The organism is Nonomuraea sp. NPDC050022 (genome assembly GCF_044460705.1).
Lineage (GTDB): Bacteria > Actinomycetota > Actinomycetes > Streptosporangiales > Streptosporangiaceae > Nonomuraea.
In genome coordinates, this window is the sequence record NZ_JBITKE010000024.1 from 1 (window position 1) to 57,671 (window position 57,671).

General features: G+C 68.9%; 48 protein-coding genes and 1 pseudogene. 17 read left to right on the forward strand and 32 right to left on the reverse strand.

Annotated elements, in window-relative coordinates; genetic code table 11:
• Window positions 1-19: 19 nt before the first annotated feature.
• On the reverse strand, window positions 20-481 hold the full coding sequence (locus tag ACIBO2_RS57120; RefSeq protein ID WP_397305211.1) for an ATP-binding protein: 462 nt from the start codon (window positions 479-481) through the stop codon (window positions 20-22).
• A 330-nt stretch (window positions 482-811) separates the two neighbouring features.
• Here ACIBO2_RS57120 and ACIBO2_RS57125 point away from each other — a divergent pair, with 330 nt between their 5' ends.
• Window positions 812-2,047, forward strand: coding sequence for a hypothetical protein (locus ACIBO2_RS57125; RefSeq protein WP_397305212.1), 1,236 nt, complete (start codon window positions 812-814; stop codon window positions 2,045-2,047).
• 312 nt (window positions 2,048-2,359) lie between these two features.
• On the opposite strand, the gene ACIBO2_RS57130 is transcribed toward ACIBO2_RS57125, so the two are convergent.
• The 15 genes and pseudogenes from ACIBO2_RS57130 to ACIBO2_RS57200 form a co-directional block, all read right to left on the reverse strand.
• Window positions 2,360-2,626, reverse strand: a complete 267-nt coding sequence (locus ACIBO2_RS57130) for a group II intron maturase-specific domain-containing protein (protein ID WP_358549157.1) — start codon at window positions 2,624-2,626, stop codon at window positions 2,360-2,362.
• Window positions 2,627-2,673: 47 nt separating this feature from the next.
• Entirely contained in the window at window positions 2,674-3,030 is a 357-nt protein-coding gene (locus tag ACIBO2_RS57135) for a hypothetical protein (protein ID WP_397305213.1), read from the reverse strand.
• Between the two features lie 107 nt (window positions 3,031-3,137).
• Window positions 3,138-8,522 carry a LamG-like jellyroll fold domain-containing protein gene (locus ACIBO2_RS57140; protein ID WP_397305214.1) on the reverse strand — a complete coding sequence of 1,795 codons (5,385 nt, stop codon included), beginning with the start codon at window positions 8,520-8,522 and terminating at the stop codon, window positions 3,138-3,140.
• 60 nt (window positions 8,523-8,582) lie between these two features.
• Window positions 8,583-8,858: a hypothetical protein gene (locus ACIBO2_RS57145; RefSeq protein WP_397305216.1), complete on the reverse strand. Its 276-nt coding sequence runs from the start codon at window positions 8,856-8,858 to the stop codon at window positions 8,583-8,585.
• Between the two features lie 390 nt (window positions 8,859-9,248).
• Window positions 9,249-9,677 (reverse strand): hypothetical protein, encoded by a 429-nt coding sequence (locus ACIBO2_RS57150; protein WP_358549167.1) that lies wholly within the window; start codon window positions 9,675-9,677, stop codon window positions 9,249-9,251.
• A 185-nt stretch (window positions 9,678-9,862) separates the two neighbouring features.
• Window positions 9,863-10,705, reverse strand: coding sequence for a S1 family peptidase (locus ACIBO2_RS57155; protein ID WP_397305217.1), 843 nt, complete (start codon window positions 10,703-10,705; stop codon window positions 9,863-9,865).
• A 312-nt stretch (window positions 10,706-11,017) separates the two neighbouring features.
• Window positions 11,018-11,875, reverse strand: coding sequence for an SAM-dependent methyltransferase (locus tag ACIBO2_RS57160; protein ID WP_358549173.1), 858 nt, complete (start codon window positions 11,873-11,875; stop codon window positions 11,018-11,020).
• A 102-nt stretch (window positions 11,876-11,977) separates the two neighbouring features.
• Entirely contained in the window at window positions 11,978-12,418 is a 441-nt protein-coding gene (locus tag ACIBO2_RS57165; RefSeq protein WP_358549175.1) for an acyl-CoA thioesterase, read from the reverse strand.
• Window positions 12,415-18,306, reverse strand: a complete 5,892-nt coding sequence (locus ACIBO2_RS57170; RefSeq protein WP_397305218.1) for an SDR family NAD(P)-dependent oxidoreductase — start codon at window positions 18,304-18,306, stop codon at window positions 12,415-12,417. Before ACIBO2_RS57170 ends, ACIBO2_RS57165 begins: the two co-directional genes overlap by 4 nt.
• 53 nt (window positions 18,307-18,359) lie before the next feature.
• Window positions 18,360-19,232 (reverse strand): annotated as a pseudogene (locus ACIBO2_RS57175) (FAD-dependent oxidoreductase); the annotation flags it as partial.
• Window positions 19,233-19,358: 126 nt separating this feature from the next.
• On the reverse strand, window positions 19,359-19,874 hold the full coding sequence (gene mug, locus ACIBO2_RS57180) for a G/U mismatch-specific DNA glycosylase (protein ID WP_358549183.1): 516 nt from the start codon (window positions 19,872-19,874) through the stop codon (window positions 19,359-19,361).
• 10 nt (window positions 19,875-19,884) lie between these two features.
• Window positions 19,885-21,273 (reverse strand): sugar porter family MFS transporter, encoded by a 1,389-nt coding sequence (locus tag ACIBO2_RS57185; RefSeq protein WP_358549185.1) that lies wholly within the window; start codon window positions 21,271-21,273, stop codon window positions 19,885-19,887.
• 86 nt (window positions 21,274-21,359) lie between these two features.
• Complete coding sequence (locus ACIBO2_RS57190) at window positions 21,360-23,855, reverse strand: polynucleotide kinase-phosphatase (protein ID WP_397305219.1); 2,496 nt, start codon at window positions 23,853-23,855, stop codon at window positions 21,360-21,362.
• On the reverse strand, window positions 23,852-25,303 hold the full coding sequence (locus tag ACIBO2_RS57195) for a 3' terminal RNA ribose 2'-O-methyltransferase Hen1 (protein WP_358549190.1): 1,452 nt from the start codon (window positions 25,301-25,303) through the stop codon (window positions 23,852-23,854). Before ACIBO2_RS57195 ends, ACIBO2_RS57190 begins: the two co-directional genes overlap by 4 nt.
• A gap of 45 nt (window positions 25,304-25,348) precedes the next feature.
• Window positions 25,349-26,263: an LLM class F420-dependent oxidoreductase gene (locus tag ACIBO2_RS57200; RefSeq protein ID WP_358549193.1), complete on the reverse strand. Its 915-nt coding sequence runs from the start codon at window positions 26,261-26,263 to the stop codon at window positions 25,349-25,351.
• A gap of 135 nt (window positions 26,264-26,398) precedes the next feature.
• On the opposite strand from ACIBO2_RS57200, the gene ACIBO2_RS57205 reads away from it, so the two are divergent.
• From ACIBO2_RS57205 to ACIBO2_RS57225, 5 genes are all read left to right on the forward strand, one after another.
• Complete coding sequence (locus ACIBO2_RS57205; protein WP_358549195.1) at window positions 26,399-27,526, forward strand: histidine kinase; 1,128 nt, start codon at window positions 26,399-26,401, stop codon at window positions 27,524-27,526.
• A complete protein-coding gene (locus ACIBO2_RS57210; protein WP_358549197.1) occupies window positions 27,523-28,668 on the forward strand; it encodes a histidine kinase in 1,146 nt (381 codons plus the stop codon). Before ACIBO2_RS57205 ends, ACIBO2_RS57210 begins: the two co-directional genes overlap by 4 nt.
• Window positions 28,665-29,264: a response regulator transcription factor gene (locus ACIBO2_RS57215; RefSeq protein ID WP_358549200.1), complete on the forward strand. Its 600-nt coding sequence runs from the start codon at window positions 28,665-28,667 to the stop codon at window positions 29,262-29,264. Before ACIBO2_RS57210 ends, ACIBO2_RS57215 begins: the two co-directional genes overlap by 4 nt.
• Before the next feature lie 40 nt (window positions 29,265-29,304).
• Complete coding sequence (locus tag ACIBO2_RS57220) at window positions 29,305-29,820, forward strand: ricin-type beta-trefoil lectin domain protein (protein WP_358549203.1); 516 nt, start codon at window positions 29,305-29,307, stop codon at window positions 29,818-29,820.
• 62 nt (window positions 29,821-29,882) lie between these two features.
• Window positions 29,883-30,596, forward strand: a complete 714-nt coding sequence (locus tag ACIBO2_RS57225) for a hypothetical protein (protein ID WP_397305220.1) — start codon at window positions 29,883-29,885, stop codon at window positions 30,594-30,596.
• 85 nt (window positions 30,597-30,681) lie between these two features.
• On the opposite strand, the gene ACIBO2_RS57230 is transcribed toward ACIBO2_RS57225, so the two are convergent.
• Entirely contained in the window at window positions 30,682-31,602 is a 921-nt protein-coding gene (locus tag ACIBO2_RS57230; protein ID WP_358549208.1) for a LysR family transcriptional regulator, read from the reverse strand.
• Window positions 31,603-31,676: 74 nt separating this feature from the next.
• Here ACIBO2_RS57230 and ACIBO2_RS57235 point away from each other — a divergent pair, with 74 nt between their 5' ends.
• Both ACIBO2_RS57235 and ACIBO2_RS57240 read left to right on the forward strand, forming a co-directional pair.
• Window positions 31,677-33,254, forward strand: a complete 1,578-nt coding sequence (locus tag ACIBO2_RS57235; RefSeq protein WP_397305221.1) for an APC family permease — start codon at window positions 31,677-31,679, stop codon at window positions 33,252-33,254.
• 5 nt (window positions 33,255-33,259) lie between these two features.
• Complete coding sequence (locus tag ACIBO2_RS57240; RefSeq protein WP_397305230.1) at window positions 33,260-34,396, forward strand: MalY/PatB family protein; 1,137 nt, start codon at window positions 33,260-33,262, stop codon at window positions 34,394-34,396.
• Here ACIBO2_RS57240 and ACIBO2_RS57245 read toward each other — a convergent pair.
• Window positions 34,393-34,524, reverse strand: a complete 132-nt coding sequence (locus tag ACIBO2_RS57245; protein ID WP_358549213.1) for a hypothetical protein — start codon at window positions 34,522-34,524, stop codon at window positions 34,393-34,395. The two genes, ACIBO2_RS57240 and ACIBO2_RS57245, sit on opposite strands and share 4 nt — an antisense overlap.
• Before the next feature lie 39 nt (window positions 34,525-34,563).
• Here ACIBO2_RS57245 and ACIBO2_RS57250 point away from each other — a divergent pair, with 39 nt between their 5' ends.
• Window positions 34,564-35,322: a GntR family transcriptional regulator gene (locus tag ACIBO2_RS57250; RefSeq protein ID WP_358549215.1), complete on the forward strand. Its 759-nt coding sequence runs from the start codon at window positions 34,564-34,566 to the stop codon at window positions 35,320-35,322.
• A gap of 101 nt (window positions 35,323-35,423) precedes the next feature.
• Window positions 35,424-35,945, forward strand: coding sequence for a hypothetical protein (locus ACIBO2_RS57255; RefSeq protein WP_358549217.1), 522 nt, complete (start codon window positions 35,424-35,426; stop codon window positions 35,943-35,945).
• Between the two features lie 124 nt (window positions 35,946-36,069).
• Here ACIBO2_RS57255 and ACIBO2_RS57260 read toward each other — a convergent pair whose 3' ends face one another.
• The 3 genes from ACIBO2_RS57260 to ACIBO2_RS57270 form a co-directional block, all read right to left on the reverse strand.
• Entirely contained in the window at window positions 36,070-37,038 is a 969-nt protein-coding gene (locus tag ACIBO2_RS57260) for an aminoglycoside phosphotransferase family protein (RefSeq protein ID WP_358549220.1), read from the reverse strand.
• An 80-nt stretch (window positions 37,039-37,118) separates the two neighbouring features.
• Complete coding sequence (locus tag ACIBO2_RS57265; protein WP_393463297.1) at window positions 37,119-38,369, reverse strand: class I SAM-dependent RNA methyltransferase; 1,251 nt, start codon at window positions 38,367-38,369, stop codon at window positions 37,119-37,121.
• A 50-nt stretch (window positions 38,370-38,419) separates the two neighbouring features.
• On the reverse strand, window positions 38,420-40,471 hold the full coding sequence (locus ACIBO2_RS57270; protein ID WP_358549225.1) for an APC family permease: 2,052 nt from the start codon (window positions 40,469-40,471) through the stop codon (window positions 38,420-38,422).
• A 103-nt stretch (window positions 40,472-40,574) separates the two neighbouring features.
• Here ACIBO2_RS57270 and ACIBO2_RS57275 point away from each other — a divergent pair, with 103 nt between their 5' ends.
• Both ACIBO2_RS57275 and ACIBO2_RS57280 read left to right on the forward strand, forming a co-directional pair.
• Window positions 40,575-41,240 (forward strand): TrkA family potassium uptake protein, encoded by a 666-nt coding sequence (locus ACIBO2_RS57275; RefSeq protein WP_357642478.1) that lies wholly within the window; start codon window positions 40,575-40,577, stop codon window positions 41,238-41,240.
• Window positions 41,240-41,899, forward strand: coding sequence for a TrkA family potassium uptake protein (locus ACIBO2_RS57280; protein ID WP_357642476.1), 660 nt, complete (start codon window positions 41,240-41,242; stop codon window positions 41,897-41,899). The genes ACIBO2_RS57275 and ACIBO2_RS57280 overlap by 1 nt, the downstream gene beginning before the upstream one ends.
• Window positions 41,900-41,905: 6 nt before the next feature.
• On the opposite strand, the gene ACIBO2_RS57285 is transcribed toward ACIBO2_RS57280, so the two are convergent.
• From ACIBO2_RS57285 to ACIBO2_RS57305, 5 genes are all read right to left on the reverse strand, one after another.
• The gene (locus ACIBO2_RS57285; RefSeq protein ID WP_358549228.1) at window positions 41,906-42,577 is read right to left on the reverse strand and encodes a DUF3159 domain-containing protein; all 672 of its coding nucleotides are present in this window, start codon (window positions 42,575-42,577) and stop codon (window positions 41,906-41,908) included.
• 4 nt (window positions 42,578-42,581) lie between these two features.
• Entirely contained in the window at window positions 42,582-42,968 is a 387-nt protein-coding gene (locus tag ACIBO2_RS57290) for an OB-fold nucleic acid binding domain-containing protein (RefSeq protein ID WP_214635894.1), read from the reverse strand.
• Window positions 42,969-42,996: 28 nt separating this feature from the next.
• Window positions 42,997-43,647 carry a DUF3710 domain-containing protein gene (locus tag ACIBO2_RS57295; protein WP_358549231.1) on the reverse strand — a complete coding sequence of 217 codons (651 nt, stop codon included), beginning with the start codon at window positions 43,645-43,647 and terminating at the stop codon, window positions 42,997-42,999.
• Window positions 43,648-43,656: 9 nt separating this feature from the next.
• Entirely contained in the window at window positions 43,657-44,097 is a 441-nt protein-coding gene (gene dut / locus ACIBO2_RS57300; protein ID WP_357940828.1) for a dUTP diphosphatase, read from the reverse strand.
• Window positions 44,098-44,286: 189 nt separating this feature from the next.
• A complete protein-coding gene (locus tag ACIBO2_RS57305) occupies window positions 44,287-45,438 on the reverse strand; it encodes an AI-2E family transporter (protein WP_358549234.1) in 1,152 nt (383 codons plus the stop codon).
• A gap of 91 nt (window positions 45,439-45,529) precedes the next feature.
• On the opposite strand from ACIBO2_RS57305, the gene ACIBO2_RS57310 reads away from it, so the two are divergent.
• On the forward strand, window positions 45,530-47,707 hold the full coding sequence (locus ACIBO2_RS57310; RefSeq protein WP_397305222.1) for a DUF6351 family protein: 2,178 nt from the start codon (window positions 45,530-45,532) through the stop codon (window positions 47,705-47,707).
• Window positions 47,708-47,710: 3 nt separating this feature from the next.
• Here ACIBO2_RS57310 and valS read toward each other — a convergent pair whose 3' ends face one another.
• Window positions 47,711-50,245: a valine--tRNA ligase gene (valS, locus tag ACIBO2_RS57315; RefSeq protein ID WP_397305223.1), complete on the reverse strand. Its 2,535-nt coding sequence runs from the start codon at window positions 50,243-50,245 to the stop codon at window positions 47,711-47,713.
• Window positions 50,246-50,324: 79 nt separating this feature from the next.
• Here valS and ACIBO2_RS57320 point away from each other — a divergent pair, with 79 nt between their 5' ends.
• Entirely contained in the window at window positions 50,325-50,609 is a 285-nt protein-coding gene (locus ACIBO2_RS57320; protein ID WP_357940820.1) for a DUF4235 domain-containing protein, read from the forward strand.
• Here the strand turns inward: ACIBO2_RS57320 and ACIBO2_RS57325 are convergent.
• Complete coding sequence (locus ACIBO2_RS57325) at window positions 50,542-51,975, reverse strand: trehalose-6-phosphate synthase (RefSeq protein WP_358549243.1); 1,434 nt, start codon at window positions 51,973-51,975, stop codon at window positions 50,542-50,544. The genes ACIBO2_RS57320 and ACIBO2_RS57325 overlap by 68 nt on opposite strands.
• Window positions 51,976-52,521: 546 nt before the next feature.
• Between ACIBO2_RS57325 and paaI the strand changes: the two genes are divergently transcribed.
• A complete protein-coding gene (gene paaI, locus ACIBO2_RS57330) occupies window positions 52,522-52,890 on the forward strand; it encodes a hydroxyphenylacetyl-CoA thioesterase PaaI (protein WP_225289841.1) in 369 nt (122 codons plus the stop codon).
• Window positions 52,887-54,194 (forward strand): phenylacetate--CoA ligase PaaK, encoded by a 1,308-nt coding sequence (gene paaK, locus ACIBO2_RS57335; protein WP_397305224.1) that lies wholly within the window; start codon window positions 52,887-52,889, stop codon window positions 54,192-54,194. Before paaI ends, paaK begins: the two co-directional genes overlap by 4 nt.
• A gap of 72 nt (window positions 54,195-54,266) precedes the next feature.
• On the opposite strand, the gene ACIBO2_RS57340 is transcribed toward paaK, so the two are convergent.
• The 3 genes from ACIBO2_RS57340 to ACIBO2_RS57350 all read right to left on the reverse strand — a co-directional run bounded on the left by ACIBO2_RS57340 (window position 54,267) and on the right by ACIBO2_RS57350 (window position 56,763).
• The gene (locus ACIBO2_RS57340) at window positions 54,267-55,064 is read right to left on the reverse strand and encodes a hypothetical protein (protein ID WP_358549247.1); all 798 of its coding nucleotides are present in this window, start codon (window positions 55,062-55,064) and stop codon (window positions 54,267-54,269) included.
• A gap of 18 nt (window positions 55,065-55,082) precedes the next feature.
• Window positions 55,083-55,382, reverse strand: a complete 300-nt coding sequence (locus tag ACIBO2_RS57345) for a DUF4193 domain-containing protein (RefSeq protein ID WP_020542847.1) — start codon at window positions 55,380-55,382, stop codon at window positions 55,083-55,085.
• A 286-nt stretch (window positions 55,383-55,668) separates the two neighbouring features.
• Window positions 55,669-56,763 (reverse strand): HAMP domain-containing sensor histidine kinase, encoded by a 1,095-nt coding sequence (locus ACIBO2_RS57350; protein ID WP_358549250.1) that lies wholly within the window; start codon window positions 56,761-56,763, stop codon window positions 55,669-55,671.
• Between ACIBO2_RS57350 and ACIBO2_RS57355 the strand changes: the two genes are divergently transcribed.
• Window positions 56,762-56,896, forward strand: a complete 135-nt coding sequence (locus tag ACIBO2_RS57355) for a hypothetical protein (RefSeq protein ID WP_358549253.1) — start codon at window positions 56,762-56,764, stop codon at window positions 56,894-56,896. The genes ACIBO2_RS57350 and ACIBO2_RS57355 overlap by 2 nt on opposite strands.
• A 79-nt stretch (window positions 56,897-56,975) precedes the next feature.
• Here ACIBO2_RS57355 and ACIBO2_RS57360 read toward each other — a convergent pair whose 3' ends face one another.
• Window positions 56,976-57,629 carry a response regulator transcription factor gene (locus tag ACIBO2_RS57360; protein ID WP_225289202.1) on the reverse strand — a complete coding sequence of 218 codons (654 nt, stop codon included), beginning with the start codon at window positions 57,627-57,629 and terminating at the stop codon, window positions 56,976-56,978.
• Window positions 57,630-57,671: the final 42 nt, after the last annotated feature.

Below are 57,671 nucleotides of genomic sequence, written 5' to 3' on the forward strand. Positions count from 1 at the left end.
TTCAGATTCAGGTAAGCCATCAGACCCAGAGATCTCCCTTCAAATCCCTCCCGGCTGTAACCGGGAATATGTCAGAGCGCCTCGTGGCGCACTCCACCCACACCACCTGCCGTCGGTAACCCCCATCGCGCACGCCCCAACCGACCGCGACCGCCTCTACCAGCCACAACCCCCGCCCGCCACACTCTCCGACGTCGGCGTTACGCATCTCGGGAACGGTCACCGCCGCCCCTTCGTCGATCACCTCGATGTAGACCGTCGCGGCATCCAGGGAGGCAACCTCCACCGTGACGAACCCGCCAGGCTCACCGGATGCGGTGTGCGACACAGCGTTCGTCAGCAGCTCACTCACCACCAGTTGGACATCGTCCACGTCCTCATGCCCGGCGACCCTCAGCACCTCCCCCACACACCGGCGAGCCACCGACACCGAACGCGTCACCCCCGGCAATACGATCTCGGCCAGAAACAGCCCGCCCATTGGGCAACCTCCACGATTCGATCGGGCGCGTTCATGTCCCATAGGAAACTCCCGACCAGCCTGCTGCGGAAGACCGCTGAGCGTGGACGCACTGCCGTGTCAAGTCCCCTCCGGTCCCCTGCTACTCCCTGAAGGTCGCCGCCATGTTGACGATCTGCTGACCATCTATCAACCGAGCGTTACCATGGGCCCAGGGCCCGGCCAGGTCTCTCAGGAGGCGCTGTGAACATCGCACATCACCGCCTGACGCAGGCTCGGCAGCTACGCGGCTGGTCACAAACGGACCTCGCCGAGCAGGTGCTGGTTGCAGGCGGTCGCGAGCACGTGAACGTGGCGACCAGCAAGAAGACGGTCTCGCGCTGGGAGCACGGCCAAGTCCCCGACGTCGTCACACAGGAACTCCTCGTCAAGGTGTTCAATCTCCCCGAAGGCGAACACCTGCTGGCTCCATGGCCGCTGTGGCTACCCGCGCCCGACATTCCCGAGCTGTACTATCCCTGGACCCCCAGGGGTACGGTGGAAGTCCTAGCTGATTCGCTGAGGAGCGGACGTATGGACCGTCGCGGGTTCGTCATCTTGTCCGGCGTCACCTTGACCACGCTTCTCCACGACTGGCTGATCACCGAACCCGAGATCGTCCACGCCGTTACCGGGTCCGGCCGCCGCGTCAGCACCGCGATGATCAGCCGCATTGATGAACGCATCGCCGACCTGCAACGCGCCGATGACACTCTGGGCGGCGGCGACCTGGTCGGTGAAGCCGAGGCCCACCTGTCGCTGGTCACCCGCTTGCTGAGCGAGAGCTCCTACACCCAGGCCCAAGGCATCCGCCTCAACGCCCAAGCAGCCGACTTGGCACGAATGGCCGGCTGGATGCGCTTCGACGCCGGCCAGCACGCCGCCGCGCAACGCTACTTCCACGCCGCCCTGCGCTCCGCCCACACCAGCGGTGACCGTCTACTGGGCGCGAACATCCTCGCCTTCGCCGCCATCCAGCAGTACTCCGTGGGCAACCCTCACGAGGCCGACAGCATGGTCCGCACGGCTCAAGCCGCAGTACGTGGACGCAGCACCCCGACCATCGATGCGATGCTGCACGCCCGCCAAGCCAGAGCGCTGGCCAAGACGGGCGATGCCCGCCGCTGTTACCACGCTCTGAACCAGGCCGTTGACTGCCTGAACGAAGGCACCAGCGACGACGACCCACCTTGGGCATACTGGGTCGATCGGGCTGAAGTGGACATGCTGACGGGCTCGTGCCTGCTCGACCTGGGCGACCCTGTCAGAGCACAGGAGAAATTCACCGAAGCTGCCGCCGGATACGGCCCAGGCTACGTACGCGACCACTCTCTCTACCTCACGCGGATGGCCACAGCCCAACTGCAGCAGAAAGACCTCGACCGGGCCTGCGACTCCGCCGGTCAGGCCCTGAGCTTGACGGAGCACATCAGCTCTACGCGCAGTACCGACCACATCCGCGACTTCGTTGAACTGCTGGCCCCTTACCGGACTGAGCCGACAGCTCGCAGCTTCCTGGACCGCGCCCGCACCTTGCTCAGCGTTTGACCATTTCTCTGCGATTGGACAGTTGCTAAGAGCAAGCAACTGGCCGGCTGCACAGCTGGACCCATAGAAGGGATGCGCACTCAGGGGAGCACGGCGATTAGTTGCTTCACCCGCGCTCTTCTGGGAGCGCGTAGGGTCGAGGACTGGCGCGGTTGCGTCTCCTGGAGGTAGGGCTTGGGGCCTTCATGTTCCGCCGGTTTCCCGGTCGGTTGCGCCACCCCAGTGACCGTGGCCAGGTTCATTGCTCCGTTTCCAGTCCCCACTCGTCGAACCGTGCATGCCGTTCTCCGGCACACGGCTCACCGACGTCGTTCACCGCCTGGCATTCGACATCCCCCGCCAGTCCCGGAAGGGCCTGGGTGCGACGACGATCCCCGACAACGTGACAAGGCCGAGTTGATCCGGAGACTGGAAGGCCACAACCGACCAGCCGAACCCTCGGGAACGGCGATGGCGTTTGCGAAGCACGAGCGCCATCCGCATCCGCGCGTAGCTCCTGATCTTGTTGAAGTGGCGGGAGGAGTTACCGAACCGGAAGTAGGCGGCCCAGCCGCGCAGGAACCGGTTGATATCCTCCATGGCTCTACGAATTCAGCCAACGCAATGACTTGGCTGCCACACTTTGGCTATTTATCCCTAATATCGCTATCGGACTGCGTGGATCTGCTGGATATCTGATTTCGCTCAAGGACTGCGCACACAAGGCTGGCAATTATCAATCCCATGCCGCCCTTTACTTCGATATCCAAGACTTCATGAATGCCGGTGTATTTAATGGCGATGTAGACTGCGCGGAGTATCATAAACAAGCCTAATGACATCAAACTAATGCGCATAGTACGCGCACCGAGCTGAGTTCTCGAATTTCGCAGCCAGAGTATTGACGCAACAATTGCTGGTATGGCAATCACTGCATAGAGGAGCGCATCTATTCCAGCCGCAAGAAAGCTGATGACGGACGGCATGGCTTCATTAATAACCATTCTTACACTCCTGTTATTCTTGCTCGTTCACGTGCGCTTATGCGCTCGGCCACTGCTGCTCCCATCGAGATTCAGGGGGCAGCAGTGGCCGAAGTTGGAGTTAGCGGCTAGCTATCGCCATAGCGCCTGCCACTGTAGTCTTGCCACCAGCTATAGTATTTGTTCGAGGTCCAAGGGATACAGCGAGCGTTGCCCTTGGAGATGTGATAGCAGAACTTAATTTCTGCGCTGGATGTGTGTCGGTAGGCCGACAGTGAGCAGTAATCGAAATGATTCTGCCAGCACTCGCCCTTTATCCGTCTCTGGTTCCACACCGCTTCGAGCTCGAAGTCATCCCCCGGATCAGGATTGGAAGGCTTTGGGGGTCCGGCCTGCTCATAGGTGGAACACGCGACTTCTGCGCTGCCAGCTATCGTAAGGCTAACTCCGACCGATCCAGACTTTAGTCCGTCGATCTGCAGCTGGCCACCCACCTCAGCCTTATATTTATTGTTGAGGAAGCACGCCTCCCCAACGGATTTTATTTCGAGATTGTTCTTGATATATTTCGCTTCCTGAGTGTTGGTCTTGGCGTTCGCCGACCAAACTCGAATGTAGTTGTAGAAGGAACCGGGATCGGTAGTCGGGAAATTACGCACCTGCGCAAGGTCCCAGATTGTCTGGCCGAACCCGTCTTGTTGACTGTCGAGAACCCACCATGAGGATCCGGCATCAATTGTAACGCCCCATCCTTTCCGCTTCTTCGAGGTTCCCGAGTATTCGGCTTTAATGAATGTTTGGGACGCTTTGTAGCCTGGCTTCTCACACACCTGCCAAGCGGTCGGTTCATGCGAGGTATCCCATTTAGGTTTACACCCTTGGCCAGGGACGCCGCTACCTCCAGCAGCACCGCCTTCGCATGCACTCGTCGACGAGGTAGCGGCCACGTTTGGCGGCAGGCTGCCGTTGACTTTTCCTCCGCATGAATCCGTACTGTCCGTGGGATCCTCGTAGCTCGCCCAAGGGACTTCGATCACGTTCATGTTTCCGCACCGGTCAAATACGTGCACCGAAATGGAGAAATCTCCAGGCGGAACAACACCTGGTGAACTGTCAGTTGAACGTGCTGCGGTTGCAGCCCTTCCGGCGAACTCCCAAGCCCGCTGGACCTCTGCGATGACACGGACAGTACCGTCTGGAGCCGCCACTACGATTGGGTTGGTTAGGGCTACCGTCGAGGCGGTGTGCTGAGCTGCGAGACGCTCCAGGCTACGACGCTCCTGTACTAGCTCGCCGTTCAGCAGCGACAATTTGGCTGTGTTCGGGTCTTGTGGTTGAACCCCTGGTGCGTCCCAGATCGTTCCGGCGCGGCCTTCCAGGACGGCGTCCTGCGCCTGATAGTACGCCTTAACTCGGTCGATGTATGTCTGCGTGTCCGACTCAGAGGCGGCAACCGCCTTTACCTGTCTCTGCTGTTCGTCCAGGAATGGAATACATGGCTGAGCGGGATCTGGAGGCGGGGGCACAGCCTTGGGGGTGACGGATACTGCCTCCCACTCACTGGTGCCGAAGACCGTCTTGGCTCGCACCTTCACGGTGTGGGCAATGCCGTTGGCGAGCCCTGATATCGCCGCGTAGGGATCCTTCACGCCCATGGTCTTGACGACGCTGCCGCTGCTGTTGGTGACTTCGACGTCATAGCCGTCCAGCAATGCGACGCTGCCGTTGGATTCCGGCAGTCCCCAACTGGCTATGGCGCCGCTGTCTCCTGCCTGAGCGGTGAGGTTGAGCACCTTGCTGGGTGGCCCCGCAGGAAGGTAGGTAAGCGCTAGCGACGGCTGCTCGACAGCTGATGCATCACCGAAGACGATGATCTCATCCTTGTTGGACGTGAGCAGCAGCCACTGATATTCGCTTCCGGCAACATCCGCCTGTAAAGCGTTCAGCGGCAGGGAATACGGTGGTTTGCTGCTATCTGCGTCACTTGCCAGATCGGGCCCCTTGCTTTCCGCAGTGACGGTGCTCCTAAGCCGCGTGGCGGTGATGACCGCGTCTGTCGGACAGGTGCCTCCTGGGCAGACAGGAGTACCGAGCTTGAGGATGCCTTCCGATACTCCGGCACCATCAGGCAATTCGTCGAGCTTGAAGCCGATGACGGCCACGGTTTTGTCGACGCCGGTGCCTCCAATCCGCATGATGGTGTTGTCGGCGACGGTGCAGGCCGCGCCGCCGCACGCGGTCGGATCTGTCTTGGCGGTCTTGATGACGAAGCTGTCCTTGCCCAGCGTGAGATGCCGAACGTCTTCCACCGGGTCAGCAGGCGGTGTGCCGGGAGTGGTGAAGCTGACGGGAGCGGTCTTGGAGGTGCAGACCTCACTGGCTGGGCTGTCCGCAGTAACCGACACAGTAGTCCGGACACCTGCTGAGGCAGTGGTTCCGGTGATCGGGGTGTTCATGTCGGTGGTGAGTTCAGCGGCGGTTTGCGCGCGGTTGTAGACGCGTACTTCGTCGATCGCTCCCTTGAAGTAATCGCCGTACGCGGTGTTACCGCCGATGTGGAAGGCACCGCCGTCGTCGAGCAGACTGCCCGTGACGAGGCTTTGGCCTACCTGTGTGCCGTTGAGGTACAGCCGGGCCGTTGTGCCGTCGTAGGTGACGGCGAGGTGGCTCCAGGTGTTGACCGGCAGCGATCCGCTTCCTGGGACCGAACCGAAAGTGTCGGCGGTGGCCAGTAGCCCCATGGGAGTGGACCCGTTGGAGGCGAACAGGCCGTAGCCAACCTCGTCGAGCGTCGCGTTGTCCTTGCCCATGACGGTGCGATAGCCATCGACGGCGCTGGGCTTGACCCAGGCCGCCAAGGTCAGAGCGTTGGTCATCTTCAGCGAGGGTGAGTGGTTGACGGTGACCCAGTTGGAGGTGCCGTTGAAGGACAGGGCCTTGCCGTACTTGCCGGCCACCCAGGAGGTGCTGGTGGAGGTGCCGTTGTTGGTGCCGGTTTTATCGGCGACGGCGGTTCCGGTGCCTGCGTCCATGCCGTAGGCGGCAACCAGGCCACTCGGCGTCGGATTCGGTGTCGGGGTCGGCGTGGGAGTGGGTGTTGGGGTCGGCGTGGGAGTGGGTGTTGGGGTCGGCGTTGGGTTGGGTGTTGGGTCAGGGCCGGGGTTGGACGAGCCAGGCCCCGTTGCGCAGGCGATCATCTGCCACTTGTACGTACGCCCCGGCTGCACAGTGTTCGCGGGGACCTGGAACGAGGCCCGTTCGCCGCCGTTGACCGTACGAGTACCCAGCGGCGCTGAACCGACCGGTGCGCCTGTGTTGTCGTACAGGTAGTACTTGGCCGTGACCGCACCGCCGGACGGCCGGTTGACCATGCCGGACAGGATCGGCTGCGCGGGATCCGCCATGCCGGTCTCGGTGTCGCTCGGCAGCATCGGCGCGTCCGAGGTGATCCGGTAGGCCGGGCTCTCGTTGCACGAGGGCGGTACGACGCCGCTGCGGCATGCCTTGACCACGAACTTGAAGCTGGCCGGGTTGTCCAAGGTGAACACCTTGTCCAGCACCTGGCCTGAGGGGATGTTGTTGTGCGTGGTGGTGGTCGGGACGCCGACCATAGTACGGATGTCGGCAGCGCTCAGCACGCGCTGGTAGACGTGGATGTCGTCCACCGCGCCCTCGAGCTTGCCGTCGCCTTCGAGGATCAGGCCGCGGCCGATCTGGAACTTGCCGCGGGCGTTCCAGTCCACAGTGTGATCACCCTCGGCGGCCAGCTCGCCGTCCACGAACAGGCGGACCTTGTGGGCGGTGGCGTCGTACTGGGCGGCCACGTGCGTCCACTGGCCGATCTTCGCCAGGTTCTTGGACTGGATGACGCGCTCGTGGATCGCGTCGGGGATGTCCTGGGTGACCATGGACAGCAACCAACGCTGATCGTATTCGGGAGCGTCGGAGGTGGTGTAGGCCAGGGTGAAGCCGGGCCAGTTGACGCCCATCTGCGAGAAGATGGCCTGGTCGGCGGTGCTGCTGTCCAGGCGCACCCAGGCGGCTGCGGTGAAGCTCTGGTTGGTGTTGATCACCGGCTTGGTGGTGGCCGCGTACGCGCCGCCGGTCATCTTGACGGCCTGACCGAGCTGTCCGGGAACGCGGGTGTACGAACCGGTCAGAGTCGCGGGTGCGGTGCCGGCGGAGTCCGTGGCGGTAGCACCCGAGGCCTCATCGAGCTTGTAGTAGGCCGCTTCCCCGGTGGGCAGCTGTGGCGCCGGCGGGGCCATGGTCGAGTCGTTGACCGTCACCGTGTAGTCGAGGTTGGTCGCCTCAGGGACGCGCGAGTTGTAGGACACCTTGACGTTGGTGCTGCGCGCGATGGCGTCGTTGCCGCTCATCGAGTCGATTGACTCGGCGCTCACCGTGGGGATCTCGGGCGGCAGCACCCAGTCGACGCTCAGCTTCGGCGGCGTACCGCTGGTGGAGGACTTCGGATAGAACGTGAAGTCCTCACCGAAGTTCTTCGTGACCGGACTCTCCTGCGTCAGCTTGAGCGTCAGTCCGTGGTTGGGGGTGCCTGAGGCCCACAGCCCGGCCATCGTGGTCAGGTCCCAGCTCCACACCGCTCCGGCCGTACGCGGCAGTGAGCAGGGATCGATCGAGGCGCGTCCCTCCCCGGTGCTGGCCGGCTGGTCATCCCACCAGACCTCGTCAGGGTCCCAGGCTTCGGTGATGCGCTGCGCGGCGATTCCCTGGAACTCACTGCAGTTGATGACGTCCAGACGCAACTGCATTTGCATCGTGGCCTTGACCACCTGCCGCCCCGCGATCGACGCCGTGTCGAACGCCATCAACGTCCGGCCGATGCGCTCCTTATAGGCGGGAGTACAGCCCGTACCTGAGCACTCCTTCCAGTTCGACCGGCTCACGACGCCGGGGGCGCGCTGTTCGTCGGGAGAGCGGACCCCGACCTCTTTGGTCACTCCCAGGGTCGTGGTGGGATCCACTGTGACCGGGTACTGGGTGGCCGGGTCGGCCAGCCACGCGGCGTCCGGCTTGAGCACCAGTACGGTCGATGCGTCCTTGCCCTCGACCGTCGTGTTGATCTTGGTCTGGCGACCGGGGTGCTCAGCGCTCGGCTTGTCGGATGCCGCGTCCCACATCAGCGGTGTCGGCGCCGACGCCACCTGCTTGCCCTTTGCGGCCGTCAGCGAGAGGCCACCGGACTTGGTCGTCTTGAGGTCGAGGCCGCGGGCCTGCACCGGGATGCGGAACTCGACCGCTCCAGTCGGCCGTTCGCGTAGCACGATGTCGTGCCGGAATCCGGTAGGTAGGGCCGTCATTACAAGGTCCGCCGATGGGCCCGCGGCTCCTACGTACGTGGCTACGTTGCCCTTGATCTGAGGGTGGGGCAGCGCCGTCGGCCAGGACAGCCCGAACGAACGGTCCCTGCCCAGCTTCATGGTCGCGAAAGGTTGTGTGCCGCCGGTCGACAGGCGCACGCCGCCCTTGGCGCGTTTGGGCCGTAGCACCCCATTCTGCTCGACCAGGGATGTGTCGATCCACTGCCACGAGCCGTCGCCCTGCTTGAGCTATGCCGGGCCGGAGTACGAGTCTGTCGCCAGGTGTCCGTCCGGGTACGCCCACGTGCGTGAGGTCTCGGTGAAGGCTGATTCGACGGGGATCGTCTCGTTGCGCTGCTTCGCCTCCTGGAGTGCGGCACGCAGGGGCGCGTCCGGATCGTCCGGGTGGGGGAAGATGGTCTTCGTGGAAGCGGGAGCGCTCCCAGGTGTGCCGATCGGTCCCGGATCGGCCATGGCCGAGGTCACCGTTCCCGCCACCAGCAGCGATGCTGCCACCGTGAGCACCGTCGCCAGGGTGATGTGCCGGGGCGGTTTCCCGCCCGCTCTCGTTGTACGTGGTAACTCGCTCACTAACACCCTCAATCAGGCATGAGTTGACATGACACAAGATCAATATCCTCGCCCGACCAAGGGGACAATATGAGAAAGATCACTCAAAATTCGAACGCATTTTCTGTAACATCTGGAGCCCCAGGGCGGTGGGATGCGCCCTGCGAGAGCAAGATCGGGCCCTGACGAGCGACAACACCGGCCGTTCCTCGCATCCAGGCACACCGCCAGAATGGTTTCGGGCACGCACATCGAGGGACATCTACAGGGCCTGATCTTTATATCTGCCTTACACGAGACCTGCCGCCGACGGCGCTCCCGGCCCCGGACGGGCGCCCCCACGCTTCATGCCGCGACCCGGAGAGGACGGCGCTGGAGCTCACGCGTGGCTAGAAAGAGGAGCACGGCCCAGACCGTGCAATAGCCGCCGAACACCGCGCCGCCACGGTCAGTGAGCAGCGCGCCGCCCAGCATGCCGACCGCCCCCACCGCCGCCATCGCCGTGCACAGCCACAGCAGGACGAGCAGGACCAAGCGCGGCCAGCGACTGTCGAAACGTACCTGGGCTGCCAGTAGAAGCACGATGATCAGCACCCCGCTCCCGGCGTTGGCCCACTGAGCCGACGCCACCTCGCCCGGTCCGTAGCTCTGGTAGCTCTCGGGGGCGACGTGCGGGCCACCCGTGACCCCCAGTCGCCCCTCCAAGGCGAAGAACACCTTCGACACCACGTAAAGCCCGGTCCAGCCCATGGCCGCGTAACCCATCGTCCTCATGGGCGACGACTCTGCCAGCCACGCGGGCCGCCCGGACTCCCCCGCTCGGGGGAGCCCGCCCCCCATAGAGGGGGAGCCAAATGGCGCGCGCGTGACCTGGAAGCGGCGTGGTCAGGCGGCGCCGCCTGGCTGCTTCGCGGAGGCGTGTTGCCCGACAGTGCGAGTGGTTCAGGAGCGGTAGTGGATCACGCCTCTATGGTGCGGGTGATCCACGAGCGGTAGTGGGTCACGTCCGTCCAGACGCCGACCCCCGGTCCGCCGTCGGGGTTGGTGGAGCAGCCGGCGCCGCCGCCCATCCGCTCGTCCACGTCGTCACCGTCGCGCGAGGTGGCTCCGATCAGCTCCCACCGGCCGGCGATCTTGCGGATCTGCGGGCCGCCGGAGTCGCCGTGGCAGGCGCTGGCCGCGCGGCCGGCGCTGTCGCTGGTGCACAGCTCGGTGCCGCTGTTGAGGTCGACGCAACGCTTGTCGGGTACGCGTACGGTGTCGAGTTCCTGCAGCTTCTCGGAACCGTTCTCACATCTCGCCATGCTCTCGCAGGTCATGCCCCAGCCGATGACCCGGCTCGGGTCGCCCACTTGGCCGGGGCTGTCGGCGATGCGGATGGGGGCGAGGTTCACTCGCCGGTCCAGCTGGATCAGCTCCAGGTCGCCCTTGCGCTCCCCGTCCGAGTCGCGGCCGCTCCAGTCGGGATGGGTGACGATCCGGTTCACGCGCGCGACGACTCCGCCCTTGTCCCGGTCGAGGGAGCCGATGCGTACGCGGGTCTCGCCGGGTCTCATGAGGCCCTTGCAGTGGGCGGCGGTGACGACCCAGTCGGGGGCGATGAGGGCGCCGCCGCAGTGGTGGTTGGGCACTTCGCTCAGCCGGAAGGACGCCATGAACGAGTAGGTCTCCGTCGCGTCCCTACCTCCGATGATGGCGGCGTGGTTCACGCCCGCAGCGGCCGTGGCGGTGGTGATCAGTGCGAGCCCTAGAGCCATGAGGGTGGCCAGCGCCATTGATCGCCTGCTGATTGCCTTGAACACAAGTCTCCTATCAGTTGGGGCGGCTGAGGAGACACTTTGAACGCTGCGAACTCAACGTGATGGCAGCCGCACCGGCCGGTGATCTGAGGGGGAATGGTGCTTCGTGGCTGGTCAGAGGCACCCGCCACAGGCCAAGGGTACCTACGGGCGCAAATGGCCAGTACCGAATGTGATCAAACGATCACTCCACGATCACCGCGCGACCATGCTGGTCAGCGGTCCGCGATGAGCATTTACGTCGGCGTCCGCGATGCATTTACGTCAGCGTCCGCGATGAGCGCGTACATCAATGGAGCGCGATGAGCATGTACGTCAATGGTCCGCGATGAACAGGAAGTTCCGGGGGAAGCCCATGACGTCCCGGGGCAGCGGCGGATCCCACGGCCACCGGCCGTACGAGGCGCCCTCCTCCCCAGGGGTCTTCAGCTCCGTGACCCGCCAGCCGCACCCGGACAGGAACTCCTCCGGCTCGTCCGTGCCGAACAGCCACGGGCAGCCGTCCTCCGTCAGCCTGCGCAGGCCCTCCCGCGAGAACTCGCTGATCATCGACTGATGGCTGAGCAGATCCCCGGCGAGCACGCTCCCGGGAGCCGTGATCTCCGCGACCCGCTCCACCAGCCCACGAGCGTCGGACTCCGGCATGTAGAACAGCAGCCCCTCGACCACCCAGAGGGTCGGCGCCGCCGGATCCCAGCCGGCCTCCCTGAGCGCCTGCGGCCAGGCGCCAGTCAGGTCGGTGCCGACGGCCCGGCGAGCGCAGCGGTGCTGGGCGCCGAGTTCGGCGAGCCGTTTGTCCTTCTCCTCCAGCAGGTCGGCCTGGTCGATCTCGTACAGCACGGTCTCCGGAGGCCACGTCAGTCGTACGGAGCGCGTGTCCAAGCCGGCCGCCAGCAGCACGACCTGTCCGAGGCGATCCGCCCCACCGGTTCGACTGCTCGGCCGAGGCGCAGGCGCACAGCCGGAGCGTACGGAGATCACGTCGTCCAGGTAGCGGGTCCGGATGGCGATGAACTCGCCGACGCCCGGGTTGTCGTAGCGGGCGAAGAGGGTCGCGCCCTCCTCTCCGGCGAGTTCCTCGGCCAGGTGGTCGGTGAAGATCGCGTCATCGCGTCGCGACTCCTTCGCCCTGGCGGCCGCCGTCCAGCGGGCGGTGGCGGAAACAGCGTGCATCGACACTCCTTCGGCATACGGATCAACCGGCAAAAGGACCGACCGGCATGAGGATCAACCGGTATGAGGTCTGACCGGCAAAAGGACCGACCGGCGTAAAGATCAACGGCGACTGCGTACCTGTTCGAGCAGGCGCCGCATCTGCTCCGGGATCCGGGCCGGAGCCAGGTGGCCGTTCTCGTCGGGACGTACGCAGGCGATCCGCTGCTCCCCGGTGGCGACCAGTTCCTCTCCTCCGTCCGGGAGCTGACGCCAGTACTCGTAGGTCATCACCGACTGGGTCTGGCCCAGCTCTCCCTGCCGCATTCTGATGACCACCTCGTCGAAGACCGCCAGTTCCCGCAGGTAGTCGCAGTGGCAGCTCACGGTCAGCAGGCGTACCCCGTCGGCGAAACCGGCCACCACGTCGGGGACGAAGTCCCGTAGGAACATCTCCCGGGCGCGGCCCTGCCAGCGGATGTAGTTGACGTAGTTGACGTTGCCGAGCAGGTCGGTGTCCTCGATGCCCACGACGTGCCGGTACTCGTAGGCGTCCCCGGTCATCGGAGCTCACCCGCCTTGCCGGCGTTCGGGTCGGTCGCGGCCAGGATCGCGAGGACGACAGGGGCCGACACACCACGCAGCCTGGTGGACATCGTCAGGATCCGGTCATCGCCGACGACGAGCCCGACCCAGCCGCCTTCCCGCGCCGAGTCGAACGTCACCGCGGCGTCGACCGGCCGGCCCGCCTTCACCAGGCACTCGGCGGCCGTCCAGATCCGCGTGGCCGCGGTGTCGAAGTCCTCCCCGGTCTCGTCCGCGACGGCCTCGGCCAGCGCGAGCCGGTCCGCGCCGAGCAGCGTCGACCAGGTCTGCCTGCTCCGGGGCGTGACCGTCTCCAGATCGCACCCCGGAGTGGTCGTCGCCATGGTGACGCCCGCCGAGTGCGCGATCGACACAGTCTGTCCGCCCAGTACCTCCGGCTTGCCGTCCGGGCGCCAGACGACCTCGGTCTCGGCCCCGAACAGCCGCTGGACGGCCAGCCGGCTGGCCTGCCGCCGCTCCAGTCCGTCGCCGTCGGTGTCGAACAGGACGCGGCCTGCCAGGTCCTGCTCGATGAGCACGTGCTCCAGGTACGAGCCGAGCAGCATGGGGCCCCACTCGCGCGGCACCTCGTACTTGCTGACCAGCTGCGTCCGGAAGCCCTGCCAGGTCTCGATGACGTCGCCGTCGCGGTCGGTGACCTCGATGTCCCAGCACTTGTCGTCGAAGCGGTGCCGGATGTAGACGTCGGTCGGCTGCGCGCCGGTCGACGGGCCCGGCACGATGCGCTCCACTCCCGCGGGGATGGCCAGTACGGTCGGACCGCAGGTCTGCATCGGCTGCATGTAGGCGTCCCGGGCGGCCGGGTCGCCGAGCAGCAGCCGGTCGGGGAGATATCGCCCGAACCAGGAGGAGCCGGTGCCCGCGAGGAGCCGTCCCGTGACGTGCTGGGCGCCGGTGCGGTGGATGCTCTCGACGAGCTTGAAGCGCGGGCCGTGGAAGAGCATCGGCCCGTAGAGGTCCGTCGCGGGGTCGAAGGCCAGCGGCGGCAGCGCCACGTCGTCGGGCCGGGCCAGCCCGAGGGTCTCGGGCTTGACGCCGGTGTGCCCGAGCGTTTCAGCCTTGGCGCCGGAGTAGTCGCAGACCGCCCGGAAGTGGTCGATCTGGAATTTGGTCGTACTCGTACGAACCGCCGTGACCACCCGCCCCGGCCCGGTACGCAGCGCCGCCACCCGTACCGTCACCGGAGCGTCCTCGGTCACGACGATGGCCCGAAGGAATTCGATGTCCTCCAGGACCGGCACGGTGTCCGTGCCGAGCAGGCCGGCCGCGGCCTGAGCCATGATCTCCATGCCCACCGTGCCCGGCACGACCGCCCCTTCCCCACCGCCGAAGACGTGCTCGGCGAGGTAGGGATCGCTGGCCCAGCTGACCTCGGAGTCGGCGACGAGCTCGATGCCGGGGTAATAGACGCGCGGCTGCTCCAGGAAGCGGAGCAGCGGCAGATCATCGCTCCCACCCCTGCCAGAGCGGGAAGCCCCCTCCGAGTCGGCGCTGAACGTCACCGTCGGCATTTCGCCGAACCGGCCGGTCACCACGGAGACGACAGGCGCGCCGGGGTCGGCGATCAGCTCGCGGAGCATGGCCACCCCCTGATCGGGCGTGATGGTGGTGACGCCCACCCGGGCGAGGTTCTCCACCGAGCCGAGCCGCTCCCCCATCCCGACACCCGACCACAGGGACCACTCCACGGCCCGGCATCGGCAGTGCGGCAGCTCGCGCGCCAGCCGTTCGACGAGGTCGCTCTGCCATTCGTTGGCTATGGCGTAGTGGGCCTCACCCCGCAACCCGGCCCGCCCGGTGATGCTGCCGAACGTGACCAGCAGCTTCAGCGCGCCGGTTCCGACGGCCGCGAGCACCGCTTCGAGCCCCGCGACCTTGGGGTCGATCGTGGCCGCGTAGTCGGCGTCGGTGAGCTCCCCGAGCAGCTTGGGCACGTTGCCACCGGCTCCGTGCAGGACGCCGGTGACCTTGCCGAGGTGCCGTCCGATCGCGGCGACCGCTTCGGCCACCTGCGCCGCGTCGGTGACGTCGGCGCGCACGTAGCGGGCGGTCACTCCGGTGGCCGCCATCCGCTCCAGGTTGGCGGCCAGTTCGCTGTCTTCTTCCGGATCGGATCGGCCGAGCAGGGCCAGCCGGGTGCCCGTCTCCTTGGCCAGGCTCAGCGCGCATTCGGCCGTGATGCCCTTGCCGCCGCCGGTGACGAGCAGCACGTCGTCGGGGCCGAGCGGCAGCTCGGTGCCGCCGAGTTCCACCGGTGTCAGGACGGGCTCCGTACCCATGCCGTCGGCGTCGTAGGAGACCTCTTTGAAGCGGTCGGTCGCGGCGACCTCCGCGGTGATCCACGCGGGCGCCTCGGCCGCGTCGAGCGGGAGGGTCACAACGGTGGTGGCGACCCAGGGCGCCTCCAGGTGCAGGCTCTTGGCGAAACCGGCCCCGCCGGGCTCCTCCTGGACGATCGCGCAGCGGGTCACCTCCTTGCCCGCGAGCACCGCCTCGGCGGCGGCGCGCAGCACCGCCAGCCGCTCGGCACGCGGGCCCGAGGGGAGGACCACCAGGACGCCGGTGCCGGTGGCCGCCGCTTCGAGCGCGGTCCGGACGGCGTCGGCGGCGGGATGCTCACCGATGACCTGCCAGGTGCCCTGGGTGCGCGGCGTTGTACGCCCCGATGGGGTGCTCTCTCGTCTCCCGACGGCGAAGCTGTGCACCCACGGCGCGATGCCGGGCGGCACGATGCGGGCCGCCGCCGTCTCGGCGTCCTCGGCCGGGGCCTCGCCCGTCGCGACCAGCTGTTCCAGCGTCTCGGCGACCTGGCCCAGGGTCGCGGTGGCGTACCCGGTGGGCGCGGCGGGCTCGGACAGGCCGAGACGGCGCATGGCCTCGCCGACGAGCTCGCCCACCACGATCGAGCTGAGGTGCAGGTCGTCCAGGAACTTGCTGTCCGCCTGCACCGACTCCAGCGGGAACTCGGCGTGCTCGGCGACCAGCCGGCGCAGCAGGAGGAGCGGGTCTCCGGTGGGCTCGTCCAGGGACGAGGAGGCCGACGTGGGAGCGGCGGCGCTGACCAGCAGGGCGGAGTCGATCTCCGGGACGACCTCGCACAGGTTGGTGATGAAGGTCGGGGTCGCGGCCGGGTCGAAGGCGCGGGTGAAGCGGTCCTCGAACAGCTCGCCGACCTTCACCCCGGCGCCGACGGCGAACGCCGCGCCCAGCGTCTGCAGGATGCCGGTCAGGGAGTCGTCGTCGGTACGCGTGGCGACGGCGGGGACGTCGACGATGTCGCGGGCCAGCTGGGTCAGTACGAGGCCGGGTCCCACCTCGATGAGCAGGTCCGCGTCCTTAGCCGCCACGGTGAGCGCCTCGATGAAGCGGACCGGCGCGGTGATCTGCTCGCGCAGCAGTTCGAGGGGTTCGCCCACGACCGGCGCTCCGGTCACGGTCGAGATGACGTGCCGGCCGACGGGCTCCGGCCGCTCTTCGGCCAGCCGGCCCGCGAAGACGTCGGCCGCCGGGGCGACCAGCCGCGAGTGGAAGGCGTGCGAGACGGGGAGCCTGACCGCCGACAGGCCCTGGCGGGTGGCCCGTTCGACGACCCGGGTCACCGCCTCGGCGGGGCCCGACACCACGGTCTGGCGCGGGGAGTTCAGGCCGGCGACGACCACGGGATCGTCGCCGAGCAGCGCGGCGACGGTGTCGTGGTCAGCGGTGACGCTGGCCATCGCGCCGCCGCTCTCCGACAGCTCGCTCATCGCCCGTCCTCGGGCGGCGGCGATCCGCAGCGCCGCGGCCTCGTCGAACGAGCCGGCCCAGTGCAGCGCGACGAGCTCGCCGAGGCTGTGCCCGACCGCGGTCCCGGCTTCGACGCCCAGCTCGGACAGCACCCGCAGCCCGGCCACCGAGGCGGTCACGATGCGCGGCTGGGCGACGGCGGTCTCGACCTGATCGCCGCCGGTGGGCAGGGCCGCCATCTCGTACAGTTCGTCGACCGAGTCGAAGCGGCGGCGCAGCGCGCCCCCGTCGGCGCGGGTGCCGGAGCCCTGGCCGGGGAACATCAGCACGATGCGCGGCAGCTCGCCGAGCGTGCCGAGGAAGATCCCGGCCGCGCTGTCGAGGTGACGTTCCGTGCCCTGCCCGGCCAGCTCGGCGACCTGCCGCAGCCGCTCGGCGAGCGCGGCGGGCGTGCCGGCGACCACCGCGGCGCGGCGCGCCCGGCGGCCGATCTTCCTGGCCAGGTACGCGGCGAGGTCGGGCAGCTCGGAACGGGACAGGCCGACCGCGATCTCCGCGAGGCGCTCCGCCTCCTGCCGCAGGTCGGCCGGCGAGTCGGCGTCCAGGCAGAACAGCTCCACGTCCTGAGGGGAGTTCATGAGCGTCCGGGTCCGCCCGTCCAGGCGGGGGCGGCGCCGGCGCGGAGACTCGATCACCACGTGCGTGTTGATGCCGCCGAAGCCCATGGCGCTGACGCCCGCGCGCAGCGGCGCGTCCTGCGGCCATGGTTCGGCCTTGCGGAGGGTGCGCAGGGCCGGGGAGTCGCCGGAGAGGATCTTGTGGGGCCGTTCGCAGCCCGTGGTCGGCGGGAGCACCGCGCTGTTGACCGCCATGACCGCCTTGATCAGGCCGGCCATCCCGGCGGCCGCCTTCGTGTGGCCGATGTTCGCCTTGATCGAGCCGATGACGGCGGGCCGCGCGGCCGGCGCGGCCGCCCTTCGCGCCTCGGAGATCGTCTCCAGCTCCGCGGCGTCGCCGACGGCGGTGCCGGTGCCGTGCCCTTCGAAGTACGGCACCTCCTCGATGCCGAACCCGGCCCGCTCGTAGGCGCGGTCGAGGCAGAGCCGCTGGCCGTCGGACTCCGGCCGGGTGATCCCGCCCGCCCCGTCGGAGGAGACGCCCCAGCCGGCGATGAGGGCGTGGACACGGTGGCCTCTGGCGACGGCGTCCTCCTCGCGCATCAGCACGACCATGCCGGAGCCCTCACCGGGCCAGAAACCGGCGGACCGCTGGTCGTACACGCGCATCTCGTCGACGGCGAGCGCGCCGGCCCTGGAGAAGCCGATCAGCTCGTTCGGGTCGATGCTGATGTCCACCCCGCCGGCCACCGCGACGTCGAGGTCGCCGGAGACCAGCGCGTTGCAGGAGGTGGTGAGCGCCAGCAGCGACGAGGCGCAGGCTCCGTCGACGGCGTAGCCGCCGCCGTTGAGGTCGAAATGGTTGCAGATGCGTCCGGCGATGGTGTTGGACAGGCCACCGGCCAGGTAGTCGCCGTCGGGCACCGGGAAGGGTGCCTTGTAGTCGTGCTCCATCCGGCCGAGCAGCTCGGTGAGCTGCTCGGTGTCCAGCTTGCCCTCCAGGGCGTTGGCGACGATGCGGCGTACGTACGGCCAGCGCAGCCTGATCCCGGCCGCGCGCTGGCCCTCGCCGGTGAGCGAGTTGCCGATGACCACGCCGGTGGTCTCGTGTGGCGCGCCCTTGCCGTCGGGGAACCCGGCGTCGGCGAGCGCCTCGGCGGCCACCTCCAGGGCGAGCCAGTGCACCATGTCGGTGTTGCGGAAGGTCGTGCCGGCCACCTTGAAGCGCAGCCGGTCGAACTCCCAGTCGCGTAACGGCGCCGCCTCTGTCGTGTAGAAGTGGTCGGGCGCCGTACGGTCCGCGGACCAGTAGTCGGACAGCCGGATGCGTTCCGGGGGCAGCCGCCGGAACGACCTGCGGCCCGCCAGCGCGTTGTCCCACAGCTCACCGGCGGTGGCCGCGTCGGGAAAAACGCCGCGCGGTGCGTTTTTCCATATTCCGCCAGGCCCGGCAGCACGTCGCCCTGGCTCGCCACGGCGCCCCCGACCGCGTCCACCAGCCACTGCGCGGACTGGAACGCCCAGCCGCACCCGACTCCCCACAGCGGGTCGGTGGCCAGGGCCGCGTCGCCGACCAGGGCCAGTCCCGGTCCGTACGGCTTGCGGTAGACGTTGGGCAGGTCGAGCGTCCCGACGATCTTGGAGACGCGTTCGGCCCCGTCGATGCGGGGCCCGTCGGGCAGGGCGCGGACGAACCGTTCGAAGCTGCCTTCGAGGTCGGCGCGGAAGGCGGAGCTGTGCTGTTCCTTGCTGGGCGAGCAGGCGATCACGGTGACGCCGTCGTCGTTGGGGAAGGCGAAGGCGGTGTCCGGGTCGAGGAACCACACCCGGCTCGGCGCGTCTTCCGGCAGGCCACGGTACTGGGCGAAGAAGCCCAGCCGGTTGTTGGCGCTCAGCCTGACGGGCAGCCCGCTGAGGGCGCCCACGGTCGAGTTGCGCCCATCCGCGCCGACGACCAGCCGCGCCGTCAGCCGGGTCTCCACGCCGCCCGCGGTGACGCGGACTCCGGTGAAGCGGCCGTCCTCCTCCAGGAGCCCGTTGACGTTCTGGCCGAGCCGGAGGTCGACTCCCGGTGTCTCGGCGGCGAGCCGTCTGAGCATGGGGTCCAGGGTCTGGCGCCGGATGTTGAGTCCGTGCGCAAGCGGCTCCGCGCCGGGCGCGGGGCGCGGCTCGATCCAGCCCCAGGGGGTCCACAGGTGGGTGACGTGCCGGTGCGCCCCGGCCTCTTCGAGCAGCGGCAGCAGGCCCAGCGTCTTGATGACCGGCAGGCAGCTCGGTTGCAGCGTATGGGTGCACAACACCTTGTACGCGTCCATGCCGGAATGCTTTTCCAAGAGCGCGACGCGAGCTCCCAGATTCGCGAACAGTATTGCGCCGGCGCATCCGGAAATGCTTGCGCCGACTATGACGACGTCATAGTCATCTGTCATGCGAGATTTCCCTACGAGGCTACGGTGAAGCCCACTCCCGCCTACCTGGAAGTGGTTGAACCGTAAACGGGGATTGCGTTGATCATTAAAGAGTTAGCCGATAGTAGGGAGCGAGCTCTGAGATCGTCAAGAGGTGCGCGAAGGCCGCCCGATGTGCTCGCGCAGCAGCCGCAATTCGGCGGCGATGCCGGCCAGGGTCCAGTGGGCGTTGAGGCCGCTCGGGTTCGGCAGCGCCCACACCGGCACGCCGCCCACCGGCTCGGGCTGGAGACCGATCCGCGCCTTCGGCCGGGCGAAAGCCGTCCGGTACGCCGAGATCCCCAGCACGGCCAGCGCCCGGGGCCGCACCGAAGCCACCAGCCCGGCCAGCCGGGCCCCGCCCTCGATCAGCTCCTCACGGGTCAGCTCCGACGCCTTGGCGCTGGGCCGGGCGACCACGTTCGTGATGCCCAGCCCGTACGACGGCAGCAGGTGCTGCTCGGCCGGGGCGAGCAGCCGGGGTGTGAACCCGGACAGATGCAGCGCGGGCCAGAACCGGTTGCCGGGACGGGCGAAGTGATGGCCGGTGGCCTCCGACATCAGCCCGGGATTGATCCCGCAGAACAACACCTCGATGGAGGGACCGAGCACGTCGTCAATCACGCACCGGAGGCTAGCCCATCTCCTCGAGCTTGCGCCCCTTGGTCTCCCTGACGAACTTGGCGACGAACAGGAACGACAGCACGGCGAAGAAGGAGTACATGGCGTACGTCAGAGGCAGGTTCCACTTCGACAGGGCCGGGAAGGTCACCGTGATCGCCCAGTTCGCGATCCACTGCGCCGAGGCGGCCACGCCCAGGGCGGCGGCCCGGATGCGGTTGGGGAACATCTCCCCCAGCAGCACCCACACCACGACACCCCACGACAGCGCGAAGAACAGCACGAACACGTTGGCCGCGACCAGCGCGATGGGTCCCTGCGGGGCGGGCAGGCTGAGCCCGCGGGCGTAGGAGAACGCCCACGCGGCCGTGCCCAGCGCGATGGCCATACCCGCCGAGCCGATGAGCAGCAGCGGCTTGCGCCCGATCTTGTCGACCAGCGAGATCGCGATGAACGTGCCGATGATGTTGATGACCGAGCTGGAGAAGCTGATCAGCAGCGAGTTGGCCTGGGTGATGCCCACCGACTGCCAGAGCACCGACGAGTAGTAGAAGATCACGTTGATGCCGACGAATTGCTGGAAGACCGACAGGGCGATGCCGATCCAGACGATCGGCAGCAGCCCGAGGGCGGGCCCGCGCAGCTCCTTGATCGTGGTCCTTTCCTCAGTCCTGAGGACTTGATTGATCTCCGCGACCCGGGCGTCCAGATCTACGTGCTCGCCCTCGACCTCGGTCAGCACTGTGCGGGCCTGCCTGATCCGGCCGACCGCGATCAGGTACCGGGGCGACTCGGGGATGGTCGAGGCGAACAGCAGGTAGAGCAGGGCCGGCACGACGCACGCGCCCAGCATCCACTGCCAGGCCTGCAGTCCCCACAGCGGGTTGTTGACGTCGCCCCTGGCCAGCCGGACGAAGGCGTAGTTGACCAGCTGCGAGAACGCGATGCCCAGCACGATCGCGAGCTGCTGGAAGGAGCCGAGCCGGCCTCGGTAGGCGGGCGGCGACACCTCGGCGATGTAGGCCGGGCCGAGCACCGAGGCCATCCCGATCGCGATGCCCGCCAGGATCCGCCAGAAGGCCAGGTCCCACAGGGCGAACGGCAGCATCTGCCCGATCGAGCTGGCGGAGAAGAGGATGGCCGCCACCTGCATGGTCCTGGTACGTCCCCACCAGTCGGCCAGCCGGCCCGCGATCCAGGCGCCGATGGCGGAGCCGAGCAGCGCGATGGCCACCACGATCCCGATCTCCACCGGGCCGACGTGGAAGTACTTCTGGATGCCGACGACAGCGCCGTTGATCACGGCGCTGTCGTAGCCGAACAGGAACCCGCCGATGGCCGCCGCCGCCGTGATGAAGACGACGTGGCCGAGGTTCTCCTGGTGGCCGGACTGAGTAGCCATGCGGGCCTCCTCCCCGAAATGGGGATTTACCCGCAGTCACTCCACGTACGGCCATGATTACTCAAAAACCACGATTACTTAAAAAACTAGAGCCGAGGGTCCACCGGCTCGGATTCCAGGGCGAGTACCCCGAAAACCGGCTCGTGGACCCGCCAGCCCGCGTCGCCTTCGGCCAGGCGCGACAGGGCCTCCAGGCCGAGCGCGTACTCACGCAGCGCCATGGACCGCTTCTTGCCGAGGAAACGCCTGCGCAGCACGTCGAGCGACTCGGTGTAGTCGGGGCCGTAGATGATCCGCAGGTATTCGCGGCCGCGTACCTTGACCCCCGGCTGGACCCGACCCGCCACGTACTGAGCGGGTTTGACCACCATGCCCTCGCCGCCCGCCGCCGTGAGCGACGACCACCACTCGACCGCCTCGGCCCGCGCCTGCGGCGAGTCGAGGGAGACGAACAGGTGCCTGGTGTGGGTGATCAGCGGCGAGTCCAGCAGGGCGAGTTTCGCCAGGTGCCAGGCGTGCGGCTCCAGCGCCGTGGCCCGGCCTTCGCAGGCCAGGATCTGGAACGGCGCCACCCGTACCCCCTCCAGGCCGTCGACCGGCCAGCAGTAACGCGCATAGGCGTCGCGGAACAGGGCAGCGTTGTCGGTGCGGCGTCGAGTGCGGGCGAGCAGCCCGCCCACATCCAGCCCGCGCCCGGCGGCCGCCTCCAGAGCCGACATGGCCTCGGGCAGCGCCGCCCGCGCGGCCGCGCCGACGGAGGCGTACTGGCTCCTGATCAGCTCGCCCGCCTTGGCCGACCAGGGCAGCAGCTCGCAGTCGAGCGCCACCCAGTCGGAGCCGAGCTCGGCCCACAGCGGCTCGCACGCCTCGCGCAGCCGGTCCACCAGCGGCGCCATGTCGTCGAAGAACGGGCGCCCGGTACGCGTGTAGACGGCGCCCGCGGAGCCGTCGGACACGCCGAAGCGGGCGGCGGCCACCTCGGGAGTTCTGGCGAGCACGGCGACGGCCCGCGAGCCCATGTGCTTCTCCTCGCACACGACCTCGCTCACCCCGGCGGCGGCGAACTCCTCGAACGCCTCGTGCGGGTGCTCCAGGAAGCCGTCGAGCGCGGAGGTCTCGGGCGGGGCCATGGTCGGCGGGAGGTAGACCAGCCAGCGCGGGTCCACGGCGAACCTGCTCATGATCTCCAGGGCGGCGGCCGCGTTCTCCTCCATCACCTTCACGCGGGTGCCGAACCGGGTCTCGATGTGCCTGGTGCCCTGGACGTCGCCGATGTCGAGCATGCCCGGGTCACGGGCGGGCCCGCCGCCGAGCGGCTTGACCGACTCGTACCAGACCTTCTCGGCGGGGACCGAGACCAGCTCGCGTTCCGGGTAGCGCAGCGCGGTCATCGTGCCGCCGAAGACGCAGCCGGTGTCGAGGCAGATCGTGTTGTTGATCCATTCGGCCTTGATCGTGGGCGTGTGGCCGTAGACGACCATGGCCCGGCCGCGGTACTCCTCGGCCCAGGGGTAGCGGACCGGCAGGCCGTACTCGTCGGTCTCGCCCGTCGTGTCGCCATACAGGGCGAAGGAGCGGACGCGGCCGGACGCGCGGCCGTGGTAGGCCTCCTTGAGCCCGGCGTGCGCGACGACGAGCCGGCCGCCGTCGAGCCGGTAGTGGCTGATCAGGCCCTCCATGAAGGTACGGGCCCGCTCGACGAACTCCGGCGGCTCGGCGGCGAGCTGGTCGAGCGACTCCTGGAGGCCATGCGCGACCTTGACCTTGCGGCCGTTCAGCGCGCGCACCAGCTTCGCCTCGTGGTTGCCCGAGACGCAGATCGCGGTACCGGCCGCGACCATGCCCATGACCAGGCGGAGCACACCCGGCGTGTCGGGGCCGCGGTCGACCAGGTCGCCGACGAACACCGCCGTACGACCGGCCGGGTGCTGAGCCGTCACCGCCCTGCCCTCGACGCGCTTAATCTGCCAGCCCAGGCTCTCCAGCAGCGTCTCCAGCTCCGAACGGCAGCCGTGGATATCGCCGATGACGTCGAACGGGCCGGTCAGCTCGCGCTTGTCGCTCCACGCCTTCTCGTACGACAGCTCCGCGTTCTCGATGGCCTCCAGGCCGCGCAGCACGTGCACCTTCCTGAAGCCGTCGCGGGAGATCTTGCCCAGCGAGCGGCGCAGGTCCTTGCGCTGGCGGATCACCACGCCGGGCCCGAAGTCGCGGTTGGGGCGGCCGGCGTTGCGCTCGATCGCCACCTCCTCGGGGGTGTCCAGCACGATCGCCTCGGCCAGCACGTCGTGCTTCTTGGCCAGCTCGATGAGGCTGCGGCGGGCGGGGTACTGGACGTTTGTGGCGTCGACCACGGTGAACAGCCCCCTGGCCAGGCGTACGCCGACGATGTGGTGCAGCAGGTCGAAGGCGGCGGGGGTGGCCGACTGGTCGTTCTCGTCGTCGGCGACCAGGCCGCGGCAGAAGTCGGACGAGATGACCTGCGTCGGCTTGAAGTGCTTGGCGGCGAATGTCGACTTCCCGCTGCCCGACACACCGACGAGCACCACGAGGGATAGCTCGGGAACGCTGATCGGGCTCATCGGGTGAACACTCCCATCTGGGTGGGCGGCCCGACCTCGGGGTCGTCGTCGCCAACGGGCTTGTAGGTGACCTGGTATCCGTACTGCTCGGCCACCCGCTCGGCCCACGCGGCGAACTCGGCGCGGGTCCACTCGAAACGGTGGTCGCGGTGGCGCAGTCCGGTCAGGAACTCGTAGCGGGGGTTGTACTCGATGTTCGGGGTGGTGACCAGCACGTGCTGGGGCCGGGCGTGGCCGAACACGACGCGTTCGAGCGCCGCCAGGCGCGGCGGGTCGACGTGCTCGACCACCTCCATGAGCACCGCGGCGTCATAGCCGGTCAGCCGCTTGTCGGTGTAGGTGAGCGCGCCCTGGAACAGCGTCAGCCTGGCCCGCTTGCCGTCGGGCATCCGGTCCAGCTTGAGCTTGCGCGCGGCGATGGTGAGCGCCATGGCCGAGACGTCCATCCCGGCGACCCTGGCGAACCTGGGCCTGGCCAGCAGCGCGCCGACCAGCTCGCCCTGCCCGCAGCCGAGGTCGAGCACGCTGGTCGCGCCGAGCTCCTCCAGGGTCTCCAGTACGGCCTCACGCCGCCTGACGTTCAGCGCCTTCGGCTTGACCTCCGGCGCCTCGCCCTGGGCCACGGCCTCGGCGGCCGCCGCCTCGTCGGCCGCGGTCTCCCCCGCCGCCGCGTCCTCGTCGACCGCGGGCTCCAGCTGCTCCTCGGTCTCGTCGCCCAGCTCGGCCAGCCGGGCCAGCGCCGTCCGGGCCAGCGCCCAGCGGCGGCCCAGGTAGCGGCGCATGATCAGGCCGCGCTCCGGGTGCCCGTACAGCCAGCCCTCACCGGCCCTGACCAGCTTGTCGACCTCGTCGGGCGCGATCCAATAGTGCTTGCCGTCGTCGAGGACGGGCAGCAGCACGTACAGGTGGTTGAGCGCGTCGGCCAGCCGGACGGTCCCGCTGAGCGTCAGCCGGACGTAGCGCGAGTCGCCCCACTCGGGAAAACCCTCGTCCAGGGGTACGGCCTTCGCCTCGACGGCCCAGCCGAGCGGCTCGAACAGCCGGACCGCCAGCTCGGGCCCGCCGCGGCAGGGCAGCGCGGGCAGCCGGATCTCCAGCGGCATCGGCCTGCCCGGCAGGTCCGGCCTGGCCTTGCAGCGCCCGGCCCGCGCGGTGCGGAAGACGTCGCCCAGGGCCACGGCCAGCAGCGAGGAGGCGGCGTAGGGCCGGTCATTGACGTACTGGGACAGGCTGAAGTCGGGCGAGTTCTTGCCACGTGACCGGACCAGCGCGATCGGGTCGACCTCCAGCAGCAGCGCCGCCGTGCAGCGCCCCTCGCCCGACTCCGGGTAGAAGACCGTGGCCGTGCCGAACGACCGGTCGAACTCCTGCACCCGATCAGGATGCTTGTGCAGGAGAAAGCCCAGGTCGGTGGCGGGTGTGGCGGTGGTCGTAATGGTCAGCAGCACGGGCCAAGTGTGCCGCAGGCCAACAAAGGGGCGCTAACGGTTATGTCAGACGTGTGGCAGTACCTCGGCCGCGATCAGCTCCAGGTGCTCCAGGTCGGACAGGTCCATGACCTGGAGGTAGACCCGCTCGGCACCGAGCTCGCCCAGCCGGCCGATCTTGTCGACCACCTCGGCCGGAGTCCCCGCGAGACCGCCCGCGCGCAGCCCGGCCAGGTCCTCCCCGATGGCGGCCGCGCGCCGTTCGATCTCGGCCTGGTCGCGGCCGACGCAGACGGTCTGCGCCGCCGACAGGAGCACGGTACGGCCGGTCTCCGCGCTCGCCTCCCGCACCCGGGCATATGCCTCGCTCGTGTCGGACAGCGTCCTGAACGGCACGTTGTACTCGTCGGCGAAGGCGGCCACCAGCCGGGGCGTGCGCTTGGCGCCGACGCCGCCGATGATGACCGGCGGGTGCGGGCGCTGGACCGGCTTGGGCAGCGCCGGGGAGTCGACGAGCCGGTAGTAGCTGCCCTCGAAGGAGTAGGTCTTCTCCGCCGTCCACAGCCCCAGGACGATCTCCAGCTGCTCTTCGAACCGGCCGAACCGCTCCCCCACCGGCGGGAACGGGATGCCGTACGAGCGGTGTTCCTCCTCGAACCAGCCGGTGCCGAAGCCCAGCTCGACCCGGCCGCCGCTCATCTGGTCCACCTGCGCGACGCTGATGGCCAGCGGCCCCGGCAGCCGGAACGTGGCCGGGCTCACCAGCGTGCCGAGCCTGATCGTGGAGGTCTCCCTGGCCAGCGCGGCCAGCGTGAGCCAGGCGTCGGTCGACCCGGGCCCCGGCTCTCCTTCTCCGATGCGCATGTAATGGTCAGACCGGAAGAACGCGTCGAAACCCAGCCGTTCCGTGGCCTGGGCGACGGTGAGCAGGTCGTCGTAGGTGGCACCCTGCTGGGGCTCAGTGAAGATCCGCAACTTCATAAGCCTCATTATCCGCTTACGTACCACCACACAATGGACGACACCCGGAGAATGCTCCCGCCGCATCCCGCCGCTCCCGCGACGGCCATAGGATTTTGTGAGCAGCGTGGCTTTTGTCGGCGAGAGAGGGGTGAGATGGCGACCCGTCCCGAGACGGCGAAGAAGATCCTCCTCTACTGGATGGACGCCACGGTCGCCCTGATGGGCTTCATGCTCTCGATGATGGTCCTCGCCTCGGCCCGCGAGGGGCGCATCTTCGTACCGCACGCGGTGGCCGCAGAGGTGTGCGTGCTGGCCGCGCTGGCGGTCCTCCCCCTGGTCCTGCGCGACGCCTACGACGACCGGCCGCGGCCCACGGCGAAGCTGGTCGCGGGCGGGCTGTTCGCCGCCGGCGCGGTGGCGCTCGTGCCGCCCTCCATCACCACCGCCGGGTCGTGGGAGATGGTCGGGTGCCTCTGGCTCTCGGCCCTCGCCCTCTACCTCCCGCTCCGGGCGACGGCCTGCGTGGGCGCCGCGCTGGTCGCGCTGACCACCTTCTATGTGTCGGCGGTCAGCGACCAGCCTTGGCAGTACCTCCTGATCTCCCTCACGGTGTCCGCCGTGCTGCTGCCCGCCACCATGAGGCTCTGGCGCTGGCTGTGGTGGACGATCAGGGAGGCCTACGACAGCCGGGAGGCCAAGGCCACCCTGGCCGTGTCGAACGAGCGGCTGCGCTTCGCCCGCGACCTGCACGACCTGCTCGGCCACAGCCTGTCCGTCCTCACGCTGAAGAGCGAGCTGGCCGCCAAGCTGGCCACCATCGACACGGGCAAGGCGGCGGCCGAGATGGCCGACGTACGCCGCCTGGCCGCCGAGTCGCTCGCCGAGGTGCAGGTGGCCGTGGACGGCTACCGGGTGCTCGACCTGGACGAGGAGCTCGCCGGGGTCCGCGCCGCGCTGGAGGCGGCGGGCGCGCGGTGCGTCATCGAAGCCAGGACCGACGACCTGTCCCCCGCCGCCCGTACGCTGCTCGCCTGGGCGGTGCGCGAGGGGGCCACCAACGTGCTCAAGCACAGTACGGCCACGCGCTGCGCGATCGTCATCGACGGTGGCGTGCTAGAGATGCGCAACGACGGTGTGCCCGGGCCCGCGACCAGCTGGGCGACCGGGGCCGGGAGCGGGCTGCGCGGGCTGGCCGAGCGCATGGGGGCCGCGGGCGGCTCGTTCACGGCGGCCACCACGCCCGCGGGCGAGTTCCTGCTGCGGGCGGCGGTGCCCGCATGAGGGCGGTGGGCGGCGGCCGGCTACAGCGGGCGAGCCAGGCGGGCGGCGGCCGGCTTCGGCGGGCGAGCCGGCTCGACAAGGTGCGCTGGCTGATCGTCTACAGCACCGACATCGCCAACCTGCTCGCCCTGATCGGGCTCTTCGAGCTGTACGCCCGGTGGAGTGCGGGCTTTCCCGCCGCCCTCACGATAGCGGCGGCCGTCCTGCTCCTCGTACTGGTCGGGCTGGCCACCCGCCCGTTCAGGATCGCCGTCAGGGGCGGCCGGCGGCCGACCGGGATCCTGGCGGTCGCCGGGGTCATCACGCTGCTCCTGACCGTCTTGGCGCTGGTCTGGGCGATCCCGGTGTGGCTGGGAATGCTCGCCCTGTTCGTCCGCAGGCGCACCATCCTCATCCTGGCCGCCGGGTCGATCGTGGTCGTCAACGCGTACGTCACGCTCGCGGTCGGGTTCCTGATCGAGGTCCTCCTCGTCCAGACCATCCTCACCGCCATCGTCAGCGGCGGCGTCCTGGCGAACCTGTGGCTGTGGCGCGTGGCCAGGGACGCCCACGAGGGCCAGGAGGCCAGGGCCAGGCTCGCGGTGTCGGAGGAGCGCCTGCGCTTCGCCCGCGACCTGAACGACCTGCTCGGCCAGAGCCTCGCCGACATCTCGGCCAGGGCCGGGGCCGCCTCCCAGACGCTGCGCGAGGATCCCTCGGCGGCGGCGGGCGAGATGTTCGAGGTACGCGACCTGGCCAGGCAGACGCTGCGCGAGGTGCGGTCCACCGTGCAGAGCTATCGGGCCGTGGACCTCGACGAGGTCCTGGCCAGCGTGCGGGCGGTGCTGGAGGCGGCGGACGTACGCTGCGTCGTCCGGGCGGACACGGGCTCGCTGACCGCCGAGACCCGCACACTGCTGGCCACCGTGGTCCGCGAAGGCGCGACCAACATCCTCAAGCACAGCAAAGCCGGACATTGCACGATAACGATCGAGGACGGGGTGCTGGAGATGTCCAACGACGGGGTCGACGGGCCGGTGAGCGACCACGCGCCGGACGGGCTCGGCGGCCTGTCGCAGCGGCTCAGCGCCGCGGGCGGCACGCTGTCGGCGGCGCCTACGGACGACGGCGCCTACCTGCTCAGGGCGGCGGTCCCGGCATGACGACGCGCGTACTGCTGGCCGACGACGAGCACCTGGTGCGCGGCGCCCTGGCGGCCCTGCTCGACCTGGAGGCGGGCATCGAGGTGGTCGCCCAGGTCGGCCGGGGCGACGAGGTGCTGACCGCCGTCGTCGAGCACCGCCCCGACGTGGCCGTACTCGACATCGAGATGCCCGGCATGGACGGGCTGAGCGCGGCGGAGCAGATCAGCTCCATGTGCAAGATCGTCATCCTGACCAGCCTGGGGCGGCCCGGCTACCTGCGCAGGGCGATGGCGGCGGGGGTGAGCGGCTTCCTCGGCAAGGACGCCTCGGCCGAGGAGCTGGCCATGGCGATCCGCAAGGTTCAGTCGGGCGGCCGCTATCTGGACGCCGAACTCGCGGCGGCGGCCATGGCCGCGGGCGACAGCCCCCTCACCGAACGGGAACGGGACGCCCTGCGCCTGGCCGACGACGGGGCCACGATCGCGCGGATCGCGGCCGAGCTGCACCTCACCGAGGGCACCGTACGCAACTACCTGTCCAGCGCGATGACCAAGCTGAACGCCCAGAACCGGCTCGAAGCCATCCGTACGGCTCAGCGGATGGGGTGGCTGTGAAGCTCATTCGCCGCTCGCGGTCTGGATAGCATGCCGACCCATGAGCAGACGGGCAAAGATCGCAAAGGTGGCCCTCACGGCAACCGTCCTGGCCGCCCTGACACCGACGGCGCCGGCGCTGGCGGACAGCGGCTACGTGATCAAAAACGTCTCCACCCTTATGTGCCTCACCATCGGCGGGGACAGCTCAACGCGGCGGATGGGCAACATCGCGCGGACCTGGGAATGCCAGCCCGGCCTCCAGGGCTACTTATGGAATCGCACTGCCCGCTCCCAACTCGCCAGCGCCGACTTTCACGGCAAGCTGTGCATCGATGCGCCCAAAGGCCCGCTCGTGCTCGTACGCCGCTGCGGGTCCGATCTCAAGCATCAGCGGTTGACCTTCTCCACCATCAAGACCAACTACGGCGACTGGTTTCTGATCAAGTGGACGGGCCTGTCACCGGCGACTTGCCTGAACAGCAACGACAAGGGCCAGGTCTTCGGCTCGCGCTGCGATCCGGGCAGCACGAACCAGAACTGGACGCTGGGGCCCCGGGTTCGTGTCGGCAAGTAGGCGATCGGCCGTGACGGCTCCCCTGAACAGGCGCGGTAACACCTAGCTCGGAGGATCACCTGATGTCAGATGGTGCGCAGGGGGCCGGCGGCGCGGACGACGCCTCAATGGACTACTACCTGATCTTCGCCGCGCCGGAGGACAGGGACCGTGGAGCGCCTCCCCTGGGGATCCTGGTCGAGGAGTTCGTCCTCTGCGCCGACTACACCGCGGCCGGTATCGACAGTGTCGAGTGGTCGGCGGGGGCCGGTGCCTGGCGCGGTTCGGCCACGACGAGCCGCGACATCCGTACCGACGCCCTGCCGCGTTCGCGGGTGATCCCGGTGAGCCGTCACGACGCGAGCGACGCTTACCAGGCGTGCGGCGGGGGCGAACTGCCGCGGGAGGCGGAGATCCGCTCCTTGCCTCGCGAACGCCAGCCGTTGCCGGCCGCCGCCCCGCTCGACCTGGGCACGGCCGGATCGCGCCGCTACCGCGTCCTGTTCGCCGGGGAACCGCGCGACCTGGGGAGCCTTCGCTCTGCCCTGAGGCTGGAGCCGGTCGAAGACCCCGCGGATCCCCTGGCCCGCGTGGTCGGCACGGCGACGGCGACCGCCGCGGGGCACGACTTCACCTGGGAATTACGGCGGATCGGTCCGGGAATCGCCTGGTGTCTCGATGTGACCGTACGCCTGGGAACCGGCCCGGAGGCCCCCATCGGGGCGCTGCTCCACCACCATCGACAGGCGATCCGCGGGCAATGCCTGATTCCCGTCACCATCGAAAGATTCGCCTGAACGCGCCGACACGGTCGTCTGGCTGGGCCTGCCGCGCCGCACCGGTGTCCTCGCTGCGGCGGAGACCGGGCCAAGGTACTGCCGATCAACCCTCCTCGAAGGCGGCGCGGAGTGCGGGGAGGTTGTCCAGCAGGGTGCGCACGCCGAGCCGGTCGGCGGTAGCTGAGGCGTAGACGAACTGCACGTCGACCCGCCAGCCGCCGAACCGTAGCGGCAGGAGCACAGTGTCACCGTCCCGGATCGATCGCGCTGCGACGAAGCGGGGGACTATGGCGACGAAGCCCGCGTCGACCGCCAGCCGGATCGCGGTCGACGGCAGGCCGGTGGTGTGGATCGGGGCGTTCAGTCCTCGGTCCGGATGTTCGAGGGAAGCGGCGAGTTCCTGGGCGTCACGACCCCACCGGTAGACGATGACGCCCGTTCCGCTGAGGTGTTCGATCCTGAGGCGTCTGCGTCCGGCGAGAGGATGGTCCCGATGGCACACCGCCACCAGCGCGGAGCGGTCGATCGGCTCGGACCGCAGCCCGCGCAACGGCACCTTGGGCATCACGAATCCGGCGTGGACGCTGCCGTCGACGAGGCGGCCGACGACCTCGCCGCTGTGCGCGACCCGGCAGTGCACGGCGATCGGTTCGCCCGCGACCGCCCGCAGCGCGGCGGGGAAGACGACGTCGCCGAGGCTCGCGGGCGCGGCGAGAACGAGCCGCTGGGTCTCGTGCTTCGCCACTCCGATGGCCGCCTCGTCGAGAAGGTCGAGACATCGCTGTGCGTAGTCGTTCAACCGCTCTCCGGCCGGTGTGGTGATGCTGCCCCGCGGGCCCCGCACGAGCAACGCGGTGCCGAGCTTGCGCTCCAGGGCGGCGATCCTGGCGCTGACCGACGGCGTCGACAGCCGTAGGTCGGTGGCCGCCGCGCCGAGGCTTCCCGTGCGGACCACCGTGGTGAACACGACCAGATCCATTGTCTCGATCTTGTGACCGGTGCCGCCGAAGCCGGGGACAGTCATAGGCACAGCCTAACCCTGGCCCCAGACATTTCAGGTCTACCTCAGCGATTCGGACATCATGGATAGTTCTGGGCATGACTCAGACGCCGTCGGCTGTTTCGCCGGGCGAGGATCTGCGCCTGCGGCGCGGGCTCGGCACCATCTCCCTTTCCCTGATCACCTTCTCCAGCGTCATCGGCTCGGGCTGGCTGCTCGCGCCGTACACCGTGGCCAAGGCGGCCGGGCCGGCCGCCTTCCTGTCCTGGACGATCGCCTCGGTCGCCACCGCCCTGGTGTCACTCGCCTTCATCGACCTCGCCTTCCGTCATCCGATGTCCGGCGGCAACGTCCGTTGGCCGCAACTGGCGTCAGGCCCACTGGTCGGCAGCGTGGTCGGCTGGGCGGTGTTTCTCCAGGCGGTCAGCGCCGGGCCGAGCGAGTCGACGGCGGTCGTGCAATACGCGGCCAAGTGGCTGCCTTGGGTGATGTCCGGCGAGTCGTTGAGCTGGCCGGGACGGCTGATCGCCGCCGGGCTGCTCGTGTTCTTCTGCACGCTCAACCTGTTCGGGATCAAACTGCTCGCCAAGGTGAACAACGTGGTCGCCACCATCAAGGTGGTGATCCCGGCACTTACCGTGATCCTTTTGCTGGCCAGCGGCTTCGACACGACCAACGTGGCGACCGGCGGCGGGATCGCGCCCTACGGCGTCTCGGCGGCACTCACCGCCGTGGTGGGCGGCGGGCTGGTGTACTCGTTCACCGGAATCAACGCCGCGGCCGTGATGTCCGGCGAGGCGAAGGATCCGCGCCGCACGGTGCCGAGGGCCACGCTGATCGTGCTGGCCGGGACGATCGTGCTGTACATGGGCCTGCAAGCGGTGATGATCTTCTCGTTGCCCAACGGGCTGCTCGGCAGCGGCTGGCACGGGATCAACCTCAGTTCGCCGCTCGCCTCGCTCGCCACTCTGCTCGGCCTGTCCTGGTTCGCCGCCGTGCTGCTCGCCGACGCGATCTTCTCCCCTTCCGGCAGCCTGCTGATCGGCATCGGTGTCAAGGGCCGCTACACCTACGGCGCGGCGCAGAACGGCCTGCTGCCCGCCGCACTGACGAAAGTGGACGCGCGGTTCGGCATTCCCCGGCGCGCGCTGCTGCTCAACGTCGGCATCGGCTCGGTCATCGTGCTCACCTTCGGGAACTGGAAATCCATCGCCAGCTCGCTGAGCTTCTACTACGGACTCTCCTATGCGGCCGTCTCGGTCGCGGTAACCGTACTCGCGGCGGCGACTCCGCCAGACCAGGGCTGGCTCCGAAGGTGGGCGATTCCGGTCGGCTTCACGTCCTTCGTGCTTTCCGGCCTCATTCTCTACTGGTCGACCTGGGAAAAGATCCGGGTCGCCGTGCCGTTGCTGCTGATCGGCTTCCTGATCTACCTCGTCCGAACAGCCAGGATGCGAGCGGCGGGCGGCTGGCTGGTGGGCTTCCTGCTCATGCTCGCGGTGCTGTCCGCGCTCGGCTCGTTCGAAGGGGCCGGCGTCGTCGCCGCGCCGTACGACTCCATTCTCGTCGGTGTGTTCAGCGCGGGAATCTGGTGGCTCGCGCACCGGTCCGGCCTGCGCCACCAGCGATCACTGGCAGCGGCCGCAACCTCACAAGACGTAAGGAGCATGGCTTGATCGAGATGGCGATCGACCTCGACTGGGACCTCGAGCGGTCCCGCGCCCGGCGGAACAAGCGGTGGTCTCAGTACGACCGGGACATCATCGATCTCACCGTCGCCGAGATGGATCTGCCGGTCGCCGGACCCGTCCTCGCCGCCGTTCAGGACGACGTGCGACGGCAGGCGTTCGGCTATCCGCTCGCCGACGAGCTCAGTGAGGTTCCCCAGGTGGCCGGCGAATGGCTCACCGAGGTGCACGGTCTCACGGTCGGCCCGGACCGAGTACGGCTGCTGCCGGAGCTGATGCGCGGCGTGACCATGTCGATCAGGCATCTGACCAGGGCGGGTTCGCCGGTGGTCGTGCCGACCCCGACCTACGGCCGGTTCTTCGACGCCATCCGAGTCGCCGGTCGCGAGGCCGTCGAGGTGCCGATGCGTATCGGAGAACGAGGCTACGAACTCGACCTCGACGGCATCGATCGGGCACTGCGCGCGGGCGCGGGCAGTGTCCTGCTCTGTCATCCCAGCAACCCAACGGGCCGCGTGTTCGATCGCGACGAATTGCGGGGCCTGGCCGAACTCGCCGCGCGGCACGGGGCGCGAGTGATCAGCGACGAGATCCACGCGCCGCTGCGCTATCACCTCGGTTTCACCCCGTACGGCTCGCTCGACGACAACGCGATCACTCTGATCAGCGCGACCAAGGCGTGGAACTTCCCCGGCCTGCGGTGCGGGCTGATCGCTTTCAGCAATCCAGACGACGCGCGACTCTGGCAGAGCCTGCCGAGGGCGGCGGTGGGCGGGATGAGTCCGCTCGGCATGACAGCCACCGTCGCCGCGCTCCGCGACGGCAGGCCGTGGCTGCGCGAGGCAGTCCGGTTCCTGGACGGCAACCGGAAGCTGGTCACCAACATGCTCGCCGACCTGGACATCGGATACATGGAGCCGGACGCGGGTTTCCTCGCCTGGCTCGACCTGCGCCGGTTCGGGCTCGCGGACCCGGCGGCCCACCTGCTGGACCGGACCAACATCGCCACCACCTCGGGAGCCGATCACGGAGCGTCGGGGGACGGCTTCATCCGGCTCAACTTCGCGACTCCGCCTGACGTGCTCACCGATGCCCTTGATCGAGTCATCAACTGCCTGGTCGGCCGCTAAGCGGTGCCCACGGTCAGCAGGTTGCCGGTGTGGAGGTCGCCGCGGAACCAGACCGGGGGCGCCCGCGCGACGCCGGCCCGCGTGGCGCGATTCCGGTCTGCCAGTCGATGAGCGGGCGGGACGGTCATGACATTAAGCTGATCGGGTCCGGCACAGGAAGGCCGCCCATGGCTCAGCCGCTCTACCAGCGGATCGTGAACGACTACCGCGAGGCCATCGAGTCCGGCAGGCTCCGCCCCGGCGAGCTCCTACCATCCGAACCGGAGCTCATCGCCCGATATCACGCCAGCAAGAGCACCGTCGGCAAGGCCATCGCCGCCTTGAAGGCGGAAGGGCTGGTGTTCAGCCAGCGCGGTCGCGGCGTCTTCGCCAGGCGCCGGCCCTCGGTTCGGCGCATCGCGTCTGAGCGGTATCGCGCGGACATGGAGCCGCAGGACACACCGCAGACGTCCTTCACAGCCGAGCAGGGCATCGCCTGGCAGGACTACCGGCTCGACCGGGCGTATGAGTGGATCGAGGCGGACGAGCGCCTGGGCGAACTGTTCGGCGTCGCGGTCGGGACGCGCGTCCTGGAGCGGCGCTTCGTCTTCCACGCCAAGGGAGAGCCGACCCAGATGTCCCGGCCGTGCCTGCTCGCCTCCGATGTCGAGGGCACGCCGGTCGCCGACCCCGATCGCGAACCGTGGCCGGGCGGAACCATCGCCCAACTGCGCTCCATCGGCATCGTCGTGGACGACGTCCAAGAGAGCGTCTCGGCGCGGATGCCCACGCCGGAGGAGACGACCACGTTGAGCATCGGATCCGGGGTGCCCGTGTTCGCCATCACCCGCCGCATGCTGGCCCAGGGCCGCGTTGTCGAAGTGGCCGATCCCATCGTCATCCCTGCCGATCGGGCGATTCTCGACTACCAGATCAAGCTCGGCTGACCCGGCCCCAACCCTTGAGCTCGCGGTCCGGGCGGCTTCGGTCGGCGGATTCGTGGTCGTCCCATCCAGCACCCGATTCCGCGCGCCGTCAAACTAGGACGGTGAACAGGATCATCGTCTGCGGCATCTCCGGGTCGGGCAAGACGACGCTCGCCAGGAAGCTGACCGCCCGGCTCGGCCTTCCCCGACACGAGCTCGACGCCCTGCATCACGGGCCCGGCTGGGTCAAGCGGCCGGAGTTCGAGGCTGACGTGGACGAGTTCAGCCGGGGCGAACGGTGGGTGACCGAGGACCAGTACCACCGCTCTTTGGGCGACCTCCTGTGGCAGCGCGCGGACACGGCCGTCTGGCTGGACCTGCCGCGCCGCACCGTGATGTGGCGGGTCGTACGCCGCTCACTCGGCCGCGCCATCACCCGGCGCGAGCTGTGGAACGGCAACCGGGAAGACTGGAGCTCCTGGCTCGAACCCGACCACCCGATCCGGTGGGCGTGGACACACCACCAGCGCCGCAGAACGCAGACCGCCGACCTCGTCACCCGCCATCCGGAGGTGACGGTGATCCGCCTGCGTACGGCACGAGCCGCGAAACGCTGGCTCGGCGACCTGCCCCCGAAGGCGTGAGCCCGCCTACCCGATCAGGTCGAAGGCCGGCCGGGGCTCGATCTTGGCCAGCCGTGCGGCGCCCGCCCGGCTCGCGGAATCTCACCTTCACCCACTCACCTCTTGAGCAAAGGCCGGACAGACGCTAGCCGATGAGGGCCTCGGTGATCTGGCGGGTGGTCTGCGCGGCGACCCGGGGGTTGGTGGCGGCGTAGGAGGTGTAGGCGTTCAGGCCGGTGGCGAGTGCCCAGCCGCGGCCGCGGGTCCAGGTGTCGTCATCCACGCCGAGCGCCGCGCGGAAGGCGGTCCGGCTCTCGGCCGACATCAGGGTGAAGGCGATGGTCAGGTCGCAGGCCGGGTCGCCGATGCCAAGCTCGCCGAAGTCGATGACCGCGCTGAGGCGGCCGTCGGCGGTCAGCAGGTTGCCGGTGTGGAAGTCGCCGTGGAACCAGACCGGAGGGCGGTCCCATCCGGGTACGCTCAGCGCCGCGTCCCACAGCTCGGTCATGGCTGCGGCGTCGAAAACGGCACCCAAGCCAGTGTCGACCGCGGCTCCCGACGCCGCTCCAGACGCCACCCCGGACACGACCCCAGACGTGGTGCCCACCTGCGCGATGGCGGCCCGCGTGGCGCGGTCCCGGTCTGCCAGTGGTCGCCCGGTGAGGTCCTCCCGGGCACTCGCGGCCGGAATGTCCCCGGGCGCGAATCGCTGAAGGGCGGTGAGGAACTCCGCCAGTTCGACGGCGGCCTCTGACGAGGAGGCCAGGGTCTCCACGGTCGCCACCTCGCCGTCCAGCCAGCGCGACACCGCCCACGGCCAGGGATAGCCGTAGCCGGGCTCACCCACTCCCACCGGCACCGGGATGGCCAGCGGCAGGTGCGGGGCGAGCCGGGGCAGCCACTCGTACTCCTTCTTGGCCTGCCCGATGGCCCCGGTGTGGCGGGGCAGCCGGACGGACAGCTCCTCGCCCAGCCGGTAGATCACGTGGTCCGAGCCGGCCGGTTCGAGCAGCTTCAGGGGCAGCTCGGCCCACTGCGGGAACTGGGCATCGACCAGGCGTCTGACCAGTGCGGCGTCGATGAGCGGCCGGGTGTGCGTGCTCGCGCTTGCCAAGACCAGCTCCAGGGATCGGCCCATGAGGACGTGCGGTGGATGGAGGTCTGCTTCCCATCACGACGATGCTGGGAAGGACGTCATCCCCTTGCCAGCAGGGCCACGCACTCCACATGATGGGTCATCGGGAAGGCGTCGAAGGCCCGCAGGTCGACCAGCCCGTAGCCGTCGTCGCCGAACCAGGCCAGGTCTCGGGCCAGCGTCGCCGGGTCGCACGAGACGTAGACGATCCGCGAGGACTCCAGCGCGGTGATCCGGTGGACCACGTCGCGTCCCAGCCCCGACCGGGGCGGATCGACGACGACGATGTCGGCCCGCTCGATCTGGAACCGGTCCAGCGCCTCCTCCACCCGTCCCCGTTCCACCCGGGCCTGCGGCAGGTCGCGCAGGTTGGCGCGGGCGTCGCGGACGGCCGACGCCTCCGACTCCAGGCCGAACACCGCGCCCTGCTCCCCCACGCCCTCCGCCAGGCCGGCGGCGAACAGGCCGACCCCGCAGTAGAGGTCCAGCGCCCACTCCCCCGGCTCCGGCGCGGCGTAGGACAGGACGGCGTCCAGCAAAGTCTCGGCGGCGCCCGGGTGCACCTGCCAGAAGCCGCTGCCCGCCACCCTGAACTCGCGGTCGCCCACCTGCTCGCGCAGCACGCCCGAGCCCTTGCGCGGGACGGTGTGGCCCTTGCCCTGGTCGAGCAGGATCGAGGCGGGCGCGTCGAGGTCGGGCACGGTCACGCTGCGCCTGGGGCGCGGCCTGACCACCACGGCCCGGTCGCCGGTCGAGGAGGCGATCACCTCGACGGCGGACGCGCCCTGCCACTCGCGCTGCTCGGCGCCGACGGCCTCCACCTCCGGGTGCGCGATCAGGCAGGCGTCGACCACCTCGATGTCGTGCGAGCGGTGCCTGCGGAAGCCGAGCTCGCCGCTCGGCCGGGCGGCGAACTGTACGCGGGTGCGCCAGCCGAGCCCGTCCTTGGCGCCCGGCACCTCCTCGACCACGATCTCGCGCTCGATGCCGGCCAGCCTGCTCAGCTGCTCGGCCACCACGGCGGCCTTGAGGCCACGCTGGGCCTCCTGGGTGGCGTGCTGCCAGTCGCAGCCGCCGCAGCGGCCGGGGCCCGCGTAGGGGCAGGGCGGGACCACGCGGTCGGGCGATGGCTCCAGCACCCGCACGGCGTCGGCCCGGAGGAAGCGGGTCGTCTCCTCGGTGACCTCGGCGATGACCCGCTCGCCGGGCAGCGCGTGGCGTACGAACACCACGCGCCCGTCATGGCGCGCCACGCACCAACCGCCATGGGCGACCGGACCTACCGTCAGCTCGAGAGATGCCTGTTCCACACGGACACCCTATGCCCTGACCGGCACTGCCACTTTCCGGACTTAGCCCGTTACGCGGAGTGGTCTCCGGCCTTGACCTGCTTCTTGACCACCTGATGTCCCGCCCGGCGCGAGGCACCCGGGGCGGCCGGCTCGGGGCGGCCCTTGAGCCGATCGGAGGAGTGGAGCTGCCACGGCACGCTCGTCACCATGACGCCCGGCTTGAACAGCAGCCGCGCCTTCAGCCGCAGCGCGCTCTGGTTGTGCAGCAGGTGCTCCCACCAGTGCCCGACGACGTACTCGGGGATGAACACGGTGACCACGTCGCGCGGCGAGCGGCGGCGCAGCGTCTTGACGTAGTCGAGGATCGGCTGGGTGATCTCCCGGTACGGCGAGTCGAGCATCTTGAGCGGCACCGGGATGCCCCGGCGCTCCCACTCGTCCTGGAGCTGCCGCGCCTCGGCGCCCTCGACGCCGACGGTGATCGCCTCCAGCGTGGACGGCCGGGTGGCGCGGGCGTAGGCGAGCGCGCGCAGCGTCGGCTTGTGGATCTTGGAGACCAGGACGATCGCGTGGTTGCGCGCCGGCAGCGTCGACTCGTCGTACTCCTCGGTGATCTCCAGCTCGGCCGCCACGTTGTCGTAGTGGCGCCTGATGGCCTTCATCATGAGGAACAGGATCGGCATCGCGAAGCACACGATCCAGGCGCCGACCAGGAACTTCGTCAGCAGTACGACGACCAGCACCAGCCCGGTCATGATGCCGCCGAAGAAGTTGATCACCCGCGAGCGATGCATCTGGTGCCGGATCTTGGGGTCGGTCTCGGTCTTGAGATGGCGGGTCCAGTGGATGACCATGCCGATCTGACTGAGCGTGAAGGAGACGAAGACGCCGACGATATACAGGTTCAGCAGGCGGCTGACGTCGGCGTCGAAGCCCCACAGCAGCAGGCACGCGCCCAGCGCCAGGATGACGATGCCGTTGGAGAAGGCCAGCCGGTCGCCGCGGGTGTGCAGCTGGCGCGGCAGGTAGCGGTCCTGGGCCAGGATCGAGCCCAGCACCGGGAAGCCGTTGAAGGCGGTGTTGGCGGCCAGGAACAGGATGAGCGCGGTGACCGCCGAGATGATCACGAACGGCAGCGAGCCGCCGCCGAAGACCGCGTCGGCCACCTGCGAGATGATCGGCTGCTGGTAGTAGCCGGGCCCGACCGGCTGCCCGTCGGGCCCGTGCAGGTCCGTGGCCACCACGGACGGCTCGGCCACCTTCACGCCCGAGGCCAGGCCCAGCGCGATGATGCCGCCGAACATGGTGATGGCGACCAGGCCCATCATGAGCAGCGTGGTGGCGGCGTTCTTGCTCTTGGGCTTGCGGAAGGCGGGCACGCCGTTGCTGATGGCCTCGACGCCCGTCAGCGCCGCGCAGCCGGAGGAGAAGGCGCGCAGGATGAGGAAGGCGGCGGCGAAGGTGGTCAGGTTGGTCTGCTCGGCGTCGATGGTGAACCCGGCGCTGGGCGCCTGCAGCTCGTCGCCGAGCACCAGCAGCCGGAAGCCGCCCCAGGCGATCAGCCCCAGGACCGCGATCATGAACGCGTACGTCGGGACGGCGAAGGCGGCCCCCGACTCGCGCAGACCGCGCAGATTGACCACGGTGAGCAGGACGACGATGACGATGGCGACGGCCGGCTTGTGCTCGCCGACGAAGGGGATCGTGGCGCCCACGTAGTCGACGCCGTTGGCGACCGACACCGCCACGGTCAGCACGTAGTCGACCATGAGCGCGCTGGCCACGGTCAGGCCGGCGTTCTTGCCCAGGTTGGTGGTGGCCACCTCGTAGTCGCCACCACCGCTGGGGTAGGCGTGCACATTCTGCCGGTACGACGCCACCACCGTGAGCATCACGACCACGACGGCGATCGCGACCCATGGACTGTAGGCGTAGAACGACACTCCGGCCAGCGACAGGATGACCAGAATCTCCTGCGGCGCGTACGCCACAGAGGACAGGGCGTCGCTGGCGAAGACCGGCAGGGCAATGCGTTTGGGCAGCAGCTGCTCGTGGAGCTGGCCGCTGCGCAGCGCCCGGCCCACCAGCACGCGTTTGACAAGATCCGTTACCTTCGCCACGTTACGAGATGCTAGCCCCCCGCTGTAGGGGCGCCGACGTTGCGCTCCCTTATCGCGCCATACTGGTGTCGAGCAACCGGCCGACCGCGAAGTGCGGGGGAGTATGCATATAGTGATCATGGGATGTGGCCGGGTCGGTTCGACCTTGGCTCACATCCTCGAGGACAACGGCCATACGGTCGCGATCATCGACCGGGATCCGCAGGCGTTTCGCCGGCTGCGGGCCGGTTTCCGGGGGCGCCGGGTGACCGGTGTCGGATTCGACCGCGATGTGCTCACCGAGGCGGGCATCGAGTCCGCTTCCGCGTACGTGGCGGTCTCCAGCGGCGACAACTCCAACATCATCTCGGCGCGGGCGGCGCGCGAGACGTTCGGCGTCGACAATGTGGTGGCCCGCATCTACGACCCGCGGCGGGCCGAGGTCTACCAGCGCCTCGGCATCCCGACGGTGGCGACCGTGCGATGGACCGCCGACCAGATCCTGCGCCGCATCCTGCCCGAGGGCGCCGAGCCGCTCTGGCGCGACCCCACCGGCACTGTGGTCCTGGCCGAGGTCGCCGCGCACACCGGCTGGATCGGCACCCGGGCCGTCGAGCTGGAGGAGCGGGGCAGGGTCCGCGTCGCCTACCTCAACCGCATGGGCGAGGCCCTGGTCATCGCCGACGACACCGTGATCCAGGACGGCGACGTGCTGCACGTCATCGCCACAGAGAGCGACATGGACCGGATCAACAAGGTGCTCGCGGCGGCACCGGAAGAGGACCACTGATGCGCGTCGCCATCGCCGGAGCGGGGGCCGTGGGCCGGTCCATCGCGGCCGAGCTGCTGGAGAACGGCCACGAGGTCCTGCTGATCGACATCGACCCCAGGGCCATCAAGATCGACAGCGTGCCACGGGCGGAGTGGCTGCTGGCCGACGCCTGCGAGATCGCCTCGCTCGATGAGGCGGGGCTCAACAACTGCCACGTCGTCGTCGCCTCCTCCGGGGACGACAAGGTCAACCTCGTGGTGTCGCTGCTGGCCAAGACCGAGTACGGCGTGCCGCGCGTGGTGGCCAGGATCAACCACCCCAACAACGAGTGGCTGTTCAACGAGTCGTGGGGCGTCGACGTGGCGGTCTCGACGCCGCGCCTGCTGAGCGCGCTGGTCGAGGAGGCGGTGAGCGTCGGCGACCTGGTGCGCCTGATGACCTTCCGTCAGGGGCAGGCCAACCTGGTCGAGCTCACCCTGGCCGAGGACGCGCCCGTGGTGGGCCAGCGGGCCGGCTCGGTGCCGTGGCCCAATGACTCGGCGCTGGTCGCGATCCTGCGCGAGGGCCGAGTGCTGGTGCCGACCAACGACGACCCGCTCGAGGCAGGCGACGAACTCCTCTTCGTCGCCAACCAGGAGGTGGAGCAGGAGCTGGCGCACCTGCTCTCACAACACTGAAAAACGTCAGGCGGGGGCGACCGGCGACTTGATCGGCGTTCGCCCCTTGCCGAGCAGCCACAGCATCGCGCCGAGCGCGGCCACCTGGAGCGGCCAGCCCATCGCGATCTTCGCCAGGCCGAGGGCGGCCACGGCCTCGTCACCGCCGCCCAGCAGCCACACGGGCAGCTGCACGGCCACCCTGACCACGCACGGGAGCATCAGCAGCCAGGTGAGCTTGACGCAGAGCTTCACGATGCCCGGATCCTTGTGCCAGGCGGTGGGGTCACCGGTGACCGAGCCGATCAGGAACCCGACCACGGGCCACCGGGTGACGATCGACAGCAGCATCGCCACCGAGTAGCCGGCGTTCCACAGGATGCCGGGCAGGAAATAGTCCTTCGCGTCGCCGGTGCGGCTGGCGAAGAACGCGCCGATGGCGATGCCGATCAGGCTGTTGATCACGAACTGCGGCGTCGACCGCTGCGCGATCCTGGCCAGCAGGAGCAGGACCGCCAGCGAGATGCTGACGATGAGCGAGGTCTTCAGATCCTCGCTGATGATCCATGACAGCGTGAACGCGATGGTCGGCACCGCCGCCTCGATGATTCCGCGCACTCCCCCGAACGCCTTGGCGAGCTGGGCTCGCACCGCCGCTTCCACGGTGTCGTGGGCGACCTCTTCCGCCTCAGCACTCACCTGATCAACTCCCTGGGCGCAGCTCGTATCGAGGATTGAACATCACCTTGCGCCCGTCCTGCATGCTGACCAGGCCTTCGGCCTTGACGGTGCGCCCGGGCTCGATGCCCGCGATCTTGCGGCGGCCGAGCCACACCAGGTCGATGACGTCGGACCCGTCGTAGAGCTCGGCCTCAAGGGCGGGCGCGCCGCCCCTGGGTCGCAGTGTCACGGTACGTAGCGTACCGGCCACGCAGAAGCGGCGGCGGCCGCCACACGAGACGATCGGGGTCGCGCCGACCTCGTCGACGTCTTCCCGTAGTTCCTGGGCTTCGATTTCGGACTGGGTGGAGGCCAGCCGACTGAAGAACCCGCGCAATCCCCCGCGTTTGGGGGGCTCTGCCGTACTCATGATGACTCAGCCTACGTGATGTGGGCGGTCAGCGAATCTCGCTGATCTCGGGACCTCGTTTGAACGGGTTGAGCCCCTGGCTGTCGACCGTTTCGGCGCCCTGCTCGTTGGGTCGGCGCAGCGTGATCGGTTCTTCCCGGGCCATCGGCTCGGTGCCCCGCACGACCACGACGTCCTTGATGAAGTCGAGGAAGACGTTCGCCACGTTCTCGTCGAGCGCGGCGCGGCCACTGATCATCGCCAGTACGAACCAGCGCGGCCCGTCGATGCCGATGTAGCGGGCCTTGCGGGTGGTGTTGCCCTCGCCGGCGATCTCGCCGATCAGCTCGGGTCCGTAGGGGCCCTCCTGCTCGACGAGGTCCTTGGCCCCGGCCCGGATCTTGGCCCTGACCTCGTCCCAGAGCCCCATGCTCTTGGACGCGGCCAGCGCCTGGAGCTGGAGCGAACTCTCCTCGTAGAGCGCGACGACCCCGACGTTCTGGTCTCCCACCGAGGCCAGCCGCAGGTCGAAGTCCGGGTTGTGCGGCAGGAGCAGCCCGCCGAGGTCGATCCTGTCGGTCTCGGGGTGGGGCTCGTCGGCGTCCCACGGGCCGGACTCGCGCGTTGGGGCGGCGGATGCCTGCTGCTCTGCCGCCTGATCCGGCTGCTCACGACGGCGTCGTCGGAACACTGTGCTCACTCTCCCTGGTTAACGTCCTGTTGATCCGAAACCGCCGGTGCCGCGGGCCGAGCCGGGCAGCTGCTCCACCTCGGTGAAGGCCGCCCGCTCGACGCGCTGGACGACCAGCTGGGCCACCCGGTCACCGCGGCTCAGGCGGAAGGGCTCCTTGGCGTCGGTGTTGATCACCGTCACCCGGATCTCGCCGCGATAGCCGGCGTCGACCGTGCCTGGCGCGTTGACCAGCGTGACGCCGTGCCTGGCGGCCAGGCCCGAGCGAGGGTGCACGAACGCGGCGTAGCCGTCGGGCAGCGCGATCGCGACGCCCGTCCCGACCATGGCCCGCTCTCCGGGCAGCAGCTCGACGTCCGCGGCCGCGTAGAGATCGGCGCCCGCGTCGCCCGGATGGGCGTAGGACGGCACCGGCAGCCCGTCGTCGAGTCGCTGGATGAGGACCTGCACGTCGGTCAAGGGTTCACCTCATGGTCATGGTGCTCGGCGGCGATGCGCCCCCTCAGCCTCAAGGTACGCCCTTCCGCCCGCGATCCCGTCGCACCGGGCGGGCGGGTGGAGTGTCGTGCCGCCGGGAGCCCTCGTGAGAGCGGGGAGACGGCCGCCGATCTCCGAGATCCCGTGGCGAGGTGGTCACGGGTGATGAGGTTACTCGCTGCCAGGCGGACTATCGTCCTCGGCGGGAGAACCCGAAGCCGGCGGAGACGGCTGCGGGGCGGGTGCCGGAGTGGGCCCGGGTGGCAGGGCGGGCGGTTTGTGGAACAGTTCGGGCAGCGCCCGGTAGATCACCGCCGCCACGGGGACGGCCACCGCCGCTCCTGCGATGCCGGCCAGGATGCCGCCGACGGACAGCACGAGGATGATGGCCAGCGGGTGGAAGTTGAGCGCCCGGCCGACGATGAGCGGCTGGAGCACGTGGTTCTCCAGCTGCTGCTCGACGATCAGGATGCCGACGAAGATCAACGCGTAGAGCGGCCCCTTGGCGCCCAGCGTGACCAGGGTGGCGATCGTACCGGCGAAGAAGATGCCGACGATCGGGATGAAGCTGGCGAAGAAGATCAGCACCGCCAGCGGCGCCCAGAGGGGCACTCCCATGCCGGCCAGCACGATGCCCATGATCACGCCGTGTACGGCGGCGACCGCGACGGTGCCCTGCACATAGTGGGAGAGCGTGGTCCAGGCGGCCCGCCCCGCCCGGTCGACGCGCGGCGCCATCGAGCCGAACCCCCGCAGGAACCACGACCAGATCCGGTCGCCGTCCTTGAGCAGGAAGAACGAGACGAACAGCAGCAGCACGAGAGACGCGAGTACCTCGAAGGCGACGGCGCCGGCGGTCAGGACCGTACTGGTGATGGCCGTGCGCTGGGCGTTGACCATCGTCGCGATCTCGTCGACGTAGCTGGTGATCTGCGCCTCTTTGAGGTGCAGCGGGCCGGTGATCAGCCAGTTCTGAACGTCGCGGGCGGTGGACTGGACCTGCTGGACCAGGTTGGGGAACTCCTCGGTGGCCCGCGCGCCGACCAGCCAGCCGGTGCCGACGAGCACCGCGAGGGCCACCAGCATGGTGATCCAGGTGGCGTAGATGGGGCGCATGCCCGCCTCGCGCAGGTTCCTGGTGAGCGGGAACAGCAGAGCGGTCAGCAGCAGGGCGATGGCGACCGGCAGGGCCACGAAGCTGAGCCGCGCGATGCCCTGGACGAAGAAGTAGACGACCACGCCGACGAGGATCAGGCACAGGCACCATGCCGCCATCTTGGCCAGCACGGGTGGCACGAGCTTGCTTGGGCGGTCGGTCAGCACGTGTTCAAGACTGGCACGTCACGGACATATGTGCGCATGGATAAAAGATCGGGTCTGGGCAACGGCATGATCACATGTCACCGTCATGCACATGAGGACCGTCGCGTTGGTTAAGGTGAGCGCGATCACCGCGGTGATCGCGTGTCTCGTGGCGGCCCCGGTGCCCGCCCTGGCCTCGCGCGGCGAACCCGCGCTCGACGTGCTGTCGAGCCGCGCCGACCAGGTGAGTGGCGGGGACGCGTTGGTCAGGGTACGAGTGAGCCAGGGCATGCGGCTCAAGGTGCTGCGCAATGGCGAGGACGTCACCGCGTCCTTCAAACCGGATCCCGGCGGCCAGTCGTTCAGCGGCCTGGTGACCGGGTTGATCGACGGCGACAACACGATCAAGGCGCTGGCGGGGCCGTTCAAAGAAACCCTGAAATTACGCAACCACCCGATCTCGGGACCGATCTTCTCGGGGCCGCACCAGTACCCCTTCCTGTGCAAGACCGAGCGGAGCGGGCTCGGCCCGCCCGTCGCGGACAACCAGGACGGCCAGGGCATGCGCACCACGGGCGGCTGGAGCAGGGACTGCTTCGCGCCGGTGCTGACGGAGCGGCTCTACCGCGCGACGGACGGCGCGTTCAAGACGATGCCCGCCGCGCGCCCCGCGGACATGTCGACCACCACCACGCTCGACGGCCGGACTGTGGACTTCGTGGTGCGCCGCGAGCGCGGCGTGATCAACCGTTTCCTCTACTCCATCGCGATGCTGGAGGACGGCTACAACGGCCGGGCGATCTACCGCTTCGACGGGGGTGTGGGGATCGGTCATGACCAGGGCACGATCGGCGGCAGCGCGCTCGACGCGTACGGGCTGGGCAAGGGCTACGCGATCCTGTACTCCTCGGGCACCCGCACCTCCACGCACTACAACCTCATCCTCGGCGGCGAGACCGCGCTGATGGTGAAGGAGCGCTTCATCGAGAAGTACGGGGCGCCGCTCTACACCGTCGGCGTGGGCGCCTCGGGCGGCGCCCTCCAGCAGTACCTCTACGGCCAGAACTACGGCACCGCGGTGATCGACGCGGCGATCCCGCAGTATTCCTATCCCGACATGGTCACCCAGACCATCCACGTCGGCGACTGCGAACTGCTCGAACGCTACATGGACCACAACCCGCGCTGGGCCTCCTGGGACGCGCGGACCGCGCTGATCGGGATGAACGCCAGCGACACCGTCGACAACCCCTACACCGGCAAGCCGGGCTCCGACGAGTGCGTCAAGGGCTGGCGCGGGCTGACCCCGCTGACCATGAACCCCCTGTGGACCTCCAACAAAGATCCGGAGTGGGCCAAGATGGACCCGCCCGGCGTCAAGGACACGATCCAGTGGACGCACTGGGACGACCTGCGCGAGATCTACGGCGTGGCCCCCGACGGCTACGCCCGCTCCACCTGGGACAACGTCGGCGTCCAGTACGGCCTGGGCGCGCTGGTGAAGGGCGTGATCACGCCCGCGGAGTTCCTCGACGTCAACGCGCGCGCCGGCTCCTGGAAGGAGTCGAAGGACATGGTGCGCGAGGGCTGCCCGTTCACCTCCTCCCTCTGCCAGGACCCCGCCCAGTTCGACCCGTGGAGCTCGCGCAACATGCGCACCGGCGACCCGGCCCCACGGCGTACCGGCGACCCGATCGCGATCAAGAACGTGGAGCGTAGCGGGCTGGTGTTCAGGGGCGACATCGCCATCCCGATCATCGACTGGCGCCACTATCTCGAGGACCAGCTCGACATGCACGACTCGCACCAGTCGTTCGTCTCGCGGCAGCGGATGCTGAACTACGACGGCAACGCCGGCAACCAGGTCATCTGGTTCACCGACGCCCGCCCCGACGGGCCGGCCTTCGACCAGACGCCCGAGGCGCTGCAGGTGATGGACCAGTGGATGGCCAACATCCGCTCGCGCCCGTGGCGCGGGGTGGCGGGCAACAAGCCCCCAGCGGCCGTGGACCGCTGCTTCACCAGCTCCGGGGCGCAGATCGCCGCGGGTCCGCACGTGTGGGACGGCATCCTGGACCAGCGCGCCGCCGGTGCCTGCACCGCGCGCTTCCCGCTCTACTCCACCTCCCGCGTGGTGGCGGGCGGTCCGCTGGAGGGCGGCGTCTACAAGTGCCGCCTGCAGCCGGTGTCCAGGGCCATCGCGCGCGGTCTGTACGGCTCGTGGCGCCCGTCCCCCGAGGAGCAGGGCCGCCTTGAGGCGATCTTCCCCTCGGGGGTGTGCGACTACTAGCGGCTACTGCTCCTCCAGCGTCACCTCGACGGCGAATTCGGGACCCTCGTCGAGGACGAACTCCTCGACGTTGCCCGCGCCGCACAGGTCGTCCTGCGCCAGCCGTACCAGGGCGATCTCGGGGCCCGACACGGTGAGGCGGGAGACCTCGGCGCGCATCGACAGCTTGGCGGCCGACTTGGCCTTGCGGATGCGCCCGAGCACGTCGGAGGCCACGGCGAGCACCGCCGGGTCACCCGCGCCCGCCGGGTCGCTCGTGCCCGCCGGGATCGACGGCCAGGCCGCGCGGTGCACGGAGCCCGGCCGCCACCAGGACCAGACCTCTTCCGTGACGAACGGCAGGAACGGCGCGAAGAGCCGCAGCAGCACGTCGAGCGCCTGGCGCAGCGCCGCGTGCGCCGAGGCGGCCGCCGGGCCGCTCTCATAGGCCCTGGCCTTGACCAGCTCCAGGTAGTCGTCGCAGAACGCCCAGAAGAAGCGCTCAGCGGCTTCCATCGCCCGGGTGTAGTCGTAGCCCTCGAACGCCTGGGTGGCCTCCTCGACCACCTCTGAGAGCTGGGCGAGCATCGACAGGTCGAGCGGCTCGGTGACCGCCGCCTCGGACTCCGGGAAGCCGAGCACGAACTTCGACGCGTTGAGGATCTTGATGGCCAGCCGCCGGCCGACCTTGATCTGCCCGGTGTCGAACGCCGTGTCGGTGCCCGGCCGCCCGCTGGCCGCCCAGTAGCGGACCGCGTCGGAGCCGTACTCCTCCAGCAGCCCGAGCGGCGTCGTGACGTTGCCCTTGGACTTGGACATCTTCTTGCGGTCGGGGTCGAGGATCCAGCCCGCGATGACCACGTCACGCCACGGCAGCGTGCCGAACTCCTGATGCGCCCTGACCACGGTGGAGAACAGCCAGGTGCGGATGATCTCGTGCGCCTGCGGCCGCAGGTCCATCGGGAAGACCCGGGCGAACAGATCGGGATCGCGCTCCCAGCCGCCGGCGATCTCCGGCGTGAGGGACGAGGTCGCCCAGGTGTCCATGATGTCCGGATCGCCCATGAAGCCGCCCGGCACGCCCCGCTGGTCCTCGGTGTAGCCGTCGGGCACCTGCGAGGAGGGGTCGATCGGCAGCAGGTCCTCCGACGGCACCAGCGGGCGGGAGTAGTCGGGCTCGCCCGAGGCGTCCAGCGGGTACCAGACGGGGATCGGCACGCCGAAGAAGCGCTGCCGGGAGATCAGCCAGTCGCCGGCCAGCCCCCGCACCCAGTTGTCGTAGCGGACCTTCATGTGCGGCGGGTGCCAGCGCAGCTCGGCGCCCCTGGCCAGGAGCTGCTCGCGCAGCTGGGAGTCGCGCCCGCCGTTGCGGATGTACCACTGACGGGTGGTGACGATCTCCAGCGGGCGCTCGCCCTTCTCGTAGAACTTCACCATCCGCTTCGTGGCGCGCGGATCGCCGTCCAAGTCGCCGGACTCGCGCAGCAGCTCCACGACGCGCTCGCGCGCGCTGTGGACGGTCTTGCCGGCCAGCTCTTTGTACGGCTCCTGCTCCACGCCCTCGGGCGGCTCGGGCAGCAGGCGGCCGTCCTTGCCGATGATCGGCCTGGTCTCCAGCGCCAGCTCGCGCCACCAGGTGACGTCGGTGAGGTCGCCGAACGTACAGACCATCGCGATGCCGGAGCCCTTGTCGGGCTCGGCCAGGTGGTGGGCCAGCACCGGCACCTCGGCCCCGAACAGCGGCGTCAGCACCGAGGTGCCGAACAGCGGCTTGTACCGCTCGTCGTCGGGGTGCGCCACCAGGGCGACGCAGGCGGGCAGCAGCTCGGGCCGGGTCGTCTCGATCCAGACCGGCCCCTTCTCGCCGTAGAAGGAGACCCGGTGGAAGGCCCCCGGCCACTCGCGGTCCTCGAGCTCCGCCTGGGCGACGGCGGTGCGGAAGGAGACGTCCCACAGCGTCGGCGCCTCGGCCATGTAGGCCTCGCCGCGCGCCAGGGTGCGCAGGAAGGCCCGCTGCGAGGCGGCCCGCGCACCGCCGTCGATGGTCGCGTACGTCAGCGACCAGTCGACGGACAGCCCCAGCCGCCGCCACAGCTCCTCGAACGCCTTCTCGTCCTCGAGGGTCAGCCGCTCGCAAAGCTCGATGAAGTTGCCGCGCGAGACGGAGACCTGCCGCTTGGGATCGGGCTTGGCCGGAGGTGTGAAGTCCGGGTCATAGGGCACCGAAGGGTCACAGCGGACGCCGAAGTGGTTCTGCACCCGCCGCTCGGTGGGCAGGCCGTTGTCGTCCCAACCCATGGGGTAGAAGACCTCGCGGCCGCGCATCCGCTGGAAACGGGCGATGGTGTCGGTGTGCGTATAGGAGAAGACGTGACCCACGTGAAGGGAACCGGAGACGGTCGGAGGCGGGGTGTCGATCGAGTAGATCTGCTCCCACGGCTTGGACCTGTCGAACCGGTAGATGGCGTCATCTTCCCAGCGCTCTACCCATACCTTCTCCAAGCCGTCGAGAGTCGGTTTCTCCGGCATGGCTGCATGGCGTAGTCGCTGCTGATTCATGCCTCCTTATGGTACGGCTTCACCGGCCCAGGAAGCGTTACAGACTAGGGTTCGTTACATAGCGGAAGGAGACGTTCGGATGGCAGACGACAAGCCTGACCTCGCCTGGCGGGTCATCGGGGGACTGGTCGGATTGGCCACCGCTTGGGCGGCACGCAAGATCCTCGGGTTCGTCTGGGTGAAGACCACCGGCAAGGAGCCGCCGATCGACACCGACTCACCCGAGGTCAGCATGGGCGAGGCCATCGGCTACGCCGTGGTGATGGGCGTCGGGATGTCCGTGGCGCAGATCGTGGTCAACCGGACCGCCAAGAAGCGGTATGAGGCGTGGAAGACGGTAAAGCAGGTGTCTCAAGGGCATTGAGGAACTCTCCTGCCCAGCGGTCCACGTCGTAGGTGGCTACCCGGCGGCGCATCGTACGCATCCGCCGGGACAGCTCGTGCGGCGTGGCCCGCATCGCCGTCATCATCTGACGCTTGACGTCCTCGACGTCGTACGGATTGACCAGGTACGACTGCCGCAGCTCGTCGGCCGCCCCCGCGAACTCACTGAGGACGAGCGCCCCCCGCAGATCGTGGTGGCAGGAGACGTACTCCTTGGCGACCAGATTCATCCCGTCACGCAGCGGCGTGACCACCATGACGTCGCTGGCCAGATAGAGCGCGGCCAGCTCCTCGCGGCCGTACGACTGGTGGAAATACTGGATCGGCTGCAGGCCGAGCATCGCGTGCTCGCCGTTGATCCGGCCGACCTGCAGCTCGATGTCGTCGCGCAGCCGCCGGTATTCTTCGACCCGCTCCCGGCTGGGCGTGGCGATCTGCACGAACACCGCCTCGTTGGGCTGCAGCCGCCCCTCCTTCAGCAGCTCGCCGAACGCCTCCAGCCGCAGCCCGATGCCCTTGGTGTAGTCCAGCCGGTCCACCCCGAGCAGCACGTGCTCAGGATCGCCGAGCTCCGCCCTGATCTCCTTGGCGCGGGTCATGATGTGCTCTTGGCGCACCATCGTGTCGAGCTCGGCGAAGTCCACCGAGATGGGGAACGCCTGCGTGGTCACGATCCGGTCGTCGAGGAAGATCTCGTTCCCCTTGTACGGCAGGCCGAGCAGCCTGCGGCACAGCCGCCGGAAGTTGGCGGCGCCACCGGGCAGCTGGAAGCCCACCAGATCGGCCCCGAGCAGCCCTTCGACCAGCTCCTTGCGCCACGGCAGCCGCCAGAACAGCTCGACCGGCGGGAACGGGATGTGCAGGAAGAAGCCGATGCGCAGGTCCGGCCGGAGCCTGCGCAGCATGGCCGGGACGAGCTGGAGCTGGTAGTCCTGCACCCAGACGACCGCCCCCTCCTCCGCCACCTCGGCCGCGGCCTCGGCGAAGCGCTGGTTGACGGTGGTGTAGGCGTCCCACATGCCCCGATCGAAGACCGGCGGCGCCACCACGTCGTGATAGAGCGGCCAGAGCGTGGCGTTGGAGAAACCCTCGTAGTAGAGCTCCACCTCGCGAGCCGACAGCGGCACCGGGACCAGGCTCATGCCGTCCTGGTCGAAAGGCTCCAAGCGCTCGTCGGCGGCGCCGTGCCAGCCCAGCCAAGCGCCGTGCCGGCGCTGCATGACGGGAGCGATGGCGGTGACGAGCCCGCCCGGGCTCCTGCGCCATGAGGCCGTCCCGTCCGGCTCGACCGTTCGATCCACCGGCAACCGGTTGGCGACGATCATAAACGAGTTACGGCCACTCACCCAGGTCCTCCTAGAGTCCATCCTTCATGTGCCGCGGGACACGGCACATGGTGGCGGCCACCCGCTCGGGGCTCCGCCTGGGAGATGATCGCGGCGACATGGGCGGCCGGCCTGACGATCCAGACCTCGCCCCGCTTCCGCGCCCAGGGTCTTTACCAGGACTTGGGAGCGGTCCAATGCCGCGAACTCACGCACGGCGAGCGGCGCCGTAGTGACCTTGCCCAGGACCTGCACAAACAAACGCGAATCGCACATATCTCCTAGTGCGGCGGTCACTGAGTGGGTTCGTCACCCGACCGTCTCGATCCGTGTGACGGTCGGCGGTGGCTGAGGCCCCTTGGAGAGAAACCCCCTTCGGGGGAGGGAAAAGAGACGGTCCGTGGCGGCTGGGGACCCTTGGGAGGGACACCCCTCCGGGGACGAGAAGGTCGTGGGTGTCGGAGGGCTTCGGGCGTCTCTTGACAGAGATCAGGGTGGGCGGTGGAGTATTTACCGAACAGTCGGTCAGTTGAGCGAGGGAGACCTGCCTTGGAGAGCGCGCGGCGCATGATGGACGCCGACACCGCCTCCGCGGCCCTGGGTATCGAGCTGACGGAGCTGGGGGCCGGGCGGGCGGTGTGCCGGATGGAGGTCACCGAGCGGATGATCAACGGGCACGCGCTGTGCCACGGCGGCTACGTCTTCCTGCTGGCCGACACCGCCTTCGCCTGCGCGTGCAACAGCCATGGCCCCGTGACGGTCGCGGCGGGGGCGGAGATCACCTTTGTGGCGCCGGCCCGGATGGGTGACGTGCTGACGGCCGAGGCCGCCGAACGTACCCGCTACGGCCGCAGCGGCATCTACGACATCACGGTGAAGAAGGCCGACGGCGAGGTGGTCGCGGAGTTCCGTGGCCGCAGCAAGGAGATGAGATGAGACTCGGCGCCGCCCCTCAACCCGGCGACCTCGACCCGATCGAGCGGGCTTCGCGCGACGAGCTCATGGCGCTCCAGCTGGAGCGCCTCCAATGGACACTCCACCACGCCTACCAAAATGTCCCGAAATATCGGCAAAAGTTTGATGAGCACGGTGTTCACCCCGCCGACTGCAAGGAGCTCGGCGACCTGGTGAAGTTCCCCTTCACCACGAAGCAGGACCTGCGCGACTGCTACCCCTTCGGCATGTTCGCCGTGCCACGGGAGCGGGTGGCCCGGGTGCACGCCTCCAGCGGCACCACCGGGCAGCCCACGGTGGTCGGCTACACCAAGAACGACCTCGACGTCTGGGCCGGGGTCATGGCCCGCTCGATCCGCGCCTCGGGCGGGCGACCGGGCGACATCGTGCACATCTCGTACGGCTACGGCCTGTTCACCGGCGGCCTGGGCGCCCACTACGGCGCCGAGCGGCTGGGCTGCACGGTGGTACCGGTCTCCGGTGGCATGACGCCCCGCCAGGTACAGCTGATCACCGACTTCCGGCCGGACGTCATCATGGTCACGCCGTCGTACATGCTGGCGCTGCTCGACGAGTTCGACCGGCAGGGCCTGGACGCCCGCGCGTGCTCGCTGCGCGTCGGCGTCTTCGGCGCCGAGCCCTGGACCGAGGAGATGCGCGCGGAGATCGAGGACCGCTTCGACCTGGACGCCGTCGACATCTACGGCCTGTCTGAGGTGATGGGGCCGGGCGTGGCCAACGAGTGCGTGGAGTCGAAGGATGGCCTGCACGTCTGGGAGGACCACTTCTACCCCGAGACCGTCGACCCGTTCACCGGGGCCCCCGCCGAGTCGGGCGAGCTGGTCTTCACCAGCCTCACCAAGGAGGCGCTGCCGATCATCCGCTACCGGACCCGCGACCTGACCAAGCTGCTGCCCGGCACCGCCCGGCCGGCGTTCCGGCGGATGGAGAAGGTGACGGGCCGTACCGACGACATGATCATCCTGCGCGGGGTGAACGTCTTCCCCACCCAGATCGAGGAGATCGTGCTGCGCGTACCGGGGCTGTCCCCGCACTTCCAGGTACGGCTCACCCGACCGGAGCGGCTCGACGTGATGACGGTCAGGGTCGAGGCGCGACCGGGCCTGGAGGAGGGCACAGAGGCCCGCGCAGAGGCAGGGCAGACGCTGCGCAGGGTCGTCAAGGACACGATCGGCGTCCAGGTCGAGGTCGAGGTGGTGGACCCGGAGACGCTGGAGCGCTCAGTGGGCAAACTCCGGCGAGTCATCGACAAGCGGGATCATTAGGCCGGCGGAGGTCGTCCCCATGCGGGCGTCCCGAAGCGGTCGTGCCAGAGCCGTCGCGCCCAAGCGGGCGTCCTAAGGCCGGATCTCCGGCGAGCGGCTGCCGGGCGGCAGCTTGCCGCGCAGGTCGTCGCGGATGGCCTCACCCACCTTCTTGGTCGCCATCCGGTTGAGCGCTCCACCGGCGACCGCGCCGGTCAGGAACGGGCCCAGCGTGGTCAGGTGGCGCCCGAGGGTACGCATGAGGCGGTTGCGCAGGGCGGTCTTGGTGGCCGCGCCGAGCGCGAGGGTGACGGAGGCGGGCGCGAGGGGGTCGACGCCACGCTGCTTGGCCCAGGCCGCGGCGAAGACGGCCGCACGCTGCGTGCCGGTGCCCGAGACGCGTACGCCATAGACCTCGTGAAGCTCGGCCAGCAGCTTGACCTCGATGGCGGCCACCACGATGGTCTCGGCGACGAGCTGGGCCGGAGCGGAGAGAAGGAGGGGTGGGGCCGCGAACTCGGCCGCGGCGAGCGCTCCGCCGATGGCGCCGACCGTCATGGTCGCCTTCTGGGCGGTGCGCACCAGGTCGTCGGCGAGCTGCTCGCCGGTCAGGCCGTGGTGGTGCTCGGAGAGGGTGTGCAGGTCTCTGATGGGGATGCGGGGCGCGATGTTCATGAACACATCCGCCAGCCAGCGTCCACGCCCCACTCCGGTCTCACGCGTCTTGCGCGCGCCGGAGGCCAGAGCGCGGGCTAGACGGCCGAGCAGCCGTCGCCGCTCGGCCGGCTCCAGCTCACCGGAGTCGGCGAGCCGACCTACGAGCTCGCCGACCTCTTTATCGGGGTCGGCGATCTCGTCGCCTGGTTGCCTGTCCTTCTCAGGTGCGGCCACGCGGAGCCTCCTCCTTCGTCAGGCGGCGCACTCCCGGCACACCTGCTGGCCGTTCTTCTCGGAGGCCAGCTGGCTGCGGTGGTGCACGAGGAAGCAACGCGAGCAGGTGAACTCGTCCGCCTGGCGCGGGATCACGCGCAGGCTGAGCTCTTCGTTCGACAGGTCGGCACCGGGTAGTTCGAGCGACTCGGCCAGATCGGTCTCATCGATGTCGATACTGCCCGACGACTTGTCGGTGCGCCGCGCCTGGAGCTCCTGGAGGCTGTCTTCCCCCAGGTCGTCGTCCGTCTTGCGCGGGCTGTCGTAATCGGTAGCCATCGTGCTTGCTCCATCCCCCTCATCTATACGTCTTCGCGCTCATCGCGCGTCTTCTAACGCCCGGGAGCCTCATCTTGTGCCCGTTCTGCCGGGGGAATTTTTGCATCGGTACCCAGCAGGAAGGAACCATGAACCTCCCAACACGTCAGGACCCGCTGCCGTCGGCAATGGTTAGCCAAATATGGCGAAACCCACAGCCTTGGCGGCATGCCCCACCGTGTTCGACGGCACATCCAACCACATGTGCGGCGAGAACGAGACGCCCGCCGTGGTGCAACACGCCGGATCAGCGGCTCGGCAGCCGAATGGTCACCACAAGTCCTCCGCCCTCCCGCGGCACGGCGGTCACATTTCCGCCGTGCGCCTGCACAACAGCACGAACGATGGACAGCCCAAGACCAGATCCCTTCGCCGAATCCACACGATCCGCGTGGAGCCTCCGGAAGGGCTCGAACAGGCTGTTCACCTCGTACGCAGGGACATGCTGCCCTGTGTTGGCCACCTGAACAACCAGCGCACCGTCTACCATTCCCGTTCGGATCCATACTTTTCCGTTTTCCGGAATGTTGTACTTGACGGCGTTCTCGAGCAGGTTGCTGACGGACCGCTCCAAGAGCACCGGATCGCCTATGGTAGGCGCGCTGACCAGTTCGGTGGTGATGGTTACGCCGTTATCTTCGGCGAATGGAGTCACCTGCTCAACGGCCGTCTGGGCGACGTCCTTGACGTCCAGCGGCTTGCGTACCGCCAGCTCGCGTTCGCTCCTGGCGAGCAGCAGCAGTCCCTCGATGAGCTTCTCGTTGCGCGCGTTGACTTCGAGCAGGGTACGGCCGAGCGCCTTGAGGTCCTGTGACGCCTCGGGATCGGACAGGGCGATCTCCAGGACCGTCCGGTTGATGGTGAGCGGTGTGCGCAATTCGTGCGAGGCGTTGGCGACGAACCTTCGCTGGGTGTCGAAGGCGATGTTGAGCCGGGTGAGCATGGCGTCGAAGGTGTCGGCCAGCTCCTTCAGCTCGTCGTCCGGGCCCTCCAGATCGATGCGCTGATGGGCCAGGGTGCTCTCGGAGAGTTTCTTGGCAGTGGCCGTCATCTGGCTCACGGGGCGCATCGCCCGGTCGGCGACGAAGTAGCCGAGCATCACCGCGAAGATGCCGACACCCGCCAGGGCCATGAAGGAGCTCTGCAGCAGCGCGTCGCGGGCGCTGGTGACGGTCTCGTTCTTGGCCGAGTACCACGTCGCGATCATGATTCGCGCGATGGTCGGGTCGACGTTGTCCGTCCTGAGCTCCGGCCACGCGCTGGTGATCGCCGTGCCGACGATGGCGTAGATCGAGAAGACCAGCACCACCGCCGCCACGAAGAACAGCACGCTGTAGGCCATGGTGAGCCGCCACCGGATGCTCACCCTGCCCGGCAGCTCCTTGACCCGCTCCATCGGGGTCCGCTGCGGCCGGGCGTACGACGGTGGAGGCGGGCCGTCCCAGACGGGCGGCCCGCTCGGCGGCGGCGCCTGATCCGCCCGCGCCACGGCCCGCTCCGAGTGCGGGCTGATCATCGGATGCGTCGGCATCGCCTCGCGCTCCGGCCGTTGAGTCACAACTTGTATCCCACTCCGGGCACCGTCTCGATCACCTGCGGATCCCCCAGCTTCTTGCGCAGGGTCATCATCGTCACCCGCACCACGTTGGTGAACGGGTCGATGTTCTCGTCCCACGCCTTGTCCAGCAGGTCCTCCTGGCTGACGACGGCGCCCTCCGCCCGCATCAGCTCTTCCAGGACCGCGAACTCCTTCTTGGTGAGGATGACCTCCTTACCCTCACGCTCGACCAGCCGCTTGCCCGGGTCCAGCCGGATCCCGCCCCGCTCCAGGACGGGCGGCAGGGCCGGCGCCGACCGGCGGCCGAGCGCCCGCACCCGGGCGACCAGTTCGACGAAGACGAACGGCTTGGCCAGGTAGTCGTCGGCCCCCAGGCCGAGCCCCTCCACCTTGTCGTCGACGTCGCCGGACGCGGTCAGCATCAGGATGCGCGAGGACGTACGCTGCTCCACCAGGCGGCGGCAGACCTCGTCCCCGTGCACGACCGGCAGGTCGCGGTCCAGGACGATCACGTCGTAGTCGATGTAGGAGGTGCGCTCCAACGCGCCGCCCCCGTCATAGGCCACGTCCACCGCCATGGCCTCGCGCCGCAGACCGGTCGCGATCGCATCGGCGAGCACCCGCTCGTCCTCTACAACCAGCACTCGCACGACTGGCACCTCTCTCCGGATCCGCTGCTTCATTCTGCCCAC

Coding starts and splice junctions, on each gene's coding strand:
- ACIBO2_RS57120 (WP_397305211.1), bottom strand. CDS start 481: ATGGGCGGGCTGTTTCTGGCCGAGATCGTATTGCCGGGGGTGACGCGT.
- ACIBO2_RS57130 (WP_358549157.1), bottom strand. CDS start 2,626: ATGGAGGATATCAACCGGTTCCTGCGCGGCTGGGCCGCCTACTTCCGG.
- ACIBO2_RS57135 (WP_397305213.1), bottom strand. CDS start 3,030: ATGGTTATTAATGAAGCCATGCCGTCCGTCATCAGCTTTCTTGCGGCT.
- ACIBO2_RS57150 (WP_358549167.1), bottom strand. CDS start 9,677: ATGAGGACGATGGGTTACGCGGCCATGGGCTGGACCGGGCTTTACGTG.
- ACIBO2_RS57160 (WP_358549173.1), bottom strand. CDS start 11,875: ATGCACGCTGTTTCCGCCACCGCCCGCTGGACGGCGGCCGCCAGGGCG.
- ACIBO2_RS57165 (WP_358549175.1), bottom strand. CDS start 12,418: ATGACCGGGGACGCCTACGAGTACCGGCACGTCGTGGGCATCGAGGAC.
- ACIBO2_RS57185 (WP_358549185.1), bottom strand. CDS start 21,273: ATGGCTACTCAGTCCGGCCACCAGGAGAACCTCGGCCACGTCGTCTTC.
- ACIBO2_RS57190 (WP_397305219.1), bottom strand. CDS start 23,855: ATGAGCCCGATCAGCGTTCCCGAGCTATCCCTCGTGGTGCTCGTCGGT.
- ACIBO2_RS57200 (WP_358549193.1), bottom strand. CDS start 26,263: ATGAAGTTGCGGATCTTCACTGAGCCCCAGCAGGGTGCCACCTACGAC.
- ACIBO2_RS57205 (WP_358549195.1), top strand. CDS start 26,399: ATGGCGACCCGTCCCGAGACGGCGAAGAAGATCCTCCTCTACTGGATG.
- ACIBO2_RS57210 (WP_358549197.1), top strand. CDS start 27,523: ATGAGGGCGGTGGGCGGCGGCCGGCTACAGCGGGCGAGCCAGGCGGGC.
- ACIBO2_RS57215 (WP_358549200.1), top strand. CDS start 28,665: ATGACGACGCGCGTACTGCTGGCCGACGACGAGCACCTGGTGCGCGGC.
- ACIBO2_RS57220 (WP_358549203.1), top strand. CDS start 29,305: ATGAGCAGACGGGCAAAGATCGCAAAGGTGGCCCTCACGGCAACCGTC.
- ACIBO2_RS57225 (WP_397305220.1), top strand. CDS start 29,883: ATGTCAGATGGTGCGCAGGGGGCCGGCGGCGCGGACGACGCCTCAATG.
- ACIBO2_RS57230 (WP_358549208.1), bottom strand. CDS start 31,602: ATGACTGTCCCCGGCTTCGGCGGCACCGGTCACAAGATCGAGACAATG.
- ACIBO2_RS57235 (WP_397305221.1), top strand. CDS start 31,677: ATGACTCAGACGCCGTCGGCTGTTTCGCCGGGCGAGGATCTGCGCCTG.
- ACIBO2_RS57240 (WP_397305230.1), top strand. CDS start 33,260: ATGGCGATCGACCTCGACTGGGACCTCGAGCGGTCCCGCGCCCGGCGG.
- ACIBO2_RS57245 (WP_358549213.1), bottom strand. CDS start 34,524: ATGACCGTCCCGCCCGCTCATCGACTGGCAGACCGGAATCGCGCCACG.
- ACIBO2_RS57250 (WP_358549215.1), top strand. CDS start 34,564: ATGGCTCAGCCGCTCTACCAGCGGATCGTGAACGACTACCGCGAGGCC.
- ACIBO2_RS57275 (WP_357642478.1), top strand. CDS start 40,575: ATGCATATAGTGATCATGGGATGTGGCCGGGTCGGTTCGACCTTGGCT.
- ACIBO2_RS57280 (WP_357642476.1), top strand. CDS start 41,240: ATGCGCGTCGCCATCGCCGGAGCGGGGGCCGTGGGCCGGTCCATCGCG.
- ACIBO2_RS57290 (WP_214635894.1), bottom strand. CDS start 42,968: ATGAGTACGGCAGAGCCCCCCAAACGCGGGGGATTGCGCGGGTTCTTC.
- ACIBO2_RS57310 (WP_397305222.1), top strand. CDS start 45,530: ATGAGGACCGTCGCGTTGGTTAAGGTGAGCGCGATCACCGCGGTGATC.
- valS (WP_397305223.1), bottom strand. CDS start 50,245: ATGAATCAGCAGCGACTACGCCATGCAGCCATGCCGGAGAAACCGACT.
- ACIBO2_RS57320 (WP_357940820.1), top strand. CDS start 50,325: ATGGCAGACGACAAGCCTGACCTCGCCTGGCGGGTCATCGGGGGACTG.
- paaI (WP_225289841.1), top strand. CDS start 52,522: ATGATGGACGCCGACACCGCCTCCGCGGCCCTGGGTATCGAGCTGACG.
- paaK (WP_397305224.1), top strand. CDS start 52,887: ATGAGACTCGGCGCCGCCCCTCAACCCGGCGACCTCGACCCGATCGAG.
- ACIBO2_RS57345 (WP_020542847.1), bottom strand. CDS start 55,382: ATGGCTACCGATTACGACAGCCCGCGCAAGACGGACGACGACCTGGGG.
- ACIBO2_RS57355 (WP_358549253.1), top strand. CDS start 56,762: ATGGTGAGCCGCCACCGGATGCTCACCCTGCCCGGCAGCTCCTTGACC.
- ACIBO2_RS57350 (WP_358549250.1), bottom strand. CDS start 56,763: ATGGCCTACAGCGTGCTGTTCTTCGTGGCGGCGGTGGTGCTGGTCTTC.